At 60.5% G+C, this 57,671-nt stretch carries 46 protein-coding genes and 2 tRNA genes (1 of these 48 running past the window's edge); 21 read left to right on the top strand and 27 right to left on the bottom strand.

Annotated features, from left to right (window positions below; genetic code table 11):
- The first annotated feature begins 2 nt into the window (after window positions 1–2).
- Window positions 3–79: transfer RNA gene (locus tag AOA60_RS27610), tRNA-Pro, on the top strand.
- 175 nt (window positions 80–254) lie between these two features.
- On the opposite strand, the gene AOA60_RS27615 is transcribed toward AOA60_RS27610, so the two are convergent.
- Genes AOA60_RS27615 through AOA60_RS27625 form a run of 3 tightly spaced genes read right to left on the bottom strand, consistent with a single transcriptional unit; the run spans window position 255 to window position 2,474 of the window.
- Window positions 255–1,553 carry an NAD(P)/FAD-dependent oxidoreductase gene (locus tag AOA60_RS27615; RefSeq protein ID WP_099587042.1) on the bottom strand — a complete coding sequence of 433 codons (1,299 nt, stop codon included), beginning with the start codon at window positions 1,551–1,553 and terminating at the stop codon, window positions 255–257.
- A 60-nt stretch (window positions 1,554–1,613) separates the two neighbouring features.
- On the bottom strand, window positions 1,614–1,787 hold the full coding sequence (locus tag AOA60_RS27620) for a DUF3094 family protein (RefSeq protein ID WP_016976295.1): 174 nt from the start codon (window positions 1,785–1,787) through the stop codon (window positions 1,614–1,616).
- A gap of 57 nt (window positions 1,788–1,844) precedes the next feature.
- The gene (locus AOA60_RS27625; RefSeq protein ID WP_099587043.1) at window positions 1,845–2,474 is read right to left on the bottom strand and encodes a DUF1780 domain-containing protein; all 630 of its coding nucleotides are present in this window, start codon (window positions 2,472–2,474) and stop codon (window positions 1,845–1,847) included.
- Window positions 2,475–2,603: 129 nt separating this feature from the next.
- On the opposite strand from AOA60_RS27625, the gene AOA60_RS27630 reads away from it, so the two are divergent.
- Both AOA60_RS27630 and AOA60_RS27635 read left to right on the top strand, forming a co-directional pair.
- Window positions 2,604–3,293 (top strand): energy-coupling factor ABC transporter permease, encoded by a 690-nt coding sequence (locus AOA60_RS27630; RefSeq protein WP_099587044.1) that lies wholly within the window; start codon window positions 2,604–2,606, stop codon window positions 3,291–3,293.
- 76 nt (window positions 3,294–3,369) lie between these two features.
- Entirely contained in the window at window positions 3,370–3,585 is a 216-nt protein-coding gene (locus AOA60_RS27635) for a hypothetical protein (protein WP_099587045.1), read from the top strand.
- On the opposite strand, the gene yacG is transcribed toward AOA60_RS27635, so the two are convergent.
- From yacG to AOA60_RS27655, 4 genes are read right to left on the bottom strand one after another with little or no spacing between them, the layout of a single operon-like run.
- Window positions 3,582–3,782, bottom strand: a complete 201-nt coding sequence (gene yacG, locus AOA60_RS27640) for a DNA gyrase inhibitor YacG (RefSeq protein ID WP_099587046.1) — start codon at window positions 3,780–3,782, stop codon at window positions 3,582–3,584. The genes AOA60_RS27635 and yacG overlap by 4 nt on opposite strands.
- The gene (gene coaE / locus AOA60_RS27645; protein WP_099587047.1) at window positions 3,779–4,402 is read right to left on the bottom strand and encodes a dephospho-CoA kinase; all 624 of its coding nucleotides are present in this window, start codon (window positions 4,400–4,402) and stop codon (window positions 3,779–3,781) included. The genes yacG and coaE overlap by 4 nt, the downstream gene beginning before the upstream one ends.
- Window positions 4,399–5,265: an A24 family peptidase gene (locus tag AOA60_RS27650; protein ID WP_099587048.1), complete on the bottom strand. Its 867-nt coding sequence runs from the start codon at window positions 5,263–5,265 to the stop codon at window positions 4,399–4,401. The genes coaE and AOA60_RS27650 overlap by 4 nt, the downstream gene beginning before the upstream one ends.
- A complete protein-coding gene (locus AOA60_RS27655) occupies window positions 5,262–6,470 on the bottom strand; it encodes a type II secretion system F family protein (RefSeq protein ID WP_099587049.1) in 1,209 nt (402 codons plus the stop codon). The genes AOA60_RS27650 and AOA60_RS27655 overlap by 4 nt, the downstream gene beginning before the upstream one ends.
- A 202-nt stretch (window positions 6,471–6,672) precedes the next feature.
- Here AOA60_RS27655 and AOA60_RS27660 point away from each other — a divergent pair, with 202 nt between their 5' ends.
- The 4 genes from AOA60_RS27660 to AOA60_RS27675 all read left to right on the top strand — a co-directional run bounded on the left by AOA60_RS27660 (window position 6,673) and on the right by AOA60_RS27675 (window position 9,113).
- On the top strand, window positions 6,673–7,083 hold the full coding sequence (locus AOA60_RS27660; protein ID WP_099587050.1) for a pilin: 411 nt from the start codon (window positions 6,673–6,675) through the stop codon (window positions 7,081–7,083).
- A 34-nt stretch (window positions 7,084–7,117) separates the two neighbouring features.
- The gene (locus AOA60_RS27665; protein WP_099587051.1) at window positions 7,118–8,518 is read left to right on the top strand and encodes an O-antigen ligase; all 1,401 of its coding nucleotides are present in this window, start codon (window positions 7,118–7,120) and stop codon (window positions 8,516–8,518) included.
- Window positions 8,519–8,566: 48 nt separating this feature from the next.
- Window positions 8,567–8,639, top strand: a tRNA-Thr gene (locus tag AOA60_RS27670).
- Between the two features lie 168 nt (window positions 8,640–8,807).
- Window positions 8,808–9,113 carry a DUF6388 family protein gene (locus tag AOA60_RS27675; RefSeq protein WP_099587052.1) on the top strand — a complete coding sequence of 102 codons (306 nt, stop codon included), beginning with the start codon at window positions 8,808–8,810 and terminating at the stop codon, window positions 9,111–9,113.
- A gap of 73 nt (window positions 9,114–9,186) precedes the next feature.
- On the opposite strand, the gene nadC is transcribed toward AOA60_RS27675, so the two are convergent.
- Complete coding sequence (gene nadC, locus AOA60_RS27680; protein ID WP_099587053.1) at window positions 9,187–10,035, bottom strand: carboxylating nicotinate-nucleotide diphosphorylase; 849 nt, start codon at window positions 10,033–10,035, stop codon at window positions 9,187–9,189.
- Window positions 10,036–10,277: 242 nt separating this feature from the next.
- Between nadC and AOA60_RS27685 the strand changes: the two genes are divergently transcribed.
- The 5 genes from AOA60_RS27685 to AOA60_RS27705 all read left to right on the top strand — a co-directional run bounded on the left by AOA60_RS27685 (window position 10,278) and on the right by AOA60_RS27705 (window position 16,627).
- The gene (locus AOA60_RS27685) at window positions 10,278–12,428 is read left to right on the top strand and encodes a DUF1631 domain-containing protein (RefSeq protein WP_099587054.1); all 2,151 of its coding nucleotides are present in this window, start codon (window positions 10,278–10,280) and stop codon (window positions 12,426–12,428) included.
- Between the two features lie 61 nt (window positions 12,429–12,489).
- Entirely contained in the window at window positions 12,490–13,053 is a 564-nt protein-coding gene (gene ampD, locus AOA60_RS27690) for a 1,6-anhydro-N-acetylmuramyl-L-alanine amidase AmpD (RefSeq protein WP_099587055.1), read from the top strand.
- On the top strand, window positions 13,050–13,886 hold the full coding sequence (gene ampE / locus AOA60_RS27695; protein ID WP_099587056.1) for a regulatory signaling modulator protein AmpE: 837 nt from the start codon (window positions 13,050–13,052) through the stop codon (window positions 13,884–13,886). The genes ampD and ampE overlap by 4 nt, the downstream gene beginning before the upstream one ends.
- Window positions 13,887–14,038: 152 nt before the next feature.
- Complete coding sequence (locus AOA60_RS27700) at window positions 14,039–16,069, top strand: methyl-accepting chemotaxis protein (protein ID WP_099587057.1); 2,031 nt, start codon at window positions 14,039–14,041, stop codon at window positions 16,067–16,069.
- 126 nt (window positions 16,070–16,195) lie between these two features.
- Window positions 16,196–16,627, top strand: a complete 432-nt coding sequence (locus tag AOA60_RS27705; protein ID WP_099587152.1) for a hypothetical protein — start codon at window positions 16,196–16,198, stop codon at window positions 16,625–16,627.
- Here AOA60_RS27705 and AOA60_RS27710 read toward each other — a convergent pair.
- Entirely contained in the window at window positions 16,574–17,350 is a 777-nt protein-coding gene (locus AOA60_RS27710; protein ID WP_099587058.1) for a TatD family hydrolase, read from the bottom strand. The two genes, AOA60_RS27705 and AOA60_RS27710, sit on opposite strands and share 54 nt — an antisense overlap.
- 2 nt (window positions 17,351–17,352) lie before the next feature.
- Window positions 17,353–18,348 (bottom strand): catabolite repressor/activator, encoded by a 996-nt coding sequence (cra, locus tag AOA60_RS27715; protein ID WP_099587059.1) that lies wholly within the window; start codon window positions 18,346–18,348, stop codon window positions 17,353–17,355.
- 294 nt (window positions 18,349–18,642) lie between these two features.
- Between cra and ptsP the strand changes: the two genes are divergently transcribed.
- From ptsP to AOA60_RS27735, 4 genes are read left to right on the top strand one after another with little or no spacing between them, the layout of a single operon-like run.
- On the top strand, window positions 18,643–21,501 hold the full coding sequence (gene ptsP / locus AOA60_RS27720; RefSeq protein ID WP_099587060.1) for a phosphoenolpyruvate--protein phosphotransferase: 2,859 nt from the start codon (window positions 18,643–18,645) through the stop codon (window positions 21,499–21,501).
- On the top strand, window positions 21,502–22,422 hold the full coding sequence (pfkB, locus tag AOA60_RS27725) for a 1-phosphofructokinase (RefSeq protein WP_099587061.1): 921 nt from the start codon (window positions 21,502–21,504) through the stop codon (window positions 22,420–22,422).
- Between the two features lie 11 nt (window positions 22,423–22,433).
- The gene (locus AOA60_RS27730; protein WP_099587062.1) at window positions 22,434–24,149 is read left to right on the top strand and encodes a PTS fructose-like transporter subunit IIB; all 1,716 of its coding nucleotides are present in this window, start codon (window positions 22,434–22,436) and stop codon (window positions 24,147–24,149) included.
- Between the two features lie 44 nt (window positions 24,150–24,193).
- On the top strand, window positions 24,194–25,735 hold the full coding sequence (locus AOA60_RS27735) for an alkaline phosphatase (RefSeq protein WP_099587063.1): 1,542 nt from the start codon (window positions 24,194–24,196) through the stop codon (window positions 25,733–25,735).
- Between the two features lie 353 nt (window positions 25,736–26,088).
- On the opposite strand, the gene AOA60_RS27740 is transcribed toward AOA60_RS27735, so the two are convergent.
- Both AOA60_RS27740 and AOA60_RS27745 read right to left on the bottom strand, forming a co-directional pair.
- Entirely contained in the window at window positions 26,089–28,614 is a 2,526-nt protein-coding gene (locus tag AOA60_RS27740; protein ID WP_099587064.1) for a sulfite reductase flavoprotein subunit alpha, read from the bottom strand.
- A 135-nt stretch (window positions 28,615–28,749) separates the two neighbouring features.
- Window positions 28,750–31,056, bottom strand: a complete 2,307-nt coding sequence (locus AOA60_RS27745; RefSeq protein WP_099587065.1) for a TonB-dependent siderophore receptor — start codon at window positions 31,054–31,056, stop codon at window positions 28,750–28,752.
- Between the two features lie 205 nt (window positions 31,057–31,261).
- Between AOA60_RS27745 and AOA60_RS27750 the strand changes: the two genes are divergently transcribed.
- Together AOA60_RS27750 and AOA60_RS27755 are read left to right on the top strand one after the other, a co-directional pair.
- Window positions 31,262–31,942 carry a Fe2+-dependent dioxygenase gene (locus AOA60_RS27750; RefSeq protein ID WP_099587066.1) on the top strand — a complete coding sequence of 227 codons (681 nt, stop codon included), beginning with the start codon at window positions 31,262–31,264 and terminating at the stop codon, window positions 31,940–31,942.
- A gap of 1 nt (window position 31,943) precedes the next feature.
- Window positions 31,944–32,699 carry a tetratricopeptide repeat protein gene (locus AOA60_RS27755; protein WP_099587067.1) on the top strand — a complete coding sequence of 252 codons (756 nt, stop codon included), beginning with the start codon at window positions 31,944–31,946 and terminating at the stop codon, window positions 32,697–32,699.
- Window positions 32,700–32,761: 62 nt separating this feature from the next.
- Here the strand turns inward: AOA60_RS27755 and AOA60_RS27760 are convergent, their stop codons facing one another.
- Entirely contained in the window at window positions 32,762–33,925 is a 1,164-nt protein-coding gene (locus tag AOA60_RS27760) for a type III PLP-dependent enzyme (RefSeq protein WP_032886216.1), read from the bottom strand.
- Between the two features lie 641 nt (window positions 33,926–34,566).
- On the opposite strand from AOA60_RS27760, the gene AOA60_RS27765 reads away from it, so the two are divergent.
- A complete protein-coding gene (locus tag AOA60_RS27765; protein WP_099587068.1) occupies window positions 34,567–36,030 on the top strand; it encodes a DUF2599 domain-containing protein in 1,464 nt (487 codons plus the stop codon).
- 44 nt (window positions 36,031–36,074) lie between these two features.
- Here the strand turns inward: AOA60_RS27765 and AOA60_RS27770 are convergent, their stop codons facing one another.
- Genes AOA60_RS27770 through AOA60_RS27785 form a run of 4 tightly spaced genes read right to left on the bottom strand, consistent with a single transcriptional unit; the run spans window position 36,075 to window position 39,526 of the window.
- Window positions 36,075–37,232: a betaine/proline/choline family ABC transporter ATP-binding protein gene (locus AOA60_RS27770; protein ID WP_099587069.1), complete on the bottom strand. Its 1,158-nt coding sequence runs from the start codon at window positions 37,230–37,232 to the stop codon at window positions 36,075–36,077.
- A complete protein-coding gene (locus tag AOA60_RS27775) occupies window positions 37,229–37,882 on the bottom strand; it encodes an ABC transporter permease (RefSeq protein ID WP_027604864.1) in 654 nt (217 codons plus the stop codon). Before AOA60_RS27775 ends, AOA60_RS27770 begins: the two co-directional genes overlap by 4 nt.
- A 13-nt stretch (window positions 37,883–37,895) precedes the next feature.
- On the bottom strand, window positions 37,896–38,789 hold the full coding sequence (locus AOA60_RS27780; protein ID WP_099587070.1) for a glycine betaine ABC transporter substrate-binding protein: 894 nt from the start codon (window positions 38,787–38,789) through the stop codon (window positions 37,896–37,898).
- 20 nt (window positions 38,790–38,809) lie between these two features.
- Window positions 38,810–39,526: an ABC transporter permease gene (locus AOA60_RS27785; protein WP_027604862.1), complete on the bottom strand. Its 717-nt coding sequence runs from the start codon at window positions 39,524–39,526 to the stop codon at window positions 38,810–38,812.
- A gap of 331 nt (window positions 39,527–39,857) precedes the next feature.
- Between AOA60_RS27785 and AOA60_RS27790 the strand changes: the two genes are divergently transcribed.
- Window positions 39,858–41,441 (top strand): peptide chain release factor 3, encoded by a 1,584-nt coding sequence (locus tag AOA60_RS27790; protein WP_099587071.1) that lies wholly within the window; start codon window positions 39,858–39,860, stop codon window positions 41,439–41,441.
- Between the two features lie 133 nt (window positions 41,442–41,574).
- Window positions 41,575–41,820, top strand: coding sequence for a hypothetical protein (locus tag AOA60_RS27795; RefSeq protein WP_099587072.1), 246 nt, complete (start codon window positions 41,575–41,577; stop codon window positions 41,818–41,820).
- Between the two features lie 155 nt (window positions 41,821–41,975).
- On the opposite strand, the gene AOA60_RS27800 is transcribed toward AOA60_RS27795, so the two are convergent.
- The 10 genes from AOA60_RS27800 to AOA60_RS27845 all read right to left on the bottom strand — a co-directional run.
- Window positions 41,976–42,947 carry a peptide ABC transporter ATP-binding protein gene (locus tag AOA60_RS27800; RefSeq protein WP_017530136.1) on the bottom strand — a complete coding sequence of 324 codons (972 nt, stop codon included), beginning with the start codon at window positions 42,945–42,947 and terminating at the stop codon, window positions 41,976–41,978.
- Window positions 42,947–43,915 (bottom strand): ABC transporter ATP-binding protein, encoded by a 969-nt coding sequence (locus tag AOA60_RS27805; protein WP_099587073.1) that lies wholly within the window; start codon window positions 43,913–43,915, stop codon window positions 42,947–42,949. Before AOA60_RS27805 ends, AOA60_RS27800 begins: the two co-directional genes overlap by 1 nt.
- Window positions 43,916–43,925: 10 nt before the next feature.
- On the bottom strand, window positions 43,926–44,837 hold the full coding sequence (locus AOA60_RS27810) for an ABC transporter permease subunit (RefSeq protein WP_003188486.1): 912 nt from the start codon (window positions 44,835–44,837) through the stop codon (window positions 43,926–43,928).
- A 10-nt stretch (window positions 44,838–44,847) separates the two neighbouring features.
- A complete protein-coding gene (locus AOA60_RS27815) occupies window positions 44,848–45,858 on the bottom strand; it encodes an ABC transporter permease subunit (RefSeq protein ID WP_003171721.1) in 1,011 nt (336 codons plus the stop codon).
- A gap of 76 nt (window positions 45,859–45,934) precedes the next feature.
- Window positions 45,935–47,533 (bottom strand): ABC transporter substrate-binding protein, encoded by a 1,599-nt coding sequence (locus AOA60_RS27820; RefSeq protein ID WP_099587074.1) that lies wholly within the window; start codon window positions 47,531–47,533, stop codon window positions 45,935–45,937.
- 79 nt (window positions 47,534–47,612) lie between these two features.
- On the bottom strand, window positions 47,613–49,028 hold the full coding sequence (locus AOA60_RS27825; RefSeq protein WP_099587075.1) for an OprD family outer membrane porin: 1,416 nt from the start codon (window positions 49,026–49,028) through the stop codon (window positions 47,613–47,615).
- A 170-nt stretch (window positions 49,029–49,198) separates the two neighbouring features.
- On the bottom strand, window positions 49,199–50,803 hold the full coding sequence (locus tag AOA60_RS27830) for an ABC transporter substrate-binding protein (protein WP_099587076.1): 1,605 nt from the start codon (window positions 50,801–50,803) through the stop codon (window positions 49,199–49,201).
- A gap of 304 nt (window positions 50,804–51,107) precedes the next feature.
- Complete coding sequence (locus tag AOA60_RS27835) at window positions 51,108–52,736, bottom strand: ABC transporter substrate-binding protein (protein ID WP_099587077.1); 1,629 nt, start codon at window positions 52,734–52,736, stop codon at window positions 51,108–51,110.
- Window positions 52,737–52,994: 258 nt separating this feature from the next.
- A complete protein-coding gene (locus AOA60_RS27840; RefSeq protein ID WP_099587078.1) occupies window positions 52,995–54,596 on the bottom strand; it encodes an ABC transporter substrate-binding protein in 1,602 nt (533 codons plus the stop codon).
- 119 nt (window positions 54,597–54,715) lie between these two features.
- Window positions 54,716–57,671, bottom strand: the 3' portion of a protein-coding gene (locus AOA60_RS27845; RefSeq protein ID WP_143522574.1) for a DUF6543 domain-containing protein. 344 nt of this gene lie beyond the right edge of the window; the window shows 2,956 of its 3,300 coding nt (coding positions 345–3,300); its start codon lies off the right edge, out of view — the gene reads right to left on this strand; it ends in the stop codon at window positions 54,716–54,718.

Below are 57,671 nucleotides of genomic sequence, written 5' to 3' on the forward strand. Positions count from 1 at the left end.
ACCGGGGTATAGCGCAGTCCGGTAGCGCGCCTGCTTTGGGAGCAGGATGTCGGGAGTTCGAATCCCCCTACCCCGACCATATTAAAAATCCTCGTATCGAAAGATACGGGGATTTTTTTTGCGTGCGCAAAACTCAAGTGCCCTGAAAAGCTGATGTGGGAGGGAGCTTGCTCCCGATGCAGTGGTTCAGTTACCAAATACTTGGCTGACCCACCGCTATCGGGAGCAAGTCCCTCCCACATGGTTTTATGGTGTTAGTGAAGCTTCAGTCGCGGCTCAGTCCCGCGTCCAATCTTGCTGCCCAGCATCAACATCGCGGTGCGGAAGAAGCCATACAGCGCCATCTGGTGCATGCGATACAGCGACACATAGAACATCCGCGCCAACCAGCCTTCCAGCATCACGCTGCCGGTCAAGTTGCCCATCAGGTTACCCACAGCGGAAAAGCGCGACAGCGAGATCAGCGAGCCATAGTCGGTGTACTTGTACGACGGCAACTCCTTGCCCTCGATGCGCAGCTTCAACGACTTGGCCAGCAACGACGCCTGCTGGTGAGCCGCCTGGGCCCGTGGCGGCACGTTGCGGTCGGTGCCCGGTTGCGGGCAGGCGGCGCAGTCGCCGAAGGCAAAGATATTTTCGTCGCGGGTGGTTTGCAGCGTCGGCAGTACTTGCAGCTGATTGATACGGTTGGTTTCCAGGCCATCAATGTCCTTGAGGAAGCCTGGTGCGCGAATCCCGGCAGCCCACACCTTAAGGCTGGCCGGAATCACCTGTCCGCTACTGGTAATCAGTGCCTCGGCGGTGACTTCGCTGACAGCCGAGTTGGTCAGCACGGTCACGCCGAGCTTCTCCAGGGTTTTATGCACGGGCCCGCCGATACGCTCCGGCAGGGCAGGCAGCACCCGTGGACCGGCTTCGATCAAAGTGATGTGCATGTTTTCCGGCTTGATCCGGTCCAGCCCATAGGCTGCCAGTTCATGGGCGGCGTTATGCAGCTCGGCGGCCAGCTCGACGCCGGTGGCGCCAGCGCCGACGATGGCGACGCTGATCTGTTCAACGGCATCGGTCTGCCCGGCATGGGCGCGCAGGTAGTGGTTGAGCAGTTGCTGGTGAAAGCGCTCGGCCTGTTTGCGGGTATCGAGGAACAGGCAGTGCTGCGCCGCGCCTTCGGTGCCGAAATCGTTGGTGGTACTGCCGACCGCAATCACCAGGCTGTCATAGCCCAGCACGCGCGCAGGCACCAGTTCGCGGCCCTCTTCGTCGAGGGTGGCGGCCAGTTGGATTTTCTTCTGCTCACGGTCGAGCCCGCTCATACGCCCCAGTTGGAACTCGAAGTGGTTCCATTTGGCCTGGGCGACGTAATTGAGTTCGTCTTCCGAAGAGTTAAGCGAGCCGGCAGCCACTTCATGCAGCAGCGGCTTCCAGATATGGGTCAGGTTGGTGTCCACCAGCGTGACGCTGGCGGTGCCGCGCTTGCCCAGAGTCTTACCCAGGCGGGTAGCCAACTCCAGGCCGCCGGCGCCGCCGCCGACGATAATAATACGATGGGTCATGGGGATATCTCGCAAGGCTAAAAGAAATCGGAGCAGTTACCCCCGCGAGCGCCAGGCAGCTCATAGCGTCAGGTAACTCAAAAGGCGGCTCAGCAGACCGAGCCCGATCACCACCACCAGCACCACACCAAGGAGCAGCCACGGCCGGAAAGGCTTGCGCTCGACTCGGTTCTGGGAGAGTTGCAGGTACTCTTCGACATGCTGTTGGTCGTCGGGGTTCAGGCGGCTGGTCATAGAAGGCCTCGTCAGGTAGACGTTGCAAAAGGGCGCCACGTTACAGTCGGGGTGGGATCAGAGGCTGATGCCCACGTCGAACACTATGCTGCGCCCCAGGTTGTTGCGCAAGAAATCCGGCGCGTCCGGGTGCGCGAACAGCACCCGTGCAAACGTCGGCCCGACCAGCGACAGCGAGCGCCACCCCTGGCGCAGATACTCGGTGGGCGGTGGAAAGTGGCTGTTGAGGTCCAGCACTTCGCGCTTGAGGCTGGTGAAGGCGACGATATCCAGCTCGCCCAGGTCCATCCCGCGCTCTTTATAGTTGTGCGCTTTTTTGCGCAGTGTGGGCCCCAGGCGCAGCAGGAATTCATGGGCGGGAATGCGTCGCGGCTTGGCTTCGCGCCGAACCAGTTGGCTGAGGGAGAAGGCACTGCGTCGGCGTAGCAATTCATCGCGCCATTCGTCGTTGAGTCGCCGCCCTTCATCCAGTACAAAAAACACCTCGAAACTGGCATCACGAAACAATACATCCGGCGGCTCTTGCCCCGCAGCGTGAAACTCTTCGGCGCGGTAGGGCACGTTCAAGCCTTGTAGCAGGCGCTGGCAGACCCAACGCTCACGCTCCCATTTGCGGGCATTGGACAGGAATGCGTTGGCTTGTTCGGCTGCTACGGTGAGCAGGCGCAAATAATCTGAGTCATCCATGCTTGCAGCTTAGCGTCCAAATGATGACTGCAGGAAGTCTCGCTGCAAAAGGGCGGTGTAGACTGACGACTCGACTTCAACTCCTGCAAAGAGGTGTGCGGTGAGCTTTTTTGCCTTGGTAGTTCACCCATGATCAGTGCCGCAGTGTTGGCGCCTGCAACCCTCGGCATCGGTTGGCTGCTGTACGCGCCGGTACTGCTGTGGGCCGCTGTGCGTTCGCCATGGGTTGAATTGTTCGCCGACCGGCGGCGCCAGCATCTGCTGTTCGGTACGGTGTTCGCGTTGTTCATGTTGTGGCTGGTGCGGCGCGATTTCGATACCGGTGTGTCTTACCACTTTATCGGCATGACCGCCGTGACCCTGATGCTGGATTGGCCCCTGGCAATCGTAGGGGGCTTTGCCGCCCAGTTCGGTTTGATGCTGCTGGGGCGTCAGGATCTGGTAGCCCTTGGTATCAACGGCCTGCTGCTGATCGTGCTGCCGGTGCTGGTCACCGAAGGTTGCGCGGTGCTGGTCGAGCGTGCGCAACCGCGTAATCCTTTTGTGTATATCTTCTGTTCGGGTTTTTTTGCCGCCGCGCTGTCGGCCCTGCTCTGTCTTCTGCTGGGGCTGGGTTTACTGTGGTTTGACGGACGTTTTGCAATGCCCGAATGGCTGGAAGATTTTGTCGGCTACCTGTGGCTCATCATCTTTCCCGAGGCATTTATCAACGGCATGGTCGTCAGCGCTCTGGTGGTGTTCTGCCCGGAATGGCTGGAGACCTTCAACCGCACCCGCTACCTCTCTGCGCCCTGGAAGGATGACGAATCGCAGCGTTGATCCAGATCAAATCCAGTACAAGCAAGCAGGCCCATGCTCAGCCAAATTTTAGATGAGTAAGGCGGGAGCACGTGTCATGGGTGTGTATGAGTGGGCACGGCAGGAGTTGCGCAAAAGCCAGGATTCGGCGCAGGAAATCGGTTTTGACCCAGGCTTGACCCTGCGCGCCATGCTCAGTGCGGTGGTGCAGCAGAGCAAGGGCGTGCGCAGTTTTGAAGACCTGGCCGACGAGCTGCAATACCTTGCAGAGAACCTCGACGACCAGCAGGAATACGCCTTTATGCGGCCTTAATGGCGCGGCGACAGGTCTTCGGAAAACAGCTCGTCTTCGGCATCCGGGGCCACGGGAATCTTGTGCTCTTCAGCGGCCCAGGCGCCCAGGTCGATGAGTTTGCAGCGGTCCGAGCAGAACGGCCGGTTGAGGTTGTCGGTTTTCCATTCCACGGGTGCGCCGCAGGTTGGGCAGTCGACGGTCAAGGGTTGGCTCATGATCGGCCTCCACGCAAAGTAAGGTAAAAGTGGTGCAGTCGCTCGACCTCGCTGTGCAGCCAGGCGAGGTCCCGGTCATTGACCAGCACGTCATCGGCATGGTTCAGGCGGTCTTCACGGCTGGACTGAGCCTTGAGGATCGCCTGCACCTGTTGCTCGCTGATGCCGTCGCGCTGCAGGGTACGCTGAATCTGCAGCGATTGCGGCACGTCGATCACCAGGATGCGCTGGGTCATGCTGTATTGGCCGGATTCGATCAGCAGCGGCGACACCAGGATCGCGTATGGCGAGCGCGCGCGCGCCAGGTGGCTGCGAATCTCCTCGCCGATCAGCGGGTGCAGCAAGCCTTCCAGCCATAGGCGCTCTTCGGGTACTTCAAAGATCAGCTTGCGCAACGCGGCGCGGTCCAACTGGCCGTCGTGCTGCAGCACGCCGCCGCCAAAGTGTTCGACGATGCGGGCCAGCGCCGGCCGGCCAGGCTCGACTACCCAGCGGGCGGCGTGGTCGGCGTCGACCAGGTCGATGCCCAGGTCGATAAAGTGCTGGGCCGCCGCGCTTTTACCGCTGCCGATGCCGCCGGTGAGGCCGAGAATCCAGGGTGTTGCAACAGAAGTGGTCATCTGAAACCGACAGACTGCAAATAGAAGTCGGTTATTTGACCACCCCAGAGCAATGCAATCCAGCCGGCAATTGCCAGATACGGACCAAATGGCATCGGTGCCGACGCCTGGGTCTTGCGTACGCGCATCAGGATCAGCCCGCTAAACACGCCTACCAGCGACGACATAAACAGCGTCATCGGCAAAATCTGCCAGCCACCCCAGGCGCCTAGCAAGGCCAGTAACTTGAAGTCACCGTGGCCCATGCCGTCCTTTCCAGTGACCAGCTTGAACAGCCAGAACACGCTCCACAGGCTCAGATAGCCGATCACCGCGCCCCAAAGGGCATCGGGCAATGTGGTCAATAATTCAAAACTGTTGACGATCAACCCCAGCCACAGCAACGGCAGCACCAGCACATCCGGGAGCAACTGGTGGTCTGCGTCGATCAAACTCATCGCCAGTAGCCCCCAGCTCAACAGCAGTACCGCTGCCGCTTGCCAGCCAAAGCCGAAATGCCAGGCGACCCAGGCCGAGATCAGCGCGCACGCAAGTTCGGTTAACGGGTAGCGGGCGCTGATGGCGCCTTGGCAATGAGCACAGCGTCCCCGGAGTATCAGGTAGCTGAGCACGGGGATATTTTCCCAAGGCCGGATTGGGTGATCACAGTGCGGGCAGCAGGAATTTGGGCGCATCAGGTTGTAGGTCGGCCCTGCAGGCTCGGCAGGCAAACCGAGCACTTCATGGGCCTGGGCGCGCCATTCCCGTTCGAGCATTTTTGGCAGGCGCCACACCAGCACATTGAGAAAACTGCCGACGATCAGCCCCAGTACCGATGCTATCGCCACAAATGCCCAGGGGGACTCACTCAACAGCAGGTTCAAAATGCGCTCCCCAGTTGGAAGACCGGCAGGTACATGGCGATGACCAGTGCTGCGACGATGCCTCCCAGAACCACCATGATCAGCGGCTCCATCAGGCTGGTGAGGCTATCGACCTGGTTGTCCACGTCGGTCTCATAGTGGTTGGCGACTCTTTCCAGCATCTGTTCCAGCATGCCCGATTCTTCGCCGATTGCCGTCATCTGGATCGCCATGCCGGGAAACAGACCGCTGTTGGCCATGGATTGGTTCAACTGCATGCCAGTGGATACATCGTGACGCATATGTTCGATTGCCTGTTTGAACGGAGCATTGCCCACGGCGCCGGCGACGGAGTCCAATGCCTGTACCAGTGGAACACCGGCGGCAAAGGTGGTGGAAAGCGTGCGGGCGTAGCGGGCCACGGCGGATTTTGTCAGCAGTTTGCCTGCCAGGGGCGCTTTCAACAAACCGGTGTCCAGCCAATAGCTGAAACCCGGCGATGACCGATAGGCCTTCCGCAGCCCCATGGCTGCGAAGGCAATGCCCAAGGCCAGCATCCACCAGGCTTGCTGCATGAACGCCGACAGGGCGATCACCTGCAAGGTAAACGCTGGCAGTTTGCCGCCGACCCCGGCGAACAGCGTCTGGAACTGCGGCACAACGTGGACCAGCAGTACGCCGGTGACCAGGCTGGCAACCACCAGCACCGCAATGGGGTATGTCATGGCCTTTTTGACTTTGGCCTTGAGTTGCTCACTCTTTTCCCGGTGGATCGCCACACGCTCCAACAGGGTCTCCAATGCGCCGGCCTGCTCGCCGGCGGCTACCAGGTTGCAGTACAGCTCATCGAAGTAGCGCGGCTGTTTGCGCAGTGCTTCGGCCAGGCTGGCGCCAGCTGCGACCTGCTGTTTGAGCCCCTGCACCAGCTCACGCACGGCGCGGTTGTCGAAGCCTTCGTTGATGATGTCGAAGGCTTGCAACAGGGGTATTCCGGCGTTCAGTAGCGTGGCCAGTTGGCGAGTGAGCAGGGTGATGTCAGCCGCCTTGGCCGACTGGGCCAGGCCTGGCAGCATCGGGGATTGCTTGCGCACGCGACCTGGGCTGATCCCTTGCAGCCGCAGTTGTGCCTTTACCAGGGCAGGGTTGTGCCCTTTGGTCTGCCCGGACACCCTGCGTCCTTTGCGGTTGATGCCTTCCCAAGCGTAGATCGTTGAAGGGTTGTTCATGTCGCGGTTCCGCATACAAGTCATCGAAGATTTATAGCGTAGTCAGGTGACGGATCCGGGCATGCCGATGGCGCCGGATAAAATGTCAGAATGTGCGTCTTGTGCGCGATTGACCGCTTGCGGGTGAGTACACTGGCGCCGCTGAAAAAAACGGGGTGCAGGACGCGCCTTGTCATGAGTTTTATTCTGGAGAGTGAATGTGATGAGTCAGAAAGGCTTTACCTTGATCGAGTTGTTGATCGTCGTGGCAATCATCGGCATTTTGGCCACCATCGGCCTGCCGATGTACACCACACACCAGGCCAAGGCCAAGTTCACTGCCGGCTTGGCTGAAATTACCGCGTTGAAGGCCGGTTATGAGGACACTATCAACCAGGGCACCGTACCCACCCTGGCGTTGATCGGTGGCACCAGCCCCACCGCCAACTGCAAAATCGAGGTCGCGGGCGACGTTGCTACGGGCGCGGGCTCCATCAGTTGCGAAATACTCGACGCGCCAGCGCCGGTGCTGGGCAAGTCCATCAGCCTGACGCGCAGCGCCACCGGTTGGAAGTGCACTACAACCGCTGAAGAGAAATATGCCAGCAAGGGTTGCAGCGCTGGCGGTGCATAACTGCTGAACCATCCACAGGGACTAGAGGTGGCCGATGGCGTTATCCGTACGGCAGCGAGGCGGGACTTTCCTGGTAGCAGCGGTGTGCTTATTGACGATTGGGATTTGCGCACCGTTCAGCGGGCATGATCTGCAGCGTGTAATGCAGATTGCCATTGGGCTCTGCGCGGTGCTGTACGGGTTGTCGGTTTCGCCGCTTGAACCCTTGGTGGACAGGCACACGGCCTGGGGCCTGGCGCTGATTATTGCGCTGGGCCTGCTGTCTTCGGCGCAGGCCCATCAGCCGCTCTGGGCATTCACCGAAGTGGCGTTGCTGGTCAGCTGCGCGGCAGTCGCCGTAGCGTTTGCCTTGCTCCGCCGGCACGGTGGGGGCGCGATGGATCGTGTGCTGATCCTGGTTGTGCTGCTGCTCTGCCTGATCAAATCCATTCAATATCTGTACGCCGGCGCGCTGGTGCTTACCAGCGGAGCGCTGACGCTGGACCCAGACCTGTTGCTGTCCGGCTTTTCCAACAAGCGCTTCTACGGTCAATTCCAGACATTCACGCTGCCGTTACTGGCGCTTCCCCTGCTGATACCCAAAGTCTCCCGCGCTGTGCGAGGCGCAGTGTTTGCGTTGTTGTGCGTCTGGTGGCTGATCGCGATCAGCGGGGGGACGCGCGGCACATGGCTGGGGATGGGCGCGGCGGGTTTGCTGCTGGCACTGCTGGGGCCTTGGGGGCGACGCTGGCTCGGATGGCAGTTGGCCGCTGTTGTCGGCGGGCTGTTGCTGTACTGGCTGGCGTTTACAGTACTGGCCGATCACTTGGGAATCGTGCTCTCCAGTGGTGCTGGTGATCGCCTCACCACCTCGCTGTCGGGTCGCGGTCCGATCTGGTGGCAGGCGTGGCATATGCTCGTCGAACGTCCGTGGCTGGGGTTCGGGCCGATGCATTTTGCCGATATTGCCAACAAGATCGCCGCCCATCCACATCAGTCTGTCTTGCAATGGGCCAGCGAGTGGGGTGGGCCATCGACCTTGATCGTTGCTGCTTTGGCGTGGCGCGCTGGCTGGGCCACGTTTGGCTTATTGCGTGAAAGGGCTCTGTCCGCCGAGCGCGCTGATCTGATGCGCTTGTGCCTGTTTGCCGCGTTGGTCGGCGCGTTAGTGCAGTCCATGGTCGACGGTGTGACCGTGATGCCTAATTCCCAGGTCTGGCTGGCGTTGCTAATAGGCTGGCTGATGGCCCTGCATGTGTGGCGTGCCTCGGCAACGCCTGCACTGCCAATGGGCTGGGAGATATGGAAAGGACTGAGTGTGCTGGCCGTTGGTCTGTTGATCGTGATTGCACTGCGTGACGTACCTCACATCGCGCAAGCCCAGCAGCAATACCTGGGGGCCGAGGGCGATCACCTGCAACCGCGCTTCTGGGCTCAAGGCGTCATTGCCCGCTAAGGGACGTAAGTTGCCGGACGCCCGATGCGGTGCTAGCTTTAGCCCACCGCCCGTGTAGCTCAGTTGGTAGAGCAGCGCACTCGTAACGCGAAGGTCGCAGGTTCGACTCCTGTCTCGGGCATAAAGGCACTACTGCTTGTTTTAGATGCAATGTTTCAAAGGCAATGTTTTCAGATGATCCCAGAATGGTTCTGAAGGCCAGGCGAGTCGGCATTCGTGCCCGCTCTTTTGTATCTGCGCAACCTTGATGACCCAGATGCATCCCCATTCCTCGATCTAAGAGAACGACATGACCACGACTGAAATGACCCAGGAAGTTCAGCATCAAGCAGCCCTTGATAAGTACCTTGAGGCAACGCCGCAGCTTAAAGAAGAGATCAAGGACCTGAGTGACGATGATCAGCGTGACCAGATCCAATGGGCATTCGAGGACGAGGCCGAGAGCCAGGGTCTCCAGCCTTGGGAGCTGACGCTCAAATACATCTCGACACCTGAAGAATTCGAAGCGGCACGGCTGGTCCTGCACAAGGAAGCGGCCGAGGTGCTGGGTGTTGAGTGGGACGAGTATTGCGAAATGAATAATCTGGTGGTTTGAAAGCAGCGGTACGTTTCAAGCTGCAAGTGGTCATACGGCCTCTTGCAGCTTGACGCTCATCGCTTGCAGCGCCTCATATGCTGAGTCGCATCGACAAATCCACTGCCTTCACATCCTTGGTCATCGCCCCGATGGAGATGTAATCCACGCCGGTTTCAGCGATGGGCAGCAGGGTGCTTTCATTGATCCCGCCGCTGGCTTCCAGCTTCGCCTTGCCGCCGTTCAGGCGTACGGCCTCACGCATATCCTCCAGGCTCAACTCATCAAGCATGATGATGTCGGCGCCCGCCGCCAGTGCTTCGCGCAGTTCTTCCAGGCTTTCCACTTCAATTTCCACCGGCTTGCCGGGTGCGATCTTGTGGGCGGCAGTAATGGCTTGGGCGATACCGCCGCAGGCCGCGATATGGTTTTCCTTGATCAGGAATGCGTCATACAAACCGATGCGGTGGTTGTGGCAGCCGCCGCAGGTCACGGCGTATTTCTGCGCCAGGCGCAGGCCGGGCAGGGTTTTGCGGGTGTCCAGCAGCTTGACCTGGGTGCTGGCAACAAAATCTGCGAGGAACCGCGCGCGCGTGGCGACGCCGGACAGCAACTGCAGAAAGTTCAGGGCAGAGCGTTCGCCGCTGAGCAGCGAGCGCGCCGGGCCTTCGAGGTGGAACAGGGCTTGGTTGGGGCTGACCCGTTCGCCGTCGGCCACTTGCCAGTGTACGGCGACCCGTGGGTCCAGTTGGCGGAACACGGCGTCCACCCAGGCCGTACCAGCAATGACCGCGCTGTCGCGGGTAATGATGGTGGCCGTGGCCAGGCGTTCGGTCGGGATCAACTGCGCGGTGATGTCGCCGCTGCCGATGTCCTCCAGCAGTGCACGGCGCACGTTGGCTTCGATTTCGGCGGTGAGGTCGGCAAGACGGAGATTCGGCATAACAGGCTCCACAAACAAAGTGCCCCGATTATAGGGGCAGCGTGCACTCGAACCCAGACTCACCGCTGATTTACCGCGCAATCTCAGAGTTTGCTGGCGCAACGGGCCTCATTTGCAAGATAATCTCGCGCCTTGCAATTGGCGTCATAGCTTTGACGTCCTGGTGATTACCGGTTTCGACAGCGCCTCATGGGCCTGTACCCGATCTTTCCCAACCAATACCGCCGTTTCAGGAGGCCAGGATGCACAATGACGGAAAGGTGGTGCCAATCAACAGGGCACACGCCACGCCATCGCCGCTCGCGCGCCTGCCGGTGGTATTGCTGCAGGTTCGCGACAAGGCCGCGCAGCAGTTGCAGCACGGGCTGCAGGAGCTGTTCGATAACGCCGACGACACGTTGTTCGAGATGGCCGACAAGGCCCGCAGCAACGTGGACCATCATATTTTCTTTGAAGCCATGCGCGACTTGCGCCTCAAACGCAAGAACTTCGAGCGTGTGTTCATGGAGCGGCTGTTCGAAGCCTTTGGCGGCCTGGGTCAGGCGGGACGCGGCGAGCTGCAGATGGTGCCGGTGGTGTCCTATGAAGCGGCGCCAGGTTCATCCAAGGATGAGCTGGAAAAAGCCGTTGCACTTGAGACCATGCTCGGCCGCGTGCATCACCGTGACGGGCTGGCGTTGGGGCAACTGACCGCGCGCTTGAGTGCCTTGCTGGGCAATCACCTGGATGACCGTGAAAACCCCTTGGGCCCGGCGCTGCTGTGCGAGTTTTTCCTGCGTGCGGGGCGCAGTCTGGGTGTGGAGATCCGCGTCAAGCTGATCATGCTCAAGCTGTTTGAGAAGTACGTACTCAGCGACGCGGACCAACTGTACGGTGAAGCCAACCAGTTGCTGGTCGCCACCGGCGTGTTGCCGGACCTCAAGGCCGCGCCGTCCCGCCGCCCCGGCGAGCGCGCCACCCGTGATTACCCGCGTGAGGCGGCACTGCCCAGCGCCGAGCAACCCGTCGACGAAAATGGCCAGCAAGCCTTCACTGCCTTGCAGGCGCTGTTGACCGCCGTGCGCGGTAGCGTGTCGCCTACCCTTGAGGCCAGCGCCGAACCCCAGCCCATCGCCACCCGCGACCTGTTGCGGCTGCTGTCGCATTTGCAGCAGTACGTACCGGAGCCGCAGGTCGAGGATGATTTCGACCTGCGTAACCAGCTTGAGCAATTGCTCACGCGGGTCAGCGTCAAGAGTGGCAAATCGCGGGTGGTGGAGGAAGCGGACGAAGACGTGATCAACCTGATCGTCCTGCTGTTCGAATTTATCCTCAATGACCGCACCGTGCCGGACGCCTTCAAGGCCTTGATCGGCCGCCTGCAGATCCCGCTGCTGAAAGTGGCGGTGCTGGACAAAAGTTTTTTCAGTCCCTCCGGCCACCCGGCGCGGCGCCTGTTGAATGAAATCGCGGCGTCCGCCATGGGCTGGAGCCCGGTCGATGACTACGCGCACGACAGCCTGTACCTGCGAATTGAGCACGTGGTTCAGCGTTTGCTCAATGAGTTTGCCGAGGACCCGGCGATTTTTTCCCAATTGCTGACCGAGTTCACCGCGTTCACCGCCGAGGAGCGTCGGCGCCGCGAGTTGCTCGAACAGCACACCCGCGACGCTGAAGAAGGGCGCGTACGAACTGAAGCGGCGCGTGCACGGGTGGCCGAGGTGCTCAACCGACGGCTGTTGGGCAAGGTGTTACCGCGAGCGGTGGTGCAGTTTCTGCAACAAGCCTGGAGCCAGGTGCTGTTGCTGGCCAGCCTCAAGCACGGCGAGCAGTCGGTGCAGTGGCAGGCAGCGCTGCGCACCATGGATGAGTTGATCTGGAGTGTGAGCCTGCCGCAAGACACCGACGCCGCAGGCCACTTGCTGGTGCAGTTGCCGGGCTTGCTCAAGGCCCTGCGCGACGGCTTGACCAGCGCGGCCTTCGACCCCTTCAGCACCCGAGATTTTTTTGTTCGCTTGCAGGCCCTGCATGTCCAGCCGCCCGAAGGTGTCGATGGCTTGATCGAAGTGCGCGAGCCTTTTGTGCTCAGTGCAACGCCGCCCGATTCAGCCCAGGAGCTGCCGGCGGATGATCCGGACCTGCTCAAGGTGTACCAGCTGCGTATCGGTGGCTGGGTCGTGTTCCAGCCAGATCAGGGCAGTGCCCTGCGATGCAAGTTGATGGCGATCATGGCGCCGGCCAATACCTATGTTTTTGTCGGCCGCACCGGGCTCAAAATCATGCACAAAAGCGTCGGCCAACTTGCACTGGCGTTCAAGCGTGGCGCGCTGCACACCCTGGACGATGGTCCGCTCTTCGAACGGGCACTGGCGGCGGTGGTGGGCCAGTTGCGTCAACTCAATCGCGGCAAGTGATCGCAACCGCGGGGTCGAACGCGGCATACTGGTCACACTTAGTCACGTTCAAGGATCCTGTATGCAGTTGGACCCCGCCAGCGGTTGGTGCGAGGGCATTCGCCATTGCCCGTCCCCCAACTTCAACGAGCGCCCCGCAGGCGAAATCTCACTGTTGGTGGTGCATAACATCAGCCTGCCACCGGCGCAGTTCGCCACGGGCAAGGTGCAGGAATTTTTCCAGAATCGCCTGGATGTCACGGAACATCCCTACTTTGAAGGGATTGCCGACCTACGGGTGTCTGCGCATTTTCTGATTGAGCGCGACGGTGCGGTGACGCAGTTTGTGTCCTGCATCGACCGGGCCTGGCACGCCGGGGTTTCATGTTTCGAGGGGCGTGAAACCTGTAATGACTTTTCTTTGGGGATAGAGCTGGAAGGCACGGATGACCTGCCGTTCACCGACGCCCAGTATGTGTCGCTGATCGGCCTGACTCGTCAGTTGCTGGCGACCTACCCCGGTATTACGCCGCAGCGTATCTGTGGTCACAGCGATATCGCCCCGGGGCGTAAGACCGATCCCGGCCCCGCTTTTGATTGGACGCGCTTTCGCAGCGCTCTGCAGGATGGAGGACACGCACGATGAGTTTTCTGGTGTTGGTGCTGGCGGTGTGGATCGAGAAGTTTTCGGCCATGCGCCAGCGATTGCAGCGTGATGGCGGCTGGTTGCGCGAATTGGCCAAGCTGGAATCGAGCCCGCGCCTGGGTAAACAACCTTGGCTGATTCTGGCCCTGCTGGTGCTGCTGCCGGTGGCGTTGCTGGCGTTGTTGCTGCTGGTGCTGGAACCGGTGGCCTATGGTTTGTTGGCGTTGCCGGTGCACCTGCTGGTGGTGATCTACAGCCTGGGCCGTGGCGACCTGTTGGCCGGGCTTGGGCCGTTTCGCGATGCGTGGCGCCGGGGCGATCTGCAAGCCGCCGAACATGTGGCTGAACGCGATCTGAAAATCGGTGCCGACAGCGGTGAGCAACTGCTGGAACGCGTCCAGGGCCATCTGTTATGGCAGGCCTACCAGAGTTTTTTCGCAGTGATCTTCTGGTACTTCCTGTTGGGCCCGGTCGCCGCACTGGCCTATCGGCTGTTGGCCCTGGCCAGTGAACACAGCCAGAACCCACTGGTGGCCGAGCGCGCTGGGCAGTTACGTCACGCATTTGACTGGTTGCCGGTGCGTCTGCTGGCGGCCAGCTTTGCCTTGGTGGGCAACTTCGTTGCGGTCAGCCGTGTGATGCTTCACGAGTTGCTGAACTGGGACATCAGCGCCGCGCAACTGGTGGAGAAAGTCGGCCTGGTCGCCGCCGAAATCCCACCGCCGGTGGTCGGTGCAGACGGCATCAACAGCCTGGATCGCTTGTGGGAGCTGCTGCTGCGTGCGGCGGTGCTGTGGTATGCCGGGTTCGCCATCTGGACCGTACTGCCTTGACCCCCCGGACAGGAGCGAGTCCTTCGCTCCTGTCGTTAACCTTAAGTTACAAAACTCCCTTTCAAATTGAGCTATACAGACAGAACGCCAAATAGTGGCTTTCTGCCGCCGCCCTGCGCCTCAATAAAAATAAAAGAAAAGGGAGTTCACCTGTGAAGAGCTTGCTCTATCCCGCCATCGCGCTGATGAATCGCCTGAGCTTCGGCATGAAGTTCAGCCTGATCAGCGTGTTGTTCCTGCTGCCGATGCTGGCGACCAACTATTACCTGGTGCGTGATTCCTGGCGCGAATTCCAGGGCACCCGTGTCGAACTGCAAAGCCTCGATCTGCTTGGTAGTAGCCTGGCCTTGCGCCGTGATCTGGAAACCCTGAATAACCAAGTGCAGATCAACGCAACCCTTGGTCAGTCCGCTAAGGCCGCAGACCTTGAGGCCAGGATTGGCAGCTTGGAGCAGAGCGTGCTCGCCCGTCTGCAGGGCCTCAACCCGATGGCCACCGAGCCTGAGCAAATCACCGTGTTTGAAGGCAAGCGCGACGAGTTGATCGCGGCCTTCAAGGCCCAGCAACAGGAAACCTCGTTGCTGAGCAAAAGTGCGCTGATCGGCAAGTTGCTCAACAAGGCGCAGATACTCAGCCAGATCATCGCCAGCCAATCCGGCTTGAGCCGCGACTCTCAGAGCGATTTACGCCAACTCAGCGAACTGATCACCAGTGTCACGCCCCAAGTCACCCAAGTCTTGGGCGAAGGTCGGGCGATGGGCGCTTATTCCCTGGGCCAGGGCTTCCTCAATTCCTCCTCCAGCACGCGTTTTGACGAGCTGCTGCAACAGCTGGAAAAACTCCAAGCCGAATACGGCTTGAAATTGCACGATGCCCTCGGCTCCAGCACCGCCGCCCACGCCGCCCTGGAGGGGCTGGCGAAGGCCAGTAACGCCAGCCTCAAGCAAGGCAGCGAGCTGTTTGAAGAGCAAGTGGTGATGGCTGAAACACTCGACGCACCCTGGCAGGCTTTCTACGACAGCGTCAGCCAATTGATGGCCCAGACCTATCAGCTCGATGACGCCACCCTGATGTTCCTCGGGCAGCAACTGGAGCAGCGCCTGGCGCAGAATCGTACGCACATGGTGGTACTGGTCTCGGCGCTGACGGCGGTGTTTCTGCTGATCTTCTACCTGTACGCCGGCTTCTACGCCTCGACGCGCACCACCCTGCGCCGCCTGGGGGCGATGATGGACAAAGTGGCGGCCGGCGACATGACCGTCACGTTTGTCGCCCAGAGCCGTGACGAGTTGGGCGATCTCGGCCAGGTGTTCAACGGCACTGTGGCGAAAATCCATGACTTGATCGAACGCGTCGGGCACACCGTCAGCCAGGTCGAACTCCAGGCCGGCCAAGTGGAAACGGTGTCGGCCCGCAGCAATGAGGCGGTCTCTGGCCAGCGCATGCAAATCGAACAGGTCGCCACGGCCATGAACCAGATGTCGGCCACCGCCCAGGAAGTGGCGCGCAGTGCGGCGGCAGCGGTCAGCAGTGCCCACAGCGTCAACGACGAAACCGTCAATGGCCGTGGCCTGGTGCAATCCCAGCAGGGCAGTATTGCGCGGCTGGCTTCGGAGATCGATGCGTCGGTACGGGTGATCAACCAATTGGCCAGCGACAGCCAGGCCATCAGCAGTGTGTTGGAAGTGATCAAAAGCATCGCCGAGCAAACCAACCTGCTGGCGCTCAATGCGGCGATTGAGGCCGCCCGAGCCGGTGAGCAGGGCCGTGGTTTTGCGGTTGTGGCCGATGAGGTGCGCACCCTGGCCCGGCGGACCCAGCATTCCACTGAAGAAATCGAACAAATGATCAGCCGTCTGCACGCCGGTGTCGGCGCAGCCGTGAAGGCCATGGGTACCAGCCATGAAATGGCCAGCGGCACCGTGGGCCAATCGGAAAAGGTCCAGCAGGCGCTGGAAAATATCCTCGGTGCCGTCGGCATGATCGTCGACCAGAACCAGCAGATTGCTGCCGCTGTGGAGCAGCAGACCGCCGTCGCCCACGATATCGACCAGAACATCGTCGAAATCAACCGGGCCGGCGAACATGCGGCCCAAGGCGCACATCAGACCGAGGCGGCGAGCCGGCAGCTTTCAGTGCAGGTGATCGAGCTGAAGCAATTGATCGGCGCGTTTCGTGTGTAGGGCGGCGGGGTAGGATTGGTCTCTTGTGGATGTAGTGCCTGTCTGGATTTCCCTGAGTGCCTTTTTTGCTCGCGGGAATGAGTGAGAATTTATTTCACTCATTCATGATCCAGGGGAGGCATGACGATGACCACTGCCGTCGGCATCAAAGGGCACTGCGCCCATTGCGATATCACGTTTGAACTCAAGCCTTGGCAGCTCAACGCCATCGCTATCGAAGAGCCCTTCGACTGCCCTTACTGTCAGCGGGTGTTGGAACTGAACTGCCCCCGGCAATTGCGCCACTTCAAGGCGCTGGACCACTGGTCGCTGGTCCGCCCGAGCATGGCGGTGTTGACCAGCATGGTACTGATCGTGGCGTTGGTGACGGAATGGGTGGGGCTGATCAGCGTGATCGGGCAGCTCAACGTGTCACTGGTGGTGCTGTTGGTGCACTTTCTGGTGTTGCGCTACGCCCGGCATCGGCAACGCATGACCCTGAATCTGCAAGCGGTGACACCTGTGCTACCAATTGAACAGCTCGCACGCATTGCGTGTGCTCGCCTCGGCCAGCAATAGCGGGCTGGTGCCCATGCGCTCGGCCAGGGCGGTGCAGATCGCCGGCAGGTGCTCAGGGCTGTTGCGCTGGCCGGGGTACATGGCCGGTGCCATGTCGGGGGCGTCGGTTTCCAGTACCACCGCATCCAGCGGCAGTTGCGTGAGCACCTTGTGCATGCGCAGCGCCTGGGGCCACGTGGCGGCGCCGCCCAGGCCAAGTTTGAAGCCCAGCTTGATGTACTCGCGGGCTTCTTCCCTGCTGCCGGCAAACGCGTGGATGATGCCGCCCCGTGGCAGGCGGATACGCTTGAGGGTCGCGATCACGGCGGCGTGGCTGCGGCGTACGTGCAGCAGGGCCGGAAGCTGGAAGTCCACGGCCAGTTTGAGCTGCGCTTCGAACAGGCTTTGCTGGCGTTCGCGGTCCAGGTGTTCGAGGAAGTAATCCAGGCCGATCTCGCCCACCGCGCACAGTTGCCGATGGCCGTGCAGGCGGCTCAGCCAGTCGCCCAGTTCCGTGAGATCGGCGGGGCGATGGTCATCCAGGTACACCGGGTGCAGGCCGAAGGCCGCGAACAAACCTTCATCTGCCTGCACCAGATCCCACAAGCGCTGCCAATTCTGCTGATAGACCCCCAACACCACCATGCGCCGCACCCCGAGTGAGCGGCTGTGGGCGAGGACTTGTGCGCGATCGCTGTCGAAGTCCGCAAAGTCCAGGTGGGTGTGGGTGTCGATCAGCTCCACGTTCAGGCCTCGTGGATTCGCTGTTTGAAGGTCCGGCCGATGGCGTGCACGCCCGGCTGGTACTGTTCTTCTTCAATCGCGGCCAGGGCCAGGCGCAAGGCGGTGTCGGCAATCAGTTGATGTTGCTGGGCCATGGCGTTGACCGGCAGCGGCAGGAAATCCAGCAACTGCGTGTCACCAAAGGTGCCCAGGCGTAGCGGGCGCGACTTGAGCGGGAAGTCATGCAGCGCGTCAAACACACCCTGCAACAGCACGTAGGACGTGGTCACCAGTGCGTCAGGTAAATGCCCCAGTTGTTGCAGAAGTTGCTCCATCAACTGTCGGCCGCAATCACGGCTGAAGGATTCGCCGTGTTCGACGATCACTTCACCCGTGAAGCCTTGCAGCGCTTCACGGAAACCGGCGGCACGCTCCTGGCTGATGCTCAACTCGGGCCGTGCGCCGATCAGCACGATCTGCTTGGGCAGCGGCTGCAACAGGCTGCTGGTCAGTTGCTGGCACGCCTGGCGGTCGTCGCTGACCACGGAGCAGAACTGCTCGGGCTCCATCACCCGGTCGATGGCGATCACCGGCAAGCCCTTGGCTTGAAGCTCGCGGTAACTGTCATCGCTGGCGGGCAGGCAACTGGCCACGAACAACGCATCGCAACGCCGTGCACGGAACAGTTGCAGCAATTGGCGCTCGCTGTCCGCCTCATCGTCGGAACTGGCAATCAGCAACTGATAACCGCGCGCACGGGCGCCCTGTTCCAATAGCTTGGCGATTCGTGCGTAACTGGGGTTTTCCAGGTCGGGCAGGATAAAGCCCAAGGTGCGCGTGTGCCGACTGCGCAGCCCGGCGGCCTGTGGGTTGGGGGTAAAGCCATGGGCTTGGACCACGGCACGCACCCGCTCGACGGTGGCGCTGCTGATGCGTTGCTGTTCGGCCTTGCCATTGATGACATAGCTGGCGGTGGTCACGGACACACCGGCCAGACGTGCGATATCACTGAGTTTCAAACCGGGATTTCCTTGTTTTTTGGAGCTTGCCCCGACATTTTTTCCAATCGTAACCGATTCCTGGGTACGACCCATGTCCTGGCTCAAGTGCCGAGTGGTCCTTCAAGGATGCACAATTAACGCGTAATCTGCCTTAAATTCTAGATTAAACGTTTCAGCCAGCGTATTTTTACGACGTTCGCTACTGAGTGGCTACTGCCAATTGACCGCTCAGTCAGTAAATTCTGAACACATTTACACTGAATTATTCAAAACAATACCTAGTGCACCCCTTGCACTAACTAGGAGAACGGCATGCTTGAGCTCACCGTAGAGCAGATATCCATGGGCCAAGTGGCTGTGGATAAGTCTGCTGCCTTGCACCTGCTCGCTGACAAACTGGTGGTCGATGGCCTGGTCGCCGAAGGGTATCTCAGCGGCTTGCAAGCCCGTGAAGCCCAAGGCTCGACTTTTCTCGGCCAGGGTATTGCCATCCCCCACGGCACTCCCGAAACCCGCGACCAGGTATTTTCCACCGGCGTGCGCCTGTTGCAGTTCCCCGAAGGGGTGGACTGGGGCGACGGTCAGATCGTGTACCTGGCCATCGGCATTGCCGCCAAATCCGATGAACACCTGCGCCTGCTGCAACTGCTCACCCGCGCCCTCGGTGAAACCGACCTGGGCCAGGCACTGCGCCGTGCCGGCAGCGCCGAAGCGTTGCTCAAACTGCTGCAAGGCGCGCCGCAGGAGCTGGCGCTGGATGCGCAGATGATCAGCCTGGGCGTGTCCGCCGATGACTTTGAAGAGCTGGTCTGGCGAGGCGCACGCCTGCTGCGCCAGGCCGATTGTGTGAGCAATGGTTTCGCCGCTGTATTGCAGCAGGTCGACGCGCTCCCGCTGGGCGATGGCCTGTGGTGGTTGCACAGCGAACAGACGGTCAAGCGTCCCGGCCTGGCGTTTGTCACGCCGGATAAACCCATGCGCTACCTCGGCCAGCCGCTTAACGGCCTGTTCTGCCTGGCCAGCCTGGGCGAAGCCCATCAGGCGTTGCTTGAGCGCCTGTGCGCCTTATTGATCGAAGGCCGCGGCCAGGAATTGGGCCGTGCCACCAGCAGCCGTGCGGTACTCGAAGTGCTGGGCGGTGAACTGCCGCCGGATTGGCCGAGCGCACGCATTACCCTGGCCAACGCCCACGGGCTGCATGCGCGACCGGCGAAGATCCTCGCGCAACTGGCAAAGAGTTTTGAAGGCGACATCCGTGTGCGCATCGTCGACGGTCCTGTGGGCGCGGTGTCGGTCAAGAGCCTGAGCAAGTTGCTGAGCCTGGGCGCCCGTCGCGGTCAAGTGCTGGAGTTTGTCGCCGAGCCGAGCATTGCCGGTGATGCGCTGCCCGCGCTGTTGGCGGCGGTGCAAGAGGGCCTGGGAGAAGAGGTCGAGCCGCTGCCGACCGCGAGCGCCCAGCCTGCCATCGTTGAGGCCGAGCCCGCGCTCAGCGCACCGCTGGCCGGCAGCCAGGTCCAGGCCATCGCCGCCGCGCCGGGCATTGCCATTGGCCCTGCGCACGTGCAGATCCAGCAAGTCTTCGATTACCCGTTGCGCGGTGAATCCTCGGCTATTGAGCGCCAGCGCCTGCAAGAGGCACTCGGTGAAGTACGCCGCGATATCCAGGGCCTGATCGAGCGCAGCCAAGCCAAGGCGATTCGCGAGATTTTCATCACCCACCAGGAAATGCTCGACGACCCGGAACTGACCGACGAAGTCGACACCCGCCTCAAACAAGGCGAAAGCGCCGAAGCCGCGTGGATGAGCGTGATCGAAGCCGCCGCCAGGCAGCAGGAGTCTTTGCAGGATGCTCTGCTCGCCGAGCGCGCCGCCGACCTGCGAGACATTGGTCGGCGGGTGCTGGCCCAACTGTGCGGCGTCGAAACCGCCCAGGAGCCAAGCGAGCCCTACATTCTGGTGATGGATGAAGTCGGCCCGTCCGATGTTGCCCGCCTGGACCCGGCCCGCGTCGCCGGCATCCTCACCGCCCGTGGTGGCGCCACGGCCCACAGCGCTATCGTCGCCCGTGCCCTGGGCATCCCCGCGTTGGTCGGTGCCGGTCCGGCCGTGTTGCTGCTGGCCTCCGGCACGCCATTGTTGCTCGATGGCCAGCGCGGTCGCCTGCATGTGGACGCCGACGCCGCCACCTTGCAACGCGCCACCGTCGAGCGCGATACCCGCGAACAGCGCCTGCAAGCCGCCTCGGCCCAGCGCCATGAACCGGCGGTCACCCGTGACGGCCACGCCGTGGAAGTGTTTGCCAACATCGGCGAGAGCGCGGGTGTCGCCAAAGCGGTCGAGCAGGGCGCCGAAGGCATTGGCCTGCTGCGTACCGAGCTGATTTTCATGGCCCACCCGCAAGCGCCGGACGAAGCCACCCAGGAAGCCGAATACCGCCGCGTCCTCGACGGCCTCGACGGGCGCCCGCTGGTGGTGCGCACCCTCGACGTAGGCGGCGACAAACCGTTGCCTTACTGGCCGATTGCCGAGGAAGAAAACCCTTTCCTCGGTGTGCGCGGCATTCGCCTCACCCTGCAACGCCCGCAGATCATGGAAGCGCAATTGCGCGCCCTGTTGCGCTCGGCGGATAACCGTCCGCTGCGCATCATGTTTCCCATGGTCGGCAGCGTGGATGAATGGCGCGCCGCCCGTGACATGACCGAGCGCCTGCGCCTGGAAATCCCGGTGGCCGACCTGCAACTGGGCATCATGATCGAAGTGCCGTCGGCTGCGCTGTTGGCGCCGGTGCTGGCCAAGGAAGTCGACTTCTTCAGCGTCGGCACCAACGACCTGACCCAGTACACCCTGGCCATCGACCGTGGCCACCCGACCTTGTCGGCCCAGGCCGATGGCCTGCACCCGGCAGTGTTGCAACTGATCGACATCACCGTGCGTGCCGCCCACGCCCATGGCAAATGGGTCGGCGTGTGCGGCGAACTGGCGGCAGACCCGCTGGCGGTGCCGGTGCTGATCGGGCTGGGTGTGGATGAGTTGAGCGTGTCGGCCCGCAGCATTCCCGAAGTGAAGGCGCGGGTGCGTGAATTCAGTCTGAGCGAGGCCCAGGGCCTGGCGCAAAAGGCACTGGCGGTGGGGTCTCCCGCCGAAGTGCGTGCCCTAGTGGAGGCCGTGTAAATGGCAAGGATTCTAAGCCTGACGCTCAACCCGGCGTTGGACCTTACGGTGCGCCTGGCGCGCCTGGAACCGGGTGAAGTCAACCGCAGCGACGCCATGCTCACCCATGCCGCCGGCAAGGGCGTGAATGTGGCGCAGGTGTTGGCGGATCTTGGGCATCAGGTGACCGTTGGCGGATTTCTGGGGGAGGGCAATCCTCAGGCATTTGAGGCGCTGATCGTGCGCCGTGGTTTTGCAGACGCGTTTATCCGCGTGCCTGGCGAAACCCGCAGCAATATCAAGATTGCCGAGCAGGACGGCCGGGTCACCGACATCAACGCGCCGGGGCCGTGGGTCAGTGAACAGGCGCAACAGGCGCTCCTCGATCAACTCACGCGGATCGCCCCCGGGCATGACGCGGTGGTGGTCGCTGGCAGCTTGCCCCGTGGCGTCAGCCCGCAGTGGTTGCAGGATTTGTTGGTGCAACTGAAGAAGCTCGGTTTGAAAGTCGCCCTGGACACCAGCGGCGAAGCGTTGCGTGCCGGATTGCAGGCGGGCCCGTGGTTGGTCAAACCCAACACCGAAGAGCTGGCCGACGCCCTGGCGAATGCCACGGATGCCGTCAGCCAACTGCATCAACAGGGTGTGGAACATGTGGTGGTCTCCGACGGCGCCGCAGGCGTGAGCTGGTACAGCTCGGGCGTGACCCTGCATGCGACGCCGCCCAAGGTCACCGTGGCCAGCACCGTCGGCGCCGGCGATTCGCTGCTGGCCGGCATGCTCCACGGTCTGCTCAGCGGCGAAGCGCCCGAGCAGACCTTGCGCCGTGCCACCGCGATTGCCGCGATGGCGGTGACGCAGATCGGTTTTGGCATCAGCGATGACGCGCAGTTGGCGCACCTCGAAAGCGGCGTTGTTGTGCGCCCGCTGACAGAACAATAAGAGGGTTTGTGATGAAGTTAGCCATTGTTACTGCCTGCCCGAACGGCATGGTCACCAGTGTGCTGTGCGCCCGCCTGCTGGACGCCGCCGCGCAACGCCAAGGTTGGAGCACCAGCGTCGAAGTCGTCGACGTGCAGCATCCGGAACGCGCACTGTCCCAAGCGACAATCGACGCCGCCGAATGGGTGTTGCTGGTCAGCAGCACCCCGGTGGATATGCAACGCTTTGTCGGCAAGCGCGTGTTCCAGAGCACCCCGGCCCAAGCGCTGGCGGATGTCGAAGCAGTGTTGCGCCGTGGCGCTGAAGAGGCCGAGGTGCAGGTCGCCAGCCAAGCGCCAGCGGTGTCGAAACAGGCCCCGCGTATCGTCGCGGTGACCGCGTGCCCCACGGGCGTGGCCCACACCTTCATGGCCGCCGAAGCCTTGCAGCAGACGGCCAAGCGCCTGGGTTATGACTTGCAGGTCGAGACTCAAGGTTCAGTTGGCGCACGTACGCCATTGAGCCCGGAGGCCATCGCCAACGCCGACGTGGTGTTGCTCGCGGCAGACATTGAAGTCGCCACCGAGCGCTTCGCCGGCAAGAAGATCTACCGTTGCGGCACCGGCATTGCCCTCAAGCAATCCGAAGCGACCCTCAACAAGGCCTTGGCCGAAGGCGCCGTCGAAAGCACAGGCACCGCGACGGTGGCCAAGAAAGAAAAAACCGGCGTCTACAAACACCTGCTCACCGGCGTGTCGTTCATGTTGCCGATGGTGGTGGCGGGCGGGTTGTTGATCGCCTTGTCGTTTGCCTTCGGCATTCACGCGTTCGAACAGGAAGGCACCTTGGCGGCCGCGTTGAAAACCGTCGGCAACAGCGCCTTTATGTTGATGGTGCCGCTGCTGGCAGGTTACATCGCGTACTCGATTGCCGACCGCCCAGGCATTGCGCCGGGCATGATCGGCGGCCTGTTGGCCGGCACCTTGGGGGCGGGTTTTATCGGCGGCATCCTGGCCGGTTTCCTGGCGGGCTACTGCGTCAAACTGATCACCCGTGCCGTGCAATTGCCGCAAAGCATGGAGGCGCTCAAGCCAATCCTGATCATCCCGTTGCTGGCCAGCCTGATTACCGGCCTGGCGATGATCTACCTGGTCGGCCCGCCGGTCGCGCGCATGCTGACCAGCCTGACCGACTTCCTCAGCACCATGGGCACCACCAACGCGGTGCTGCTGGGCATCCTGCTGGGCGGCATGATGTGTGTGGATCTGGGCGGGCCGATCAACAAGGCGGCCTATGCGTTTTCGGTGGGTTTGCTGGCTGCGTCCAGCGGGGCGCCGATGGCTGCGACCATGGCCGCCGGCATGGTGCCGCCGATTGGCATGGGCATCGCAACGTTCCTGGCGCGGCGCAAATTTGCCCAGACCGAGCGCGAAGCCGGCAAGGCTGCGATGATCCTCGGCCTGTGCTTTATCTCTGAAGGCGCGATCCCGTTCGCGGCCAAAGACCCACTGCGGGTGATCCCGGCCGCTATCGCCGGTGGCGCGTTGACGGGCGCCCTGTCCATGTACTTCGGCTGCAAACTCGCCGCGCCCCATGGCGGGCTGTTCGTGCTGGTGATTCCGGGTGCGATCAACCACGCGCTGTTGTACCTGTTGGCCATCGTCGCCGGTAGCCTGTTGACCGGTCTGGTATATGCCGTGATCAAGCGTCCCGAAACCGTGGAGCTGGCTGTCGCACCGGTGTCATAAGCGCGTGCTTAAGTGGCCCTTTTGATACTCAAGAGGGCACCTGCATGAGCCATTTCGATCTGGGCCGTCGCCGTGTGATGCAAGTCGTCGGCGCCGGCCTTTTGCTGACGGGCCTGGCGCCGGCGGTGATTGCTTCGGTCAAGGACCGGCCGCAACTCACCGACGGCGTGCAGTCCGGCGACCTGCTCGGCGATCGCGCCATGATCTGGAGCCGCAGCGACCGCCCGGCGCGGATGGTGGTGGAGTGGGACACCCGCAGCGTGTTCAGCAACCCACGCCGATTCGTCTCGCCTTTGGCCGACAACCGTAGCGACTTCACCGCCCGCGTCGAACTCACCGGGCTGCCCGCCGACCAGGCGGTTTTCTACCGTGTGCACTTCGAAGACGCCCAGACCGGCATCGCCAGTGAGCCGTGGTTCGGCCACCTGCGCAGCGTGCCGCAGCAGCGCCGTGACATTCGCTTTGTGTGGAGCGGCGACACCGTCGGCCAAGGCTTCGGCATCAACCCGGACATCGGCGGCATGCGCATCTACGAGGCCATGCGCCTGCGCCTGCCGGACTTTTTTATCCACAGCGGCGACACCATCTACGCTGACGGCCCGGTGCCGGCGCAACTGGCGACTGAAGGCGGGCGCATCTGGCGCAATATCACCACCGAAGCCAAGAGCAAAGTCGCCGAAACCCTCGATGAGTATCGCGGCAATTACCGCTACAACCTGCTGGACGAAAACGTGCGCCGCTTCAATGCCGAAGTGCCGCAGATCTGGCAGTGGGACGACCATGAGGTGGTGAACAACTGGTCGCCCAGCAAGCAGCTCGACGAGCGTTACCAGACCAAAGACATCAACACGCTGGTGGGTCGTGCGCGCCAGGCCTGGCTCGAATATTCACCGATGCGCCGCCAAAGCGCAGACGGCGGCGGGCGGATTTATCGCAAGCTCAGCTACGGCCCGCTGCTGGATGTGTTTGTGCTGGATATGCGCAGCTATCGCGGCGGCAACGATGACAATCTGGGCGGCGCCAAGCCCTTCCTCGGTCGTGAGCAACTGGACTGGCTCAAGCGCGAACTCAAGGCCTCGAAGGCGCAATGGAAAGTGATCGCCGCCGACATGCCGATTGGCCTGGGTGTGCCCGACGGTGAAGTCAGCCCCGGCGTGCCGCGCTGGGAAGCGATCGCCAATGGCGACCCCGGCTCGGCGCAAGGGCGCGAGCTGGAAATCGCCGAACTGTTGGCATTCCTGCGTGCGCAGAAGGTGCGTAACCACGTATGGCTGACGGCGGATGTGCACTACTGCGCAGCGCATCACTACCACCCGGATCGGGCGGCGTTCCAGGATTTTGAGCCGTTCTGGGAGTTCGTTGCCGGGCCGCTGAATGCGGGGAGTTTCGGGCCTAATCCGCTGGATAAAACCTTTGGGCCAGAGGTGGTCTTCGAGAAGGCGCCGCCGGCGCAGAACACCTCGCCGTTTGCCGGGTTTCAGTTTTTTGGCGAGGTGAATATCGATGGGCAGACGACAGAGTTGACGGTGATATTGCGCGACCTGGATGGCGTCTCGGTGTTCGAGCAAAAACTACAACCAGTCTAATCATTTGGCATGCGGTCCAAATCTGGGAGGGGGCTTGCCCCCGATAGCGGTGGGGCAGTCACAGATGTGTTAGCTGACACCCCCTCATGGGGGCATAGGTATTGAATGTATGGCAACTGGGCTGTTGTGGTGAGCGGGCTTGCCCCGCGCTGGGCTGCGAAGCAGCCCCAATAAGGTCACCGCAGAGTGCCAGAATCAATCGAGGTGGACGTTTTGGGGCCGCTTCGCAGCCCAGCGCGGGGCAAGCCCGCTCACCACAAAAGCCCGCTCACCACAGCGTTATGTATAAGCCTTTGAGAGTTGTGTTGAGACCCATGCTCATCGGGGGCAAGCCCTCTCTCACATAGGTCGCCTCAGTAGACATCCCGGCGATAGCGGCCTTGTTCGATCAAACGCTCCACCGCCTCGCTGCCCAGCACGTCGTGCAGCGCCTGATCCACTCCCGCCGCCATCCCCTGCAAGCTCCCACACACATAAATCGCCGCGCCATCTGCGAGCCATTTACGCAGCACATCGGCCGATTCACGCAGGCGGTCCTGCACGTAGATCTTCTCTTCCTGATCCCGCGAAAATGCCAGGTCCAGCAAGGCCAGATCACCGCTGGCCAGCCAGCCTTGCAGCTCGTCCTGGCACAGGTAGTCGTGGGCAATATTGCGTTCGCCGAACAACAGCCAATTGCGCTGCTGGCCATCGGCAATCCGCGCTTTGAGCAAGCTGCGCAGGCCCGCGAGGCCGGTGCCGTTGCCCAGCAGGATCAATGGCACAGGCGCTTGCGGCAGGTGGAAGGCGCTGTTGCGACGCAGCCGCAGGCTGATGCCTGCGCCCAAGGCCGCGTGTTCGGTGAGCCAACCCGAGCCCAGGCCCAGGCTGCCATCGGGGTGGCGTTCCTGGCGCACGATCAACTCCAGCACGCCGTCGCTGGCAACCGAGGCGATGGAGTATTCGCGCATGCCCAAGGGCGCCAGTGCGTCCACCAATGCCTGGGCATGCATGCCCACCAGATGGGCGCGGTTTTCCGGCAGTTGGCGAGTCGCCAGGGCTTGGTTGAGGGGCGTGGCCAAACCGTCGATCAACACGCCGTCGGTGCCGGTCAGGCCCAGGCCGCTCAGGAAGTGCTCGATGGCCCATGGGCAATTGCGGGGCAACACTTCCGCCAGGTCGCCGGCTTGCCAGGTGTGTGGCGAAGCCGGGGTGAGGCCGAGCAGGTAAACGTTCGAGCCTGCGCTGTTGCGGTTGAGCAGGTGGCGCTGGCTGAGCGTCCAGGTTTCGTACTGGGCGGCAGGCCATGCCGCGGCCGGTGCCTGACCGGTCAACTGCCCAAGCTGTTGTTGCCAATGCAGCAGCGCGGCCGTGTCGCCGCTGTCCACTTCCACCGGAGCAAACAGTGGGTTGCCGCCCTGGTTGGTCAGCCAGAAATGCAGGCGCCGGGCAAAGCCGCAGAAGTGTTCGTATTGACGATCACCCAGGGCCAGCACCGAGTAATTCAGGCCTTTGAGGGACAGGTCCTGGCCGAGCACTGCGCGTTCAAAGCCACGGGCGCTGTCGGGGGCTTCGCCGTCGCCGAAAGTGCTGACCACAAACAGCGCATTTTCTGACTGGAGCAAATCGTCCTGGCTGACGCTACCCAAGGACTGCACCTTCACCGGCAGGCCGGCCGCCTGCAATTGCCCGGCGGTCTGCCAGGCCAGTTGCTCGGCAAAACCGCTCTGGCTGGCAAAGCCGATCAGCCAGGCCGGGGCATTGCTGTGGTTGGCGCCGAGGCTTTTACGGGCGTCGCGCACCTGGCGTTTTTTGCGGCGACGGTCCAGGTACAGCAACCAGCCAGTGATGAAGAACAGCGGCATCAGCAATGAGCTGACGGTGAGGATGATCCGCCCGGCGAGGCCGAAGTAACTGCCGGTGTGCAGCGCGTAGAGGCTGGTCAGTAGCTGCGCCTTGAAGCTTTTGCTCGCGTATTGATCATGGGATTTGACCTCGCCGGTGGCCGGGTCCAGGTTGATCTGGTTCAGGGCGCGGTCATGGGGTGAGTCTTTCAACAGGTAGTAGACGGTCGCCGGTTGCCCGGCGACGGCCGGCATGCGGATGTTGTAGGCGCTCAACCCCGGGCCTGCGTTGCTGTAGATGCTGCTCCAGATTGCGTCATAGTTGGCCACCAGCGCCGGGCCTGCCGGCGGCGGGCCGCGCTTGCGCATGCGTTCATTTTGCGGCGCGTCGGACAGCAGTTTGGTCAAGCCCTGACTGTACCAGTCATATGACCAGGACAGCCCGGTCAGCGCCGCCAACAAGTAAGCCAGCAGGCACCAGGTGCCAAACACCGAGTGCAGGTCCCAGTTGAAACTGCGGCCCTTTTTGCGCCAGTCCAGGGTCAGCCACACACGCCAACTTGCCACCTGGCGCGGCCAGCGCAGGTACAAACCGGAGAGGCAGAAAAACACCAGGATCAGCGTGCACGCGCCGGTGATGTTGCGCCCGGTTTCGCCCATGGCGAGGAAGCGGTGCAGTTGCAGGATAAAGCCGAAAAAGTCCTGGCCGACCACATCGCCCATGTAATCGCCGGTGTAGGGATCGAAGTAGCGCAGTTGGCCGCGTCGCTCACCCGGCGGCGGGGTGAAGAACACGCGTGCGGCATTGCCGCTTTCGCTTTCCACGAACAGCATGGCGACGGTCTTGCCTTCGGTGGCTTCGAGCTTGCGCACCAGTTCGGCGGGCGGCAGCACACCGGCTTCGCGTTTTTCAACGCTCAGTACGTTGGGGTTGAGTGCCCGCAGTAGTTCATCCTGAAACGAGACCGCAGCCCCGGTGATCCCCATCAAGGCCAGCACCAGCCCGGCAGTGATGCCGAAGAACCAGTGCAACTGGAACAGGGTTTTCTTCAACACGTCTGACCGCCTCGTCTATCTGGGTATGTAGGGCACGGCGCGCATTATGCCGTGGCTTTTCGAGAAACATTCTGTTTTACACGCAAAAGCCCCACGCATCCGATGCGTGGGGCTTTGTGCTACGTGAAGCGGTGTCTAGAAGTGGAAGCTGGTGGACACCAGCGCCGTGCGCCCAGCCGCCTGGTTGGCGAAGTGCGTTGAGAACGCTTTGTCGTAGTAGGTCTTGTCCGTGAGGTTTTGCACGTTCAATTGCAGGTCGATGTTTTTGGTCAGCTTGTAGCTGGCCATGGCGTCGTAGCGGGTATAGGACGGCACGTAGACCGTGTTACCCACATCGCCGTAGACGTCATCGACATAGAACGCGCCGCCGCCGATGGTCAGCTTGGGTGTGATGGCGTAGGTGGTCCACAGGCTGAAGCTGTTCTTCGGCGTGTTGGGCATCTGGTTGCCTTCGTTGGAACCGGCGCTGATGACACCGTTGCGCCCGTTACGGCCCGCTTTGACCAGCTCGCTGTCCAGGTAGCTGTAGCCCGCGAACACTTGCCACTGATCAGTGATTTTGCCGCTGGCGGACAACTCGATACCGTCTACCTGGGATTCACCGGCGTTCTGGTAGGTGAGGGCGTCCACCAGGATGCGCGTGTTTTTCTTCTCGGTACGGAACACTGCAGCGGTCAGCGAGAGGCGGTCGTGGAACAGATCCCACTTGGTGCCCAGTTCGTAGTTGACGGTTTCTTCCGGTTGCAGATCGCTGCTGGCCGCGCCAGCGGACAGCGGGTTGCCATCGGAGCCTTCGCCGACCAGGCCGCCGGCAGGGGTGGCCGAGGTGGCGTACGAGGCATAGACGCTGGCGTTTTCCACCGGCTTCCAGACCAGGCCGGCCTGCCAGTTGAAGAACTGACTGTCATCCTTGATCTTGCTCCGCGCCTTCACGGTCGCGCTAGGGACGGCGTTGGTGTTGGCTTCGGTGTCAAAGGTGTCGTAGCGCAGGCCGACGTTCAGCAGCCATTTCGGGTCCAGTTCGATGGTGTCGAACACATAGGCGGCGCGGCTGGTGGCTTTGGTGTTGGTGCCGTTGTAGTTGCGCGCGATGCTGCCGTTCCAGGCGTCATCCGGGTTCGGGTTGCTCAGCGAGGTGCACTGGCCGCCTTGGCTGCCGCCGGCCACGGTGCAGCCGCCGGTGGGGTTGGCGTTCGGGCTGATGGTGTAGCTGCTCACGCGGGTTTCTTCACCCGTGAATTCCAGGCCGGTGGAGTAGCTGTGCTTGAAGCCCAGTGCCTGGAAACTGCCAAACAGATCGGTCTGGTTGGTGGTCGTCGTCGTTGTGGAGACGCGGCTGTTGGCGCGACGCCATACGGTGCCGAAACGGTTGACGTTGAGCTTGCTGTCATCCGGCTGGGTCAGGATGTAGTCCTGCCCGGTGCTGCCATGACGCAGGGTGTTTTTCAGCGTCATGCTGTCGTTCAGGTCGTGCTCGATGGAGACGGTGCTGATATCGGCGCGGGTCTTGCGGAAATCCCGATCTTTAAGGCCGTAGAAGTTGTTGCTGTCGCCGCCGTCATTGGGTTTGTCGTGCCCGTGGGTGGTGGCGGTCGACGAGCTGTAGCCGTAGGGAATGCCCGAGTCCGGCAGGTCGTTGCTTTCCATGTGGTAGTAGCTGAGGTTGACGCGGGTTGGGGTGCCCAGGCCAAAGGTCAGCGATGGCGCCACGCCCCAACGGTCGTAATTGACGGCGTCACGGCCGGCCACGTTCTGCTCGTGGGTCATGAGGTTCAGGCGGAACGCGGCGCTGTCGTCGAGGAACTGGCGGTTCACGTCGAGCACGTAGCGACGGGTCTGGTCGGAACCGTAGGTGAAGCCGCCGTTGGTGAAGTCTCGGGCTTGCGGCGTCTTGCTCACCAGGTTGAGGCTGCCACCGGCCGAACCGCGACCGCCAAACGAGGAGTTCGGGCCTTTGCTGACTTCGATGGACTCGATGTCGAAAATCTCACGACTCTGGCCGCCAGTGTCGCGCACGCCGTCCAGGTAAGTGTCGCCCTGGGCGTCGAAACCCCGGATGAACGGTCGGTCGCCCTGGGGGTTGCCGCCTTCGCCGGCGCCGAAGGTAATCCCCGGTACGGTGCGCAGGGCATCCTGCAACGAGGTAGCGGCGGTGTCTTTGAGCACTTGTTGCGGCACGACGGTGACCGAGCGCGGCGTGTCCACCAGCGGCGCGGTGTATTTCTGCGAAGAGGCTTTTTCGACTTGGTAGGACGTGGCGTCCTGTTCTTCCCCGGTGATGCTGGTGGCACCCAGGGAGATGCTGTCGCGCTGGCCTTTCTGTTCGGTGTCTTCGGCCGCTTGCGCCAGATGGGCGACGGAGCTGGCACCGAGGGCCACGCCGATGGCCGAGGCCAGCAAACGCGGTGAACTGGCAGATGTTTTTATAATGGTGCGCGACATGACGTGTCCTTTCCCCAAGGATGTGAGGCCGCGGAATATAGGGTGAACAAGACTTCATATCAATTGCGATACATTGCTAATTGCACTGAATTTACATTCTTTACACTTTTTGCTTACGGTTTTTACGAACTCGTCCGTCACGGCGTTTTACAGGTCGGATAAGAATCAATACCATTAGCGCCTCCTTGCCTACAGGTATTGCCTCATGTTGCTGCACATTCCCGGCCTGTTCTCTCGCGAGGAAGTGCAGCGCATCCGCCAAGCCCTGGAAGACGCCGATTGGGCCGACGGCAAAATCACCGCCGGGCATCAATCCGCCAAAGCCAAACACAATCTGCAATTGCCCGAAGGCCACCCGTTGGCCAAGGAAATCGGTGCGGCGATGCTCGAACGGTTGTGGCAGAACCCGCTGTTTATGTCAGCGGCGTTACCCCACAAGGTGTTCCCGCCGTTGCTCAACTGCTACACCGCAGGCGGCAGTTTCGACTTCCATATCGACAACGCCGTGCGCCAGCCCAAAGGCAGCCACGAACGGGTGCGTACGGACCTGTCGTCCACCCTGTTCTTCAGCGATCCGGATGAGTACGACGGCGGCGAACTGGAGATCCAGGACACCTTTGGCGTGCAGCGGGTCAAGTTGCCCGCCGGCGACATGGTGCTGTACCCCGGCTCCAGCCTGCACAAAGTCAACGCCGTGACTCGTGGCGCACGTTATGCCTCGTTCTTCTGGACCCAAAGCCTGGTGCGTGAAGACAGCCAGCGCACGTTGCTGTTCGAGATGGACGGCGCGATCCGGCAACTGACCGCGGATGTACCCGACCACCCCGCGTTGATCCAGCTCACCGGCACTTACCACAACCTGTTGCGTCGCTGGGTCGAGGTCTGAGATGGGCTTTTTGTTACGCCGCCAGGAAGTGCTCAATGTCGAACAATTGCAGAACATGCTCGACGACGCGCCGGTGCGCGCCGCCCAAGCGATCCTGATCGCGGCCAAGGAGGGCGTGGTGGATGCCCAGGCCCTGCTCGGGCAAATCCTGCTGGAAGGGCGCGGCATTGCCCGCGATGAAGCGCTGGCGTTGCGCTGGTTCCGCATCGCGGCGCAGGGCGGTCATCTGATGGCGCGCAATATGGCCGGGCGTTGCCTGGAGCATGGCTGGGGCTGCCCGGCGGATGCGGCCGCGGCGGCGCAGCAATACCGTCTGGCCGCCGAGGCGGGGCTGGATTGGGGGCAATACAACTACGCAAACCTGCTGGCGACCGGTCGCGGTGTTGCTGAGGATCAGCCGCAAGCATTGTCCTTCTATCGTCGGGCGGCGGAGCAGGGCCACGCCAAGTCGATGAACCTGCTGGGGCGCTACCTGGAAGACGGTCAGTATTGCCCGAGGGACCCGCAGGCCGCTGTGGACTGGTATCGCCGCTCAGCCGAAGGCGGGGATTTCCGTGGGCAGTTCAGTTATGCGGCGGTGCTGGCGGATAGAGGCCAGGTCGAGACGGCGCTGGAGTGGCTGCACAAAGCGCTTGCCGGCGGCAATCTGAAGTTTTTGCGGGTGGCCCACAAGGCGCTGGCGGCGGCCAACGACCCGCCGATTCGCGCGATGGCCGAGGCCTACCGACAACGCGCCGCCAGCCTTCCGGAGGCATAAAAAAACCCATGACACGTCATGGGTTTTTCTTGCGGTTTGCAGCTTAAAACTTGCGGCTGCTGTTAAACATAAAACGACTTCAACGGCGGGAAGCCATTGAACTCAACCGCGCTGTAGCTGGTGGTGTAGGCGCCGGTCGACAGCCAGTACAAACGGTCACCGATGGCCAGGTTCAGCGGCAGGCCGTACTTGTAGTTTTCGTACATGATGTCGGCGCTGTCGCAGGTTGGGCCGGCGATGACCACTTCTTCCATCTCGCCTTTCTTTTCGGTCCAGATCGGGAACTTGATGGCTTCGTCCATGGTTTCGATCAGGCCGGAGAATTTACCCACGTCTGTGTACACCCAACGCTCGACGGCGGTACGGGATTTACGTGCGACCAACACCACTTCACTGACCAGGATACCGGCGTTGGCGATCAACGAACGGCCCGGCTCCAGGATGATTTCCGGCAGGTCGTCGCCGAAGTCTTCCTTGAGGAAACGGATGATTTCTTCAGCGTAGGTTTCCAGGCTGTTGGTGCGGGTGATGTAGTTGGCCGGGAAGCCGCCGCCCATGTTGATCAGCTTGAGATGGATGTTGTCTTCTTCTTTCAGGCGTTCGAAGATCACTTTGACCTTGGCGATCGCCGCGTCCCACACGCTGATGTCGCGCTGCTGCGAACCCACGTGGAACGAGATGCCGTAAGGCACCAGGCCCAGGTCGCGCGCCAGGATCAGCAGGTCCATGGCCATGTCGGTCTGGCAGCCGAATTTGCGCGACAAAGGCCAGTCAGCCGTGGTCGAGCCTTCGGTGAGGATACGCACATACACTTTCGAACCCGGCGCAGCCTTGGCGATGTTGCGCAGGTCGGCTTCGGAGTCGGTGGAGAACAGACGCACGCCCTTCTCGTAGAAGTAGCGGATGTCCTTGGATTTCTTGATGGTGTTGCCGTAGCTGATACGGTCGGCGCTGACGCCACGGTCCATGACCTTGTCCAGCTCGTAGATCGACGCGATGTCGAAGCTCGACCCCTTGTCTTTCAACAGGTCGATGATCTCGACGGCTGGGTTGGCCTTGACGGCGTAATACACCTTGGCGAATTCGAAACCGGCGCGCAGGTCGTCGTAGGCCTGGCTGATCATCGCGGTGTCGATCACCACGAACGGGGTTTCTTGCTTGTCGGCGAACGCCTTCATTTTGTCAAAAGTGGCGCGCGCGAAATAATCTTCGACGTTGATCGACATGCTGGGGACTCCTAAGGGCAAACTGAAATTAGCAATGGGTGCAAATGAACGTCCTCCGTATCCCCACTTTGGTTCGCCTACTTCCCAAGGCATGTCGCCGAAAGCAAAAAGGCCATGGGAATAGACGCTTCCCTTGGCCTTGCTGTCTCGTCGTCAGTACTTGAGCCGGATGGATCGTTTCCAGCATGGACGTTCGGCGCGAACTTTAGGGCGTGAGGGGCTTGAGATCAACTAAAAATGTCGCGTTTTTGCACGCGTTCGTCGCGGTGCGTGGCTGAGGTACGTTTTAACCGACCCTCATGACAGGCAGATGTTCCCCTCCTCAGGCATGGGGCCGCGAAATGATCGTTGCGTAGCTTGCACTGGCGGTGCAGTGGGCATAGTCATTGGCGCGATGGAGGATCCTTCGGTTATCCAGAAAAAATATAAGTAATGACGGTGACCTGTAAGGTATGACAGTAGCCAGATTTGCATACCCAGTGAATACTGAGTTTGCAGTTAGTCGACTGTGAAAGTAGCCGGTCCTAAAGCAGGTTTTTTACGAATCGTGGTTATGTGCGTGTGTGAAAATGTGCGCGCAATAGTAGTGTTTTTTTTGTTTTAAGGCTGGTATCTCATCCATTAACGGCGAGGTATTGGCCATGAACAACAAAGGAAAAAGAACCACCGTCATATTGTGGCTGGTCTGTGGTTTGTCAATGAGTTCGACTTATGTGTATGCGAGTCCAGGCACTGATGCGGCGAAAATGATGAAGTATTTATACAACTTTACCGCCCGCGATTGTGGTAGCGGCAGGTTGGCATCGGAATGTTCTGGCATCATGTTGCGAGGAATCGCCAGCAAGCAAAGTTATCTTCCATGGGACCCAAGCCCTTACTCCCATAGTCTCGAAGCCGGCGGCTTAGGGCGGCCCAACCTCTCGAACAGAGGGGTGTCGGTTTCCTATCTGAGGACGGATACCAGCTATGACGGCCTCGGTCTTAACAAATTCAACGGGTTTGCCTTGAAGCCAAATGACTTTGTCGACACTAAGACTGAATTTAAACTAAAAGTGCTGTGTGCCTTTCCAATTGACTCATGGACGGGTAATCGGACTGACGCCGGGTGCGCGGACTATCAGGAAAATCTTAATACACTTGAGGCTGTCGAAGACTATTGCCAAAAATTGGGTATCAGCAATGCCAGTGCGTGGTTGAAGCACTTTCATCGTCAGCCCACTCAGCCGAGTCTTAAATCTCATCAGTATCAGTGTGGCTTTGATACGGTGAATGACTATTTTGGTACTTATAATAAGGCGGATGCTTTTAATACATTTGTCGAGGCTCGAAAGTTATTGGCCAATGAGGCTGCTGACAAGGTTGATGCACAAGTGACGCAAACAGAGTTGCGCCTGTTGACTTGGCCCGATAATAAGTATTGGAACCGCGATTGGGCGGCAACCCGACCTCAGTTTGATGCGCCTCTTAATCCGTCGCTGGAGGTCAATAAAACCTATAAGCAACTGCCGATCATGGCCTTTATCTACGTCAGTTGGGTGGGGGTTATTCATTCCGATGGCAGGGTGTTTGAGGCTCGAGAGCTTGCCCGGGATGATCAGCGCAGGTGGCTGGCGCAAGGGAATACCTGGAAGCCGGTCATCCATCAGGAAATGCCTAAAAACACAGGAGAGGACGCCACGTTTATCTACATTAGCGATGACCAGTCTCCAGAGGCCCCCGAGCCGGACGATCCACGGTCATGTGATAAGTACATCGAAAGCGTCGAATGGACGGACAATTACGTAGAACCCGTGTTGGGCACCATCGCATCACTCAAAGTCACCCCTACTGAATGCGGCAGGAAGGCCGGCGTCGGTAAAACCGATGTGGTGTACGCGGAGTTGGCCAATCTGGCAGCCCACGACATGAGTAAACCCTGGAACTTCGACAATATGGGCAGCAGCATGCGTCGCCAACTGGCATGCCATTTGGACTCTCAGTTCATTGCCGCGAACAAAGAGACCTGGAGCCTTGAGCCTGCACGTCCGTATGTGGCTCATGACGTGATCATGAAGCTGGAGGGGGACAGTCGGTGCAACCCCAATAGCGTCAATATCAGGACGTAACCTAAGGACTGTCGCCGCCGGTCGTGCGGCGGCGACAGCTCTCATCACGCCAGTGCGGTCTCGGCAGGCGACACGATGCTGGTCTTGCCCCCACGCGACTTACCGGAACTCAGGTATTCGGCAATCGACTCCTGCGTCACTTCCCCCAGGAACACCCGCTCCGCATCCATCACCGGCAGCCACGAGCGGTTGAATTCGTACATGCGCGACAACAGGATGCGCAAATGCTCGTCATACGCCGCCGTGGCGTTGAACTCGCGCAGGTATTGGCCGCAGGTACCGGTCTGACGGTGCAGGTCGCGACGTCGTACATACCCCAGTGCCTTGTTCTCGGCACAGGTGACCACCACATAGCGACGGTCGGTTTCGTCCATCAGTTCCAGGGCATCGGCCACCGGGGTTTCCGGGCTCACCGACGGGGCGTTGTCTGCCGCGTCTTCGGCCTTCACCAGCAGCAGGCGCTTGAGGGTGCTGTCCTGGCCCACGAAGTTGCTGACGAACTCGTCAGCCGGGTGCGCCAAAAGCGTGTCTGGATGGTCGATCTGCAGCAGCTTGCCGGCGCGGAAGATCGCGATTTTGTCACCCAGCTTGATGGCTTCGTCGATGTCGTGGCTGACCATGATCACGGTCTTGTTCAGCGCGCGCTGCATCTCGAAGAACTCGTTCTGGATCATCTCGCGGTTGATCGGGTCGACCGCGCCGAACGGCTCATCCATCAGCAGCAACGGCGCATCGGCCGCCAGTGCGCGGATCACGCCGATCCGCTGCTGCTGGCCACCGGACAACTCACGGGGGTAGCGATGCAGGTACTGCTTGGGTTCCAGCTTGATCATGCTCATCAACTCGCGGGCGCGGTCGTGGCATTTCTGTTTGTCCCAGCCCAGCAGCTTGGGCACGACCACGATGTTTTCCTCGATGGTCATGTTGGGGAACAGGCCGATCTGCTGGATCACGTAGCCGATGTTGCGACGCAGGGTCACTTCATCCAGGTCGGTGGTGTCTTCGCCGTTGATCAGGATCTTGCCCGAGGAAGGCTTGATCAGGCGGTTGATCATCTTCAGGGTGGTGCTTTTGCCGCAGCCCGACGGGCCGAGGAACACGCAAATCTCGCCTTCATTGACGGTCAGGCTGACATCGTTGACGGCAGTAATGGTCTTGCCGTTGCTTTGAAAGGTCTTGGACAGGTTTTGAAGTTCGATCATTTGAGCAATCCTTTTGGAGTCAGCGAGCGTTGCAGCCATTGCAGAAGCAGGTCGGCGAAGATGGCCAGGAGACTGACCAGCACGGCGCCAACAATCAGCATCGACATGTCGCTGCGGCTGATGGAAGCCAGAATAAGTACACCCAGGCCACCGGCACCGATGGTGGCGGCGATGGTCATCACACCAATGTTCATCACCACGGCGGTGCGCACACCGGCGAGGATCACCGGCACCGCAATCGGCAGTTCGACCATGCGCAGGCGCTGGCCGAAAGTCATGCCGATGCCTTTGGCGGCCTCGCGAATGCCCGGTTCAACGCCGGTCAGGGCGAGGTAGGTGTTACGCATGATCGGCAACAGGGAGTAGAGGAACACGGCGGTGATCGCCGGCATCGGGCCCAGGCCCTGGCCGAATTTGGAGTAGAACGGCAGCAGCAGGCCGAACAGGGCGATGGACGGCACGGTCAGCAGCACCGTGGCGCTGGCTTGCAGCGGGCCGGCCAAGGTCGGAAAGCGCGTCATCAGCACGCCGAGGGGCACGCCCACGACAATCGCCAGGATCACGGCAATGCCAACCAGGGTGATGTGCTGCCAGGTCAGGTGCAGGACTTGTGCCCAATCAAGATGGGAAAAGGCGTTCAGGAATTCCATGTCTTCTCCTTCTTTAGTTGATCGGATGTTGGCGCAGGAAATCGGCGGCAACAGCGGACGGGCTCTCATGGTCGACGTCGACCCGCGCATTCAGCTGGCGCATGGTTTCGTCGTCGAACAGCGTGGCCAGTGGCTTGAGTTCGGCAGCCAGTTGCGGATGCTTGTCGAGGTATTCCTGACGCACCACGGGCGCTGCGGTGTAGTCCGGGAAGTAGTGCATGTCATCCGCCAGCAGCTTGAGCTTGAAGGCGTTGAGGCGACCGTCGGTGGTGTAGACCAGGCCGGCAAACACCTGGCCATTGCGCAAGGCGGTGTAGACCAGGCCCGCGTCCATCTGCCGAGTATTTTTGCGCGTGAGGTTCATGTCGTACAGCTTGACCATGCCGGCCAGGCCGTCGGAGCGGTTGGCGAACTCGGTGTCCAGGGCTACCAGGCGGTGTTCCTGGGTGTCTTGCGCCATGGCTTGGGTGAGGTCGCTGATGCTGTTGATGTCAGGATGTTCCTCGGCGACCTTCTCCGGCAATGCCAGGGCGTAGGTGTTGCTGAAGCGCGACGGCGAGAGCCAGACCAGGCCTTTTTTAGCGTCGAGTTCTTTCACCCGTGCGTAGGACTGTTCGCTGTCGAGCTTCTCGTCCACATGGTTGTAAGCCACCAGGGACACGCCGGTGTACTCCCAGATCAGATCCAGTTGCCCGCTTTCCTGGGCACTGCGCGCCAGGTTGCTGCCCAGGCCGCCGGTCACCTGGGTGTCGTAGCCCTTGGCGCGCAGGTACTGGGACGTGATTTCGGCGAGCAGGGTCTGCTCGGTGAACACTCGGGCGCCGATGCGGATCACCGGTTTCTCGGCGGCTTGCGCAAAACCTGCGAACAGCAGGACGCAGCTCAATATCAATGTCAGTTTTTTCATGTGAATTCCTTTGCCAGGCCTTAAGACGGACGCAACCCGCGTTCCAGCCAGAGGCGGCTGGCCATGGTCACCAGACCGTCGAGCAGCAATGCCAGCAACGCGGTGCACGCGGCGCCGAGCAGCAATTGCGGCTGATTGTTCAGGGCGATGCCGGGGAAGATCAGGCTGCCCAGGCTGTTGGCGCCGATCAGGAACGCCAGCGGTGCAGTACCCACGTTGATCGCCAGGGCCACGCGCACACCGCCGATGATGATTGGCACGGCGTTCGGCAATTCCACACGAAACAGCACCTGGCGCGGCGTCATGCCGATGCCGGTGGCGGCTTCCTTGAGTGAGCCTTGAACGTTTTTGAGGCCCTCGTAGGTGTTGCGCACGATGGGCAGGAGGGAGGCGAGGAACAGCGCGAAGATGGCCGGGCCGCTGCCGATGCCGAGGACGCCGAGGGCGATGGCCAGTACGGCCAGGGGCGGGACGGTGTTGCCGATGTTGAAGATCTGCATGAAGCGTTCTGCACGCCCGACCATGTTTGGTCGGCTGAGCAGGATACCGGCAGGGATGCCCACAACGAGGGCCGCCAGCATGGAGACTAGAACGAGGATCAGGTGTGCTTGCAGGTAAAACAACAAATCGTCGCGGTACAGTTCGATCGTGTTGATGCCGATCCAGTGGACCAGCAGGGCCAGGAGCGCGACGACAACCACGCCTCCTATCAGCCCTTTGCCATAGCGAATAGCCACAGGCGGACTCCTTTTTTCTTTTGTCGGCGAACACATTTCCGAGCGGCAATGCCATTCCTGGCTGTCGGCAAATGTGGTCGCGAAAAGCAGCTCGCCAATACCGGCAACGCGGTATCAAATCGAGCCATGAGCGCAGCCTCGTCAGGCTAACTTGCTGATTTATCAGCCCCTGTTCCGAGTGCGGTAGCAGGGGAGTGGACGTCTCTACCTTTTAAAAGGTTCCATACTTGGCAGCATTTAGCCACCCCCAATCGGGTGAACGGTGGTCCGGCCCCCGGGGTTTGCGCTATACTCGCCGCCCTTTTTTGACTCACCTGCCAGGCGATTTCCCATGACCCACCAGGCCGCCGAAGTCGCGAAACGCCGCACTTTCGCCATTATTTCCCACCCCGATGCCGGTAAAACCACCATCACCGAGAAGCTCCTGCTGATGGGCAAGGCAATCGCGGTGGCCGGCACGGTGAAATCCCGCAAATCCGACCGCCATGCCACCTCCGACTGGATGGAGATGGAGAAGCAACGGGGTATTTCCATTACCACGTCGGTCATGCAGTTCCCGTATCGCGACCATATGGTCAACCTGCTCGACACCCCGGGCCACGAAGACTTCTCCGAAGACACCTATCGCACCCTGACGGCGGTGGACTCGGCCTTGATGGTCCTCGACGGCGGTAAAGGCGTCGAGCCACGGACCATCGCGCTGATGGACGTGTGCCGCCTGCGTGACACGCCGATCGTGAGCTTCATCAACAAACTCGACCGCGACATCCGCGACCCCATCGAGTTGCTGGATGAAATCGAAGCGGTCCTGAAGATCAAGGCCGCGCCGATCACCTGGCCGATTGGTTGCTATCGCGATTTCAAGGGCGTGTACCACCTGGCCGAGGACTACATCATTGTCTACACCGCCGGCCACGGTCACGAACGCACCGATGTGAAAATCATCGAGAAGCTCGACTCGGACGAAGCCCGCGCCCACTTGGGTGACGAGTACGACCGTTTTGTCGATCAGCTTGAACTGGTGCAGGGCGCCTGCCATGAGTTCAACCAGCAGGAATTCCTCGACGGCCAACTGACCCCGGTGTTCTTCGGGACCGCGCTGGGCAACTTCGGTGTCGACCACGTACTTGATGCTGTCGTGAACTGGGCGCCAAAGCCCCTGGCCCGTGTGGCAAACGAGCGTACGGTTGAGCCGGTCGAAGAGAAATTTACCGGCTTCGTGTTCAAGATCCAGGCGAACATGGACCCCAAGCACCGCGACCGTATCGCCTTCATGCGTATCTGCTCCGGCAAATACGAAAAAGGCATGAAGATGCGCCACGTGCGCACCGGCAAGGACGTGCGCATCGGCGACGCCCTGACGTTCTTTTCCTCCGAGCGTGAACAGCTCGAAGAAGCCTACGCCGGCGACATCATCGGCCTGCACAACCACGGCACCATCCAGATCGGCGACACCTTCACCGAAGGCGAAGCGCTGGGCTTCACCGGCATCCCGCACTTCGCCCCGGAACTGTTCCGCCGCGTACGCCTGCGCGACCCGCTCAAATCCAAGCAACTGCGCCAGGGCTTGCAGCAGTTGGCGGAAGAGGGCGCCACCCAGGTGTTCTTCCCCGAGCGCAGCAACGACATCATCCTCGGCGCCGTCGGTGTGCTGCAGTTCGATGTGGTGGCCAGCCGCCTGAAAGAGGAATACAAGGTCGAATGCTCGTATGAGCCGATCACCGTGTACTCCGCGCGTTGGATCGATTGCAGCGATAAGAAGAAGTTGGAAGAGTTCTCCAACAAGGCTGTGGAAAACCTGGCAGTCGACGGCGGCGGTCACCTGACCTACCTGGCGCCGACACGGGTGAACCTGGCGCTGATGGAAGAGCGTTGGCCGGATGTGAAATTCCGTGCGACCCGCGAACACCATTAATTCCTGAGCGTCGCAGAAAAAGTGTGGGAGGGGCTTGCCCCCTCCCACACTTTTTTTTGCATAAGGCTGGGGAATTGGCGAGAACCCTGCATCGGGTCTAGCGTTTACGCACCGACTATAGAAGGAGACCACCGTGCGAAACGCTCAACGCGCCATCCCCCTGGTGTTGCTCGTAGCCTTGGGACTGACGGCTCTTCCGGTAATGGCGGGCTCAGGCTCCCCCCAATGGAAGGACACCGGCCCGGTCACCAAGAAAAAACAGAACGAGGTCAACTCCGGCAGTTGGCAGCCGCAACCGCAGCCCACGGACGAGCAAGATCCGGAAAACCCCCTCAACGAGGGCGAAGCCAGCGACACCTACGACGACGGTGACACCTGAGTCGCCAAAAAGAAAACCCCTCCTGCCAGGCTGATGCGCAACCTGGCGGGAAGGGCTGTAGAACGCGTTATCACTCCAATGTAATGCCCCGGTAGCAGCTGCCGAGCGCAAGCGAGGCTGCGTTGGCGCCCCCGCGGATCTGCGGGGGGGTTTACTCAAGCGACGAACTGCTCCGCGTAGTGGCACGCCACCTGCCGGTTATCCAAGGCGCGCAACTGCGGCTCCTCAGTGCTGCAGCGTGCCGTCGCATACGGGCAGCGCTTGTGGAATGCGCAACCCGACGGCGGGTTCAGTGGATTGGGCAACTCGCCGACGATTTTGATCTTCGGTTTGTTCGGATCCGGATGAATGGTCGGGGTGGCCGACAGCAGCGCCTGGGTGTACGGGTGCAGCGGGCGCGCATAGATGTCTTCCTTCGGGCCCACTTCCACCGGGCGGCCGAGGTACATCACCATCACGTCATCGGCAACGTGCTGCACCACCGCCAGGTTGTGGGAAATGAACACGTAGGCCGTGTTGAATTCCTGCTGCAGATCCATGAACAGGTTCAGCACCTGCGCCTGGATCGACACGTCCAGCGCCGAGGTCGGTTCGTCCGCCACCAGCACTTTGGGTTGCAGCATCATGGCGCGGGCCAGGGCGATGCGCTGGCGCTGACCACCGGAGAACATGTGCGGGTAGCGCTGATAATGCTCAGGGCGCAGGCCCACTTGCTTCATCATCGCCTGCACTTTCTCGCGGCGTTCGGCGGCGGACAGGTTGGTGTTGATCAACAGCGGCTCGCCAAGTTGATCGCCGACTTTCTGGCGTGGGTTCAACGAGGCGTACGGGCTCTGGAACACCATCTGCACGTCTTTGCGCAGTTGCTTGCGCTGGGCCTTGTCGGCGCCGGCGACTTCCTGGCCGGCGATTTTCAGCGAGCCGGACGACGGCTCTTCAATCAGTGTCAGCGCTCGGGCCAGGGTGGATTTTCCGCAACCCGACTCGCCCACAACGGCGAGGGTCTTGCCGGCTTCCAGTTCGAACGACACACCATTGAGCGCGCGCACCAGGGCGTGGCCCTTGAACAGGCCACGGGACACTTCGTAGTGACGGGTGAGGTCGCGGGCGGTAAGAACGACGGCCATTACGCCACCTCCTGGTTCAAGGGGTAGAAGCAGCGCGCAAGGCTGTTGCTTTTCGGGTCAAGGCCGGGACGCTGGGCGCGGCAGGATTCCTGCACATACGGGCAACGCGGCGACAGCAGGCAGCCCTGTGGGCGGTCATAGCGGCCGGGCACTATACCCGGCAGCGTGGCCAGGCGCGTGGCGCCGAGGCTGTGTTCCGGGATCGCCTTGAGCAATGCTTCGCTGTAAGGGTGCGCCGGAATATCGAACAGTTGCGGCACCTGGCCGACTTCCACCGCTTGGCCTGCGTACATCACGCACACGCGCTGGGCGGTTTCCGCCACGACGGCAAGGTCGTGGGTGATCAGCACCAGGCCCATGTTCTGTTCTTTTTGCAGGGCCAGCAGCAGCTCCATGATTTGCGCCTGGATGGTCACGTCCAGTGCAGTGGTCGGCTCATCCGCGATCAGCAGTTTCGGCTCGCCGGCAATGGCCATGGCGATTGCCACGCGCTGGCTCATGCCACCGGACAGTTGGTGCGGGTAGGCATCCATACGGCTGGCCGCACCTGGGATTTCTACTTTTTCGAGCAGTTCGATGGCGCGCTTGCGCGCTTGCTTGCCGGACATTTTCAGGTGCAGGCGCAGCACTTCTTCGATCTGGAAACCCACGGTGTAGCTGGGGTTCAGTGCGGTCATCGGGTCCTGGAATACCATCGCCAGGTCTTTGCCGACAATCTTGCGGCGCTGGCGGTTGCTCAGCTTGAGCATGTCCTTGCCGTCGAAGTTCAGGGCGTCGGCGGTGACGATGCCGGGGTGCTCGATCAGGCCCATCAGCGCCATCATGGTCACGGATTTACCCGAGCCGGACTCGCCAACGATCGCCAGGACTTCGCCCTTGTCGACCGAAATGTCGAGGCCATCGACCACCGGCACGGCGGTCTTGTCGCCGAAGCGGACGTTGAGATTCTTGATTTCTAACAGTGACATGGGAATCTCCTCAGGCGGCGTTCTTGAGTTTCGGGTCCAGCGCATCGCGCAGGCCGTCACCCATCAAGTTGATTGCCAGCACGCTGAGCAAAATGGTCAAACCAGGCAAGCTCACCACCCACCAGGCGCGTTCGATGTAGTCACGGGCCGAAGCCAGCATGGTGCCCCACTCAGGGGTTGGCGGTTGAACGCCCAGACCGAGGAAGCCCAACGCGGCGGCATCGAGAATCGCCGAAGAGAAACTCAAGGTGGCCTGCACGATCAGCGGCGCCATGCAGTTGGGCAGCACGGTGATGAACATCAGGCGTGGCAGGCCGGCGCCGGCGAGGCGGGCGGCAGTCACGTAGTCACGGTTGAGTTCGCCCATCACCGCCGCGCGGGTCAGACGCACATAGGACGGCAACGACACGATAGCGATGGCGATCACGGTGTTGATCAGGCCAGGGCCGAGGATTGCGACAATGGCAACGGCCAGCAGCAACGAGGGCAGGGCCAGCATGATGTCCATCAGGCGCATGATGGTTGGGCCAAGCAGGCGCGGGAAGAACCCGGCGAACAGACCCAACAGGATGCCCGGGATCAGCGACATCACCACCGACGACAAACCGATCAGCAGCGACAGGCGCGAGCCCTGGATCAGGCGCGAGAGCAGGTCACGGCCCAACTCGTCGGTGCCGAGCAGGAACTGCATCTGCCCGCCTTCCAGCCAGGCCGGCGGGGTGAGCAGGAAGTCGCGGTATTGCTCGCTCGGGTTATGCGGGGCCACCCACGGCGCGAAGATCGCGCAGAACACGATCAGCAACATGAACAGCAGGCCGGCAACCGCGCCTTTGTTCTTGGAGAAGGCTTGCCAGAATTCTTTGTACGGGGACGGGTACAGCAGGCTTTGATCGACTGCTGACACTTGAGTAGGTGTGGTCATGGTCATGATCTCAGCGCTGGTGACGGATACGTGGGTTGGCGAAGCCGTAGAGGATATCCACCACGAAGTTCACCAGGATCACCAGGCAGGCGATCAACAGGATGCCGTTTTGCACCACCGGGTAGTCCCGCGCGCCGATGGCTTCGATCAGCCATTTGCCGATGCCGGGCCACGAGAAGATGGTTTCGGTCAGGACCGCACCGGCCAGCAGGGTGCCGACTTGCAGGCCGACCACCGTGAGCACCGGGATCAGCGCGTTACGCAGGCCGTGTACGAATACCACGCGCGCCGGCGACAGGCCTTTGGCCTTGGCAGTACGGATGTAGTCTTCACGCAGCACTTCGAGCATGGATGAACGGGTCATCCGTGCGATCACTGCCAGCGGGATGGTGCCGAGCACGATGGCCGGCAGGATCAAGTGGTGCAGCGCATCCCAGAATGCATCCGGCTCGTCAGCCAGCAGGGTATCGATCAGCATGAAGCCGGTGCGCGGCTCGATGTCGTAGAGCAGGTCGATGCGCCCGGAAACCGGGGTCCAGCCCAGGCTCACCGAGAAGAACATGATCAGGATCAGGCCCCACCAGAAGATCGGCATCGAATAGCCCGCGAGGGAGATGCCCATCACCCCGTGGTCGAACAGGGATCCTCGCTTGAGTGCCGCGATCACCCCGGCCAACAGGCCCAGGATACCGGCGAACAACAGGGCGGCCATGGACAGTTCCAGGGTCGCCGGGAAAAGGGCGGTGAATTCGGTCCACACGCTGGTACGGGTACGCAGCGATTCGCCAAGGTCGCCCTGGGCGAGCTTGCCGACATAGTCCAGGTATTGCGCATACAACGGCTTGTTAAGGCCAAGGCGCTCCATTGCCTGTGCGTGCATCTCGGGGTCGACGCGCCGCTCGCCCATCATGACTTCGACGGGGTCGCCAGGGATCATGCGAATCAACGCAAACGTGAGCAACGTGATGCCGAAAAACGTGGGGATCAATAACCCCAGTCGGCGGGCAATAAAACTAAACATCTTGTTGTGTACCTCAATCAGCCGGTTAGGCAGGTTCGGCACCGTCCCAGTGGGCGGTGCCGAGCGTTTCTCTTATTTACTTCACCTGGGTGGTGGCGAAGTTATTTGTACCCAGAGGGCTTTGGGTAAAGCCTTCTACGTTCTTGCGCATGGCGGTGAACAGTTTCGGGTAAGCCATGGGGAGCCATGGTTGGTCTTTTTCGAAAACGTCCTGTGCTTGTTCATAGAGCGCAGCCCGAGCCGCGGGTTCATCAATTGCGCGGGCTTTGTCGATCAGGGCCTGAAACTCTTTGTTACACCAGCGGGCGTAGTTTTCGCCGTTTTTCGCAGCGTCGCAACTCAGGTTGGGCGTAAGGAAGTTGTCCGGGTCGCCGTTATCGCCGACCCAGCCAGCCGAGACCATGTCGTGCTCGCCGTTTTTAGCGCGCTTGAGCATCTCGCCCCATTCCATGACTTTGATATTGACCTTCAGGCCAACCTGCGCCAGATCCGCCTGCATGCGCTGGGCGCCGAGCATCGGGTTGGGGTTGGTCGGGCCGCCGCCGTTACGGGTGAACAGGGTGAATTCGGTGCCTTCCGGTACGCCGGCTTCCTTGAGCAGGGCGCGGGCCTTGTCGAGGTCACGGGGCGGGTTTTTCAGGTTGGTGTTGAACCCCAGCAACGTCGGTGGATAAGGGCCGGTGCCCACCACGGCATTGCCTTTGCCGAACAGCGCTTCGGTATAGCCGGCCTTGTCGAATGCGATGTTGATCGCGTGGCGGACCCGTGCATCGCTCATGTACTTATGGGTGGTGTTCATGGCGGTGTAGCTGGTGGTCATCGCCGCCAGTTCGTCGACCTTGAGGTTCGGGTCCTTGCGGATGCTTGGAATGTCATCGGGCTTGGGGAACAGCGCGATCTGGCATTCGTTGGCCTTGAGCTTCTGCAGGCGCACATTGTTGTCTGTGGTGACCGCCAGGATCAGCGGATCGGCCGCCGGCTTGCCACGGAAATACTCCGGGTTGGCCTTGAAGCGTACCTGGGCGTCCTTCGCGTAGCGCGTGAAGATGAACGGCCCGGTGCCGATCGGCTTGGCGTTCAGGTCATCGGTCTTGCCGGATTTGAGCAACTGGTCGGCGTATTCGGCGGAATGGATCGACGAGAACGCCATGCCCAGGTCGGCCAGAAACGGTGCTTCAGGACGGGTCAGGGTAAAGACGACGGTGTGATCGTCAGTCTTCTCTACGCTCTTGAGCAGTTCCTTGAAACCCATGCTTTCAAAGTAGGGGTAGCCCACGACGGACTTGTTGTGCCACGGGTGTTTCGGGTCCAGCTGGCGCTGGAAGCTCCACAGCACGTCGTCGGCATTCAGGTTGCGCGTGGGTTTGAAGTAGTCGGTGGTGTGGAACTTGATGTCTTCACGCAGGTGGAACGTGTAGGTCAGGCCATCGGCGCTGATCTCTGGCAGGTCTTTGGCCAGTGCAGGCACTACTTCGGTGGTGCCGGGCTTGAAGTCCACCAAACGGTTGAACATGGTTTCAGCGGCGGCATCGGCGGTGACGGCGGTGGTGTACAGGACCGGGTCAAAACCCTCCGGGCTGGCTTCGGTGCAGACCACCAGCGGTTTGGCTGAAATGCCGACAGCCACGCTCAACAGCGCGGCAGCCATGGCGGCTTGTAGCGGTAGCATTTTCATTCAGAGCCCTCTGCAATCGATGGACCAGACAAGCGTAGACGGCGGGCTCGTCCTGAGCCCGCCGTCTACCTGGCGCTAGTTAAAGAATGTTGAATGGAATGGTGGTGACCAGGCGGAATTCGCGCAGGTTGCCGTCAGACTGGTTCTCGCTGGCGCGGTGCGTCACGTAGGTGGCGCGAACGGTAGTGGCTTTCAGAGGACCGCTCTGGATCGCATAGGAAGAACCAATGCCGTATTCCTGGTGGTGTTCGCCGTTCTGGGACTGAATGCCGTTGTAGGCGAAGTCTTTCACACCGTTGTCACCACGGTAGTGAGTACCGTCGATGCCCCAGCCGCGAGCCGAGTAGATGTTGAACTTCAGACCTGGAACGCCGTATTCGGCCATGTTGATGCCGTAGGCAACCTGGAAGGATTTCTCGTTCGGACCGTTGAAGTCAGAAGTCAGGGAGTTCGCCAAGTAGATGCCGTTCGTTTCGTGCAGGTAGTCGAAGTACTCGTTACCGTTCACTTCCTGGTACGAGAAGGTCAGGCTGTGAGCCTGGTGAGTCAGGCCGAGCGACAGCGAGTAAGTATCGTTGTCGATGTCGCCCATCAACTTTTTGCCTTCGTCGACGGTCTTGTAGTAGTTCAAGCCGGTAGTCAGGCTCAGTACTTGGCTATCGCCCAGTTCATGGGTAGCGCCGAAGTAGTACTGGTTCCAGAAGTCTTTGACGTTGGCGGCGAAGACGCTGGTTTTCAGGCTTTTCAGTGGCTGATAGTTGAAGCCCAGGGTGTAGACCTTGTCGGTCTCAACGCCGCTGCTGCTGTACTCGCTGCGGAATTTCGACAGGCTTTGTTCAGTACGCGGCGAAACGCGGTCAAACACGCCACCCTGGAACGACAGGTTGCTGAACTCTTCGCTGTTGAAGCTCACACCTTCAAAGCTCGAAGGCAGCGCACGGTTGCCGATGGTGTCCATGATGCCGCTGCTGAAGTTCTGGCGACCGGCGGTCAGGGTCGTGTTCGAAACACGGAATTTGACGTTAGCCAGGCCCAATTTGCTCCATTGGCCTACGGCGTCACCGTAAGTGTGGGCCAGTGTGCGGTTGGAACCGCCAGCGATGTCTTTTTGATCATCGATCAGCGCGATGTAGTTGTAGGCCGCCACTTCGGTGCTCACGCCAACAGTGCCTTGGGTGAAACCCGAGGTGTAGTTGAGGATGGTGCCTTGGGCCCAGTTATAGCGGCGAGAAACGTTGGTTTTTACATCTGCGGCTTTATCGGCGGCATTTTTGTAATAGCCAAACTTCTGACCACGAAACTTCATTTCGTTGGAGTACCAGTTACGCGTGGTACCGCCCAGGCTTTGACCGTCGATAAAACCTTTGGCCTCGCTTTGGGCGCTGGCGCCGGCCAGTGTGGTCGGAACGAAGTCCTGGCTGACGGGCTCAGCATAGGCGGTAGCCGTGATGCTGCTGATGGCCAGGGCCAGAAGCGCTTTGCTGCTCAGTTTCATGGGTGAAGCTCCTTTGGTTCTCTTTTTTATGCCGGTCTTTTTAGGTGAACCGACTATTGGTGTGTAACTCGTTCAGGCACTTGCAAACGTTTGCCGTAGGAAATTTCCCAATAAATGGCTGCACGTTTGCCGGAGAGCTGACTTCGCTCTCCTGCAATCCGGTTATTTTCTTATGGGGTAATACTGACGCCCGAGAACACGTTGCGGCCGAAGGGGCTCACTTTGAAACCTTCGACTTTGGTGCTTAACGGCTGGTTGACCGTCGAGTGGGCGACAGGCGTGATCGGCACTTGCTGCTTGAGCAACTGCTGCGCCTGTTTGTAGAGAACAGTCCGTTGTTCGCGGTCGGTGACGACCTTGGCTTGCTTGATCAGCTTGTCATACGCCGGGTCACACCACATGGAGTAGTTGTTCCCGCCGATGGCGTCGCAGCTGTAGAGAGTGCCCAGCCAGTTGTCCGGGTCACCGTTGTCGCCGGTCCAGCCGATCAGGCTGATATCGTGCTCACCGTTCTTGGTGCGCTTGATGTACTCGCCCCATTCGTAGCTGACGATCTTCACTTTCAGGCCGATCTTGGCCCAATCGCTCTGCAGCATTTCAGCCATCAGCTTGGCGTTGGGGTTGTACGGCCGTTGCACCGGCATCGCCCACAGGGTGATCTCGGTGCCTTCCTTGACGCCGGCAGCCTTGAGCAGTTCCTTGGCTTTTTCCGGGTTGTAGGCGGCGTCCTTGATGGTGTCGTCGTAGGACCATTGGGTCGGCGGCATGGCGTTGACCGCCAGTTGCCCCGCGCCCTGGTACACGGCGTTCAGGATGCTCTGCTTGTTCACCGCCATGTCCAGCGCCTGGCGCACTTCGAGCTGATCGAAGGGCTTGTGGCGCACGTTGTAGGCGATGTAGCCGAGGTTGAAGCCAGGCTTGGTCAGCAGTTGCAGATTCGGGTCGGCCTTGAGCGCATCGACGTCAGCCGGACGCGGATGCAGGGTCACCTGGCATTCGCCGGCCTTGAGCTTCTGCACCCGCACCGAGGCGTCGGTGTTGATGGCGAAGATCAGTTGATCGAGCTGAACGCGGCTCGGATCCCAGTACTGTTTGTTGCCAACGTAACGGATCTGCGAGTCTTTCTGGTAGCGCTGGAACACGAACGGGCCGGTGCCGATCGGTTTCTGGTTGATGTCGCTGGGCTTGCCGCTCTTGAGCAACTGCTCGGCGTATTCGGCCGACAGGATCGCGGCGAAGCTCATGGCGATGTTTTGCACGAACGCGGCGTCGACCGTGTTCAGGGTCATCACCACGGTGTGTTCGTCGGTTTTCTCGACCTTGGCGATGTTCTTGTTCAGGCTCATCCCGTTGAAGTACGGAAACTCGGTGGGGTAGGCCTTACGGAACGGGTGATCAGGGTCCAGCATGCGGTTGAAGGTGAACAGCACGTCGTCGGCGTTGAAGTCGCGTGTCGGCTTGAACTCCTTGTTGCTGTGGAATTTCACCCCTTCACGCAGGTGGAAGGTGTAGGTCAGGCCGTCTTCGGAAATATCCCACTTGGTGGCCAAGCCAGGCACTACGTTGGTTGCGCCTTTTTCAAACTCGACAAGTCGGTTGTACAGCGGCTCGGCTGCGTCGTTGTCGGTGGCGGTGGTGTATTGCGCTGTGTCAAAACCTGCCGGGCTGCCTTCGGAGCAGAACACCAGGCTCTTCTTGTCGGCGGCGTGACCCATGGTGGCCATGGCCAGCAGGCTGGTGCCAAAAATGGCGGATAGAACGGTGGTATGGCGCATGACGATCCCGATCCTTGTTTGTAGTTGTCATCAGCGAACAATCACCCAAGCGCAAGGCCTGGGGGACAACGCTGATCCCACACACAGCAAGTGCCTTTCCCGAGTTGGAGCCTCTGCTGTCCTACGACGTTATGAGCCGCGGACTTCAGAGTAAATGCGCCAAATCGGATTGACCCTGTAGGCAACGGAGTCAGGTGTCGCGGTTTTTTGCTGTAGGAAGCATCGACTGCGAACGTGCTCATTTTCCTAAGGGCCAGGCGGATGCAATAACGGCGACGTTATGAAACGTCGCCGTCAATGGTCCTTACTTGCCGCTGACGCTCACGCCGTAGAAGGAGTTCAAGCCAAACGGGCTGATCTTGAAGTCCTGCACGGTGTTGCGCATGGGTTGATACACCGTCGAGTGCGCGATAGGTGTCATCGGGACTGCATCTTTGAGGATATGTTGCGCCTGCTTGTACAGCTCGGTGCGTTTGGCGACATCCGATGTGGCCTTGGCTTCTTTCACGACGCCGTCGAATTTCTTGTCGCACCACTTGGAGAAGTTGTTGCCGGACAGGGAATCGCAGCCGAACAGCACGTTCAGCCAGTTGTCCGGGTCACCATTGTCGCCGCTCCAGCCAATGATCATGGCCTGGTTCTCGCCGCCTTTGGAACGCTTGATGTACTCGCCCCACTCGTAGCTGGTGATCTTGACCTTCAGGCCGATCTTGGACCAGTCGTTCTGCAGCATCTCAGCCATCAGTTTGGCGTTCGGGTTGTACGGACGCTGAACCGGCATGGCCCACAGCACGATCTCGGTGCCTTCCTTGACGCCCGCTTCCTTGAGCAGCGCCTTGGCTTTCTCGGGGTTGTAGGCGGCGTCCTTGATGGTGGTGTCGTAGGACCATTGGGTCGGCGGCATGGCGTTGACGGCCAGTTGGCCGGCGCCTTGGTACACGGAGTCGATGATCTGCTGCTTGTTCACCGACATGTCCAGCGCCTGGCGCACGCGCAGGTCAGCCAGCGGGTTGGGCTGGTCGCTGCCCTTGACCTTGTCCATGACGTTGTAGGCCACATAACCCAGGTTGAAACCGGCCTGGTTCGGCAGTTTCAGGTCCTTGTCTTCGCCCAGCGCCTTGAGGTCGGCCGGACGAGGGAACAGGGTGATCTGGCATTCGTTTTTCTTGAGCTTCTGGATACGCACCGACGGGTCGGTGGTGATGGCGAAGATCAGGTTGTCGATCTTCACGTCTTCAGGTTTCCAGTAGTCCTTGTTGCCGGTGTAGCGAATGTTCGAATCTTTCTGGTAGCTCTTGAACACGAACGGGCCAGTGCCGACCGGCTTCTGGTTGATGTCCTGGGGCGTACCGTTTTTCAGCAACTGGGCGGCATATTCGGCCGACTGGATCGACGCGAAGCTCATCGCCAGGTTCTGGATGAAAGCGGCGTCCACGGTGCCAAGGGTGAACTTGACGGTGTGGGCATCGACTTTCTCGATGTTCTTGATGTTGGTGTCCATCCCCATGTCCGTGAAGTACGGGAACTCAGTGGGGTAGGCCTTACGGAAAGGATCGTCTTTATTGATCATCCGGTTGAAGGTGAACAGCACGTCGTCAGCCGAGAATTCACGAGTCGGCTTGAAGTACGGGGTGGTGTGGAACTTGACGCCTTCGCGCAGGTGGAAGGTGTAGGTCAGGCCATCCGGGGATACGTCCCAGCTGGTGGCCAGGCCAGGAACCACGGCGGTGCCGCCACGTTCGAACTGGCTCAGACGGTTGAACATGGTTTCGGCCGAAGCATCGAAGTCTGTTCCGGTGGTGTACTGGCCTGGATCGAAACCGGCCGGGCTCCCTTCGGAGCAGAACACCAGGTTAGTCGCCGCTTGGGCGAAAGGGGCCGCGGCCATAAGGCCAGCGCTCACTAATAACGGAAGGACTGCGTGTTTAAGCATGTTGGCCTCATGATTTGTTGTCATTTTTGGTGGTGAGGGCGACCTCGTGAGTCGGCCTGCGGATACTTATGCAGGCGCCATACCCATTGCAAGATGCTGAACCACTGCAGGCCGGAAAGAGTGGTACGAACGTACAGGAATGTCGCAATTATGAAACTTTCGACATATTTGTACCTATTTAGAGGGTTTTTTCGGTGCGGATGGCGCACCAAAAAAGCCCAGCCGAGGCGTCTGGCGCACTCGGTTGGGGCGCAGCTGTTACTTATCTAGACTCACGCCGTAGAAGGGCGTCAAGCCGAACGGGCTGATCTTGAAGTCTTTGACTTCCTTGCGCAGGGGTTGGAAAACCGTCGAGTTCGCAATAGGCGTTATAGGTACTTGTTCCTTAAGTATTTTTTGCGCCTGTTGATACCACTTGATGCGCTGCTCGCGGTCGCTGCTGACCTTGGCCTGTTGCACCAGCTTGTCGTAGGCCGGGTTACACCATTTCGCATAGTTGCTGCCCTTGACCGCAGCACAACTGTAGAGCACGCCGAGCCAGTTATCCGGGTCGCCGTTGTCGCCGGTCCAGCCGTAAATCATGGCGTCGTGCTCGCCGTTTTTGGCGCGCTTGATGTACTCGCCCCACTCATAACTGACGATATTGGCCTTGATGCCGACTTTTTCCCAATCCTGCTGGATCATCTGTGCCGACATGCGCGCATTCGGGTTGGACGCACGTTGTACGGTCATGGCCCACAGGTTGATGGTGGTACCGGGTGCAACCCCTGCTTCTTTTAGTAGCGCCCGCGCCTTGGTGGGATCGTAGGGTGCATCCTTGATCGTCGGGTCATAAGACCACTGCGCCGGTGGCAGTGCGTTCTGCGCCAATTGTCCGGCGCTTTGATACACGGCTTTGATGATCGCCGGCTTGTCGATGGCCATGTCCAGGGCCTGGCGCACCTTGAGCTGGTCCAGTGGCGGGGGGGGCACGTTGTAGGCCAGAAAGCCCAAGTTGAAACCGGCTTGTTGCAACACGCGCAGGTTCGGGTCTTGCTTCATCACGTCGATGTCAGCGGGGCGCGGGTAGCCGCTGACCTGGCATTCGCCAGCCTTGAGCTTTTGCAGGCGCGACGCGGCATCCGGGGTGATGGCGAACACCAGGTTGTCGAGCTTCACGTCCTCGGGTTTCCAATACTGTTTATTGGCCACGTAGCGAATCTGCGAGTCTTTCTGGTAGCGCTTGAACACAAACGGCCCGGTGCCCACCGGTTTCTGGTTGATGTCCGAGGCGCTGCCTTGCTTGAGTAACTGCGCGGCATACTCGGCGGACTGCACCGAGGCGAAGCTCATGGCCAGGTTTTGCACGAAGGACGCATCGACGTTGTTCAGGTTGAAACGCACGGTGTGCTCGTCGAGTTTATCGACGCTTTTGATCGTGGTGTTCAGGCCCATGTCTGTGAAGTACGGCGACTCGGAAGGGTAGGCCTTGCGAAACGGGCTCTCGGCATCGAGCAGGCGGTTGAAGGTGAACAGCACGTCGTCGGCATTGAAGTCGCGGGTTGGCGTGAAGAAGTCGGTGGTGTGGAACTTGACGCCTTCGCGCAGGTGGAAGGTATACGTCAGGCCCTCTTTGGAAACGTCCCAACTCGTCGCCAGGCCGGGCTCGACTTCGGTGCCGCCGCGCTTGAACTGGGTCAGGCGGTTGAACACGGTTTCGGCGGACGCATCAAAATCAGTGCCACTGGTGTACTGGCTGGGATCGAAGCCGGCGGGGCTGGCTTCGGAGCAGTAAACCAGGGTGCTGGCCGCGTGGGCCATCGGCATAAAGGCCAGCAGGCCGGCGGCAAGGAGGAGCGGTTTGAAGGCGATTCTTTCCATGGAGACCCCTGAAGTGGCGAGGCAGAAGACTGCCTGAATGCAAACGGCGATAACCCGAGGTTACCGCCGTTTATGGCGCGCTAGATAGGTTAAATCGCTTTATCTACGGGTTCAGGGGCTCACATCAGTGAAGGTGTCGAGACCTCTATCTTGGTGGGTGCCTTGGGGTCGATCGTGAACACGTCACCGGTCAGATCATTGTTCTCACGTATCGTGAAGGTTCTGGTGCTGACAATATTCAGGTCATTAGCGTTGATTAGCCCATCATCGGTGACCTGTCTGAGTTGCCATCGGGTAATAGCCTTGACGCTATGAGCGCCGCCGTCCGGGTCATAAGTGATGATGAAGTCTTTCTCCCTTGCGGCCACGGAGAATCCCTCTTTAAGGGCTGGAGGCATCAATTCGACAAGAGCGGGGAACGAACTTCCCTGGTGGGCTACCTCGGAGACGCGGGCTCGAAGTTCCGGGTTCGGAATCGTTTTTTCCAGTGTTGCGATCCGTTGTCCTACGGTGTCCTCAAACGTGTCCCCTCGGTAATCGAGGTCAGTACGCAGTTCGCCATTCGGTTGTTTTGTGATCACGCTGTAGCGTTCACGATTCAGATCGGGTGCAAAGCTGGAAGAGTACTGGCTGTTTGAGAATGTTGTGGGCTGGGCGCGTTCGCCCTCAGTGACGCTAAACGCACCATCATCGACTTGCCACGAAGCAATGAGCTTGCGCTTGATGTTTGAGCCATCCTCATAAACGCTGTCAGTGAATTGATAGTCGGTGTTTTCCTTGAGGTTCAGGTAGTCGTCGAACTTTTCTGCACCCTCGATTTTCGATCCATCGCTTTCGACAAAACGCTCTGAAAAGCTGGATGAGCCCGCTGAGTGGTTGCTGGGTGTCGGAGATGGAGGGCGATTCCAGGGCCAGCGCGCCCCGCCATCGGCTGAGGCTCGGGCCCACTCGCCATCTCCAGTGGCGTGCACCGTCATTACCGGCTTGCCGGTATCTGGATCAATGATCTGCACATAATCATTGCTCAGTTTGAAGTCGCTTTTTATCTCATATATCTGGCGAATCCCGGAGGTGTCTGTGTAGGGGACAAACCAACGATCAGCACCGGTTGCTGCATCTTTCGCCTGGTAGATTCCCTTGGCGTTACGCACAGCATTTTCAATCAGCCGTTCGCCGTCCGGCACCGCGTATTGGCGGATGCTGCCCGCCTGGCTTGGCTGCAAGCGGTTGGGAACAGATACGGTTTGCGGCGCTTCAACCCGAGGGCGCGTGCCTGGGATGGGCGTGTACGGTTTTTCTTCTGGCGGAACGAACGGATCCTCGACTGGCCCACTGGCACCGACCGAGAACAAGGTGTTCAACAAGCCATCAAATGCCTTGGACGCACCGTCGTTGCGTTCAGCCAGTGTATCGCCGGAGGCTTGTTTTTCTGCACCCAGCGCCAGTTCGGTCACTCCCGCCACGACTGCGGCGGCCGCAACGGGCGCAGCGATGGGGGCCAGCTTGGCCAGCAAGCCAGCTGCGACGGTAATGTCGTTAAGCCATATGTCCCGCGTTACCTCGCTGTTGGACTTGATCATGACGTCGGCATCGCTGGTCATTCGCGCTTTACTCGCGGAGGTCATGCTGGCGAAGACATCGCCTTCGATATGCGATCCATCACCATCGAACGTCGGGTCTTTCAGCTTTCCAGTGGCGAGTTTTTCGAGCGTTGTGTCCAGACCTTCTGTTTTGGTGCCGACATTGGCCAGCCCCAAGATGGGCATGAACACTTTTGCCAAGCGCTCAATGGTGCCTGCCTCATGGTCCTGGCGGCTGATCAATGGGAAATGAGCGAGCAGGGCCGCGCGCTTTTTGGGGGCCTTGGCTTGATCGATCACCCATTGATCCAGCTTCTCAAGGGAGTCAAATCGCAGAAACGCCGGCTCGGCGCCTGGGATGTAGAGGACTTGCCTGCCGCCATCGTCAGCACTGAATCGCACGATGTCGTTAGACAAGAAACCCTTGATATTGAACGCGTGCGCCTGCACGACACCCTTTACCGGGGCTTCGGCCCTGAGCTGTTCGATAGTGAGTGGTGCATTTTCGTCGAGTGGAACGTTGGACATCGCGCCCATGACCAAGCGGTAGTCTTCACGGCTGAAGCGATGCTCGGGAGCTTGCAGTGCCTGCTCGGCAGGTGGCCGGGCTTGAGCCGTCTTCAGTTGTTTTCGGGCCTGATAGGCGAACTCGCCTTTGATTGATGTCTGGTAGTCCGAACTGCGGGTGTTCCAGAATTCGTCGATTTTTTGTGTCATCAATGTTTGGAAGTCAGTTTGCCAACTGGCATGCATGAGGTCGGAGGGCGCCACACGGTATTGGTTGTGCGCGCCATAACCCCCTGCTTGGCTCTTCCCGGGGCCGTCGGTGTAGATGCCTGCCTCAGAGTCGAGGTTGCCTGGGGTCCAATCGTTTTCAGAAAAGTTCTTCAACAATGCGTCCGGCAGGCGGAGTGAGGAGGTCGGCTCCTCGTTCAGGTGCTCCCAGCCTGTGACGGTCGAAGCGCTTTGCGCGCCATTGAAACGGTTCAAGTACAGGGTATCGGCATCCACATGTTCGCCGGTTAATTTGAAGATGACGGACTCCGCCCAGATTTTTGCATGGGCGCGCACGTTTGGCAGGGCGCTGGCAACCTCCGTCGCCAGGTGCTTGTAGGCCAATGCTTGAGGCGCTTGGGTGTAATACGTCTGGGCGTTGAGTTTGAGCGTTTCGAGGGCGTGTGCCGAGCGGCTCTGCGCCGGGCGCACGCGATCATCCGGCGCGATGGGGTTAAAGCCTTTTTGCTCTTCCAACTGCCTGATTTGCGCCCTGGCCTGGCGCAATGACGACGGCAGGGGCGTGCCCTGGAAGTTGGCGACCACCCCCGCGGTGACTTGTATGTAATCGTCGCCAAATCGCATCTGCAACCGTTCAATAGTGCCCGGCGCAATCACTTTGGCGGCCTCCAGCAACGGGCCGCTGACGTTTCCCCAGCCTGAGTTATCGGTGAGGGAGAACGTTTTCAGTTGGCCTTCTACGGTGGCGGTCAGGGTGCCT

The sequence above is a fragment of the Pseudomonas sp. 2822-17 genome (assembly GCF_002742485.1).
In the GTDB taxonomy this organism is placed as follows: Bacteria; Pseudomonadota; Gammaproteobacteria; order Pseudomonadales; family Pseudomonadaceae; genus Aquipseudomonas; species Aquipseudomonas cyclaminis.

Bases quoted from the DNA above. Each gene is read 5' to 3' on its own strand.
- AOA60_RS27615 (WP_099587042.1), bottom strand. From the start codon at position 1,553: ATGACCCATCGTATTATTATCGTCGGCGGCGGCGCCGGCGGCCTGGAG.
- AOA60_RS27620 (WP_016976295.1), bottom strand. From the start codon at position 1,787: ATGACCAGCCGCCTGAACCCCGACGACCAACAGCATGTCGAAGAGTAC.
- AOA60_RS27625 (WP_099587043.1), bottom strand. From the start codon at position 2,474: ATGGATGACTCAGATTATTTGCGCCTGCTCACCGTAGCAGCCGAACAA.
- AOA60_RS27630 (WP_099587044.1), top strand. From the start codon at position 2,604: ATGATCAGTGCCGCAGTGTTGGCGCCTGCAACCCTCGGCATCGGTTGG.
- AOA60_RS27635 (WP_099587045.1), top strand. From the start codon at position 3,370: ATGGGTGTGTATGAGTGGGCACGGCAGGAGTTGCGCAAAAGCCAGGAT.
- yacG (WP_099587046.1), bottom strand. From the start codon at position 3,782: ATGAGCCAACCCTTGACCGTCGACTGCCCAACCTGCGGCGCACCCGTG.
- coaE (WP_099587047.1), bottom strand. From the start codon at position 4,402: ATGACCACTTCTGTTGCAACACCCTGGATTCTCGGCCTCACCGGCGGC.
- AOA60_RS27655 (WP_099587049.1), bottom strand. From the start codon at position 6,470: ATGAACAACCCTTCAACGATCTACGCTTGGGAAGGCATCAACCGCAAA.
- AOA60_RS27660 (WP_099587050.1), top strand. From the start codon at position 6,673: ATGAGTCAGAAAGGCTTTACCTTGATCGAGTTGTTGATCGTCGTGGCA.
- AOA60_RS27665 (WP_099587051.1), top strand. From the start codon at position 7,118: ATGGCGTTATCCGTACGGCAGCGAGGCGGGACTTTCCTGGTAGCAGCG.
- AOA60_RS27675 (WP_099587052.1), top strand. From the start codon at position 8,808: ATGACCACGACTGAAATGACCCAGGAAGTTCAGCATCAAGCAGCCCTT.
- nadC (WP_099587053.1), bottom strand. From the start codon at position 10,035: ATGCCGAATCTCCGTCTTGCCGACCTCACCGCCGAAATCGAAGCCAAC.
- AOA60_RS27685 (WP_099587054.1), top strand. From the start codon at position 10,278: ATGCACAATGACGGAAAGGTGGTGCCAATCAACAGGGCACACGCCACG.
- ampD (WP_099587055.1), top strand. From the start codon at position 12,490: ATGCAGTTGGACCCCGCCAGCGGTTGGTGCGAGGGCATTCGCCATTGC.
- ampE (WP_099587056.1), top strand. From the start codon at position 13,050: ATGAGTTTTCTGGTGTTGGTGCTGGCGGTGTGGATCGAGAAGTTTTCG.
- AOA60_RS27705 (WP_099587152.1), top strand. From the start codon at position 16,196: ATGACCACTGCCGTCGGCATCAAAGGGCACTGCGCCCATTGCGATATC.
- ptsP (WP_099587060.1), top strand. From the start codon at position 18,643: ATGCTTGAGCTCACCGTAGAGCAGATATCCATGGGCCAAGTGGCTGTG.
- pfkB (WP_099587061.1), top strand. From the start codon at position 21,502: ATGGCAAGGATTCTAAGCCTGACGCTCAACCCGGCGTTGGACCTTACG.
- AOA60_RS27730 (WP_099587062.1), top strand. From the start codon at position 22,434: ATGAAGTTAGCCATTGTTACTGCCTGCCCGAACGGCATGGTCACCAGT.
- AOA60_RS27735 (WP_099587063.1), top strand. From the start codon at position 24,194: ATGAGCCATTTCGATCTGGGCCGTCGCCGTGTGATGCAAGTCGTCGGC.
- AOA60_RS27745 (WP_099587065.1), bottom strand. From the start codon at position 31,056: ATGTCGCGCACCATTATAAAAACATCTGCCAGTTCACCGCGTTTGCTG.
- AOA60_RS27750 (WP_099587066.1), top strand. From the start codon at position 31,262: ATGTTGCTGCACATTCCCGGCCTGTTCTCTCGCGAGGAAGTGCAGCGC.
- AOA60_RS27755 (WP_099587067.1), top strand. From the start codon at position 31,944: ATGGGCTTTTTGTTACGCCGCCAGGAAGTGCTCAATGTCGAACAATTG.
- AOA60_RS27760 (WP_032886216.1), bottom strand. From the start codon at position 33,925: ATGTCGATCAACGTCGAAGATTATTTCGCGCGCGCCACTTTTGACAAA.
- AOA60_RS27765 (WP_099587068.1), top strand. From the start codon at position 34,567: ATGAACAACAAAGGAAAAAGAACCACCGTCATATTGTGGCTGGTCTGT.
- AOA60_RS27770 (WP_099587069.1), bottom strand. From the start codon at position 37,232: ATGATCGAACTTCAAAACCTGTCCAAGACCTTTCAAAGCAACGGCAAG.
- AOA60_RS27775 (WP_027604864.1), bottom strand. From the start codon at position 37,882: ATGGAATTCCTGAACGCCTTTTCCCATCTTGATTGGGCACAAGTCCTG.
- AOA60_RS27780 (WP_099587070.1), bottom strand. From the start codon at position 38,789: ATGAAAAAACTGACATTGATATTGAGCTGCGTCCTGCTGTTCGCAGGT.
- AOA60_RS27790 (WP_099587071.1), top strand. From the start codon at position 39,858: ATGACCCACCAGGCCGCCGAAGTCGCGAAACGCCGCACTTTCGCCATT.
- AOA60_RS27800 (WP_017530136.1), bottom strand. From the start codon at position 42,947: ATGGCCGTCGTTCTTACCGCCCGCGACCTCACCCGTCACTACGAAGTG.
- AOA60_RS27805 (WP_099587073.1), bottom strand. From the start codon at position 43,915: ATGTCACTGTTAGAAATCAAGAATCTCAACGTCCGCTTCGGCGACAAG.
- AOA60_RS27810 (WP_003188486.1), bottom strand. From the start codon at position 44,837: ATGACCACACCTACTCAAGTGTCAGCAGTCGATCAAAGCCTGCTGTAC.
- AOA60_RS27815 (WP_003171721.1), bottom strand. From the start codon at position 45,858: ATGTTTAGTTTTATTGCCCGCCGACTGGGGTTATTGATCCCCACGTTT.
- AOA60_RS27820 (WP_099587074.1), bottom strand. From the start codon at position 47,533: ATGAAAATGCTACCGCTACAAGCCGCCATGGCTGCCGCGCTGTTGAGC.
- AOA60_RS27825 (WP_099587075.1), bottom strand. From the start codon at position 49,028: ATGAAACTGAGCAGCAAAGCGCTTCTGGCCCTGGCCATCAGCAGCATC.
- AOA60_RS27830 (WP_099587076.1), bottom strand. From the start codon at position 50,803: ATGCGCCATACCACCGTTCTATCCGCCATTTTTGGCACCAGCCTGCTG.
- AOA60_RS27835 (WP_099587077.1), bottom strand. From the start codon at position 52,736: ATGCTTAAACACGCAGTCCTTCCGTTATTAGTGAGCGCTGGCCTTATG.
- AOA60_RS27840 (WP_099587078.1), bottom strand. From the start codon at position 54,596: ATGGAAAGAATCGCCTTCAAACCGCTCCTCCTTGCCGCCGGCCTGCTG.